This window comes from Pseudomonas sp. KCJK9058 (assembly GCF_046230975.1).
GTDB classification, from domain to species: Bacteria; Pseudomonadota; Gammaproteobacteria; order Pseudomonadales; family Pseudomonadaceae; genus Aquipseudomonas; species Aquipseudomonas alloputida.
In genome coordinates, this window is record NZ_JBJJLR010000024.1 from 1 (window position 1) to 56,372 (window position 56,372).

A 56,372-nucleotide genomic window follows, 5' to 3' on the forward strand; every position below is an offset into this window, starting at 1 on the left:
TCGGATCAAACAGTGGCGGGATCAGGAGTATCGCTACGACCCGTGGGGCAATCTGGTCGAGAAACGCTCGGGGCACAGCAAGCTGCAGCACTTCGCCTATGACTGTGAGAACCGGCTGGTTAAAGCTGAAACGTATGTCGGTGACAGACTGGAGAGCACCGGGCAGTACCGGTATGACAGCCTGGGAAGGCGGGTGGCCAAACAGGCTGAAATCAATGGCGAAGCCGAGCAGAAGCGCTTCCTCTGGCAGGGGCTGAGGATGCTGTGGGAGGAAACGCCTGGGCAGAACATCCTGTACCTGTACGAGCCGGGTAGCTATGCGCCATTGGCGCGGGTCGATCAAGTTGAAGGAGAAGGGCAGAAAGTCTATTACTTCCATACGGACCAGATTGGAACCCCGCTGGAGCTGACCGATAGCGAGGGTGAGATTGTCTGGCAGGCGACATATCGTTCGTGGGGAGCGTTAGAGCAACTTGTTATCGGTGAGGTCGAGCAGAACCTTCGGTTCCAGGGCCAATACTTTGATCCCGAAATAGGACTGCATTATAGTCTATTCAGATACTTTGATCCTGAGATAGGGCGATTTATTACGCAGGATCCGATAAGCCTTCAAGGCGGGTATAATCTTTATGAGTACGCACCAAATACGTTGACCTGGATTGATCCATTAGGCTTGTGCAAAAGCGCCGCAAGTGGTGACAAGGGACGATCAAAGGCGATGCACGACTTAGAGCGTAACGGCTTTAAGATAGTTGCCGAAGAAGTTACCATGAAGGTTAATGGAAGTAGGATTAGAGCGGATTTTGTTGCTAGAGATGCTCAGGGGAGTTTGCATGTGTTTGAGGTAAAACATGGCGCAGGCTCGCTTACCAAAAACCAAAAAGCCGCAGATGTATTTGACATGAGCAACCCTGCAAATACTACGCAGCACCTTGGGGGAGGCACCATTAAGCCATCTAGTGGTACTGCGGCTAAGCTGAAAGTTGATACTAAAAGTGCGCGCGGCAAATTGCTTGGTGGTAAAGGAGCCGTGCATGATGCACTATTCAATGTCCTTAAATATGGGTGAATTATGAGTTCAGAGGATCGGTTGTATTTTGAGGCTGCCTTGCTTAAAGAGTTAAAGATCGTTGCGTCAAAATTTGATGGCGTGGTGGCTACAAAAAATAAATTAAAGTTTAAGCATAATAAAAAAAATGTGGGTGAACTTTTCTTGGATCATATCGCGCGCGTAGATTCTTATGTGCTTGCCGGGATGGTTTCCGGGGGGGAGCTTTTTGAGTGCGCGTCAAAATTCACACCTCCTTACAGAAGTAATTTATTTAATGATGGGTGTTTTTCGTTCATTTCGTCAGGTGAGCAAAGTAAACAGTTTAGTGGAGATTTTGGGGGGGCTATAAAAACACCGCCTCCTGCTTTGGCAGATGAAGTCTGTAGTCATATTCGGTTGGTTCTGGAGGAATTCTATGTTCCCAAAATGTTAGCCGCTATCGTGCCAGCTGATAGAACTATAAGTGATGTTGTTTTGTCTCCGGATGAATACTCATATCCTGCTGTCTTGATACATTGTGCTGCTAAGTTGGGTGGCGTGGCTGGGAATGAAGTTAAAATAAAAGAAGCGATGACTTCAAAGAAAATTGTAAAGGACAAGGTCTACGATATTTCGCTGCTCGACGGACTATTGTAATGCTTATGTATCGGATGTTTTGAAATTTGCTAGTTACGTATTCAAGGGTTAGCACCGGGCGATATAATTAGCAAAATAATATGAGAATGATTCATGAGCATCGAGTTTTCTGTGGTTACAGACACGGCAACTTTAGCGATATTTGATTTGCAGGCAATACGTCATCGAATGAGTGATACATTTGATTGGTGGAGTATTCAAAGCGATGAAATTTCTGAGATGAATAAGGGTAATATCGCTTTTTTAAATTTAGGTGAGGATGGTAGGTATCAAGTAAAAATTGAAGAAAACTTATCAGATCCTAGCGGAGGAATTTACTTGAAAATGCCTTCTGGACGCGTGTTCATAGGCGCAGGGGAAGATACTTCCGGAGGGGGGCTGGAGCCTGATGACTCGAATGCAGTTCAAGGCGAGTTTATTAGTCTCGAAACAGGTAGCCATTATATGAGTTACAAGGTCGAGAGCGGAGTGATCTGCTTAGCGTTCTCGCCTTCCAGAAAGTTTAGTAATGAACTTACAGATTCGGTAAGACTTACTATTTAGCCTCTAAAGTAATTTGAGTTTTTTGACTTGAAGAAAGTACTATTTAACAGCAGGGAGATGGGCGAGCAACTAAAGGCATCAGCCTTGCTCGAAAAAAATGGAGGAACTTAAATCATTTTCTTTTGAATTTGTTAATAAAAAATAAGATCCGCATGACGTTTACAGGGGTGCACCGAAGCGATGGAAACGCTTACCCAGTACCGCTACGACGAACACGGCCAGCTGACCGCGGTGTTCAACCGCAAATTCAGGGAATTTTACCTGTTCAATGGACGCGCTCCGAATGCGAAGATGAGATTAATCAGTAGAGCTTGTTCCAGTTGCTGGCCAGATAACTGAGGGCTTTTCCCAGCGCATTGCCTGCCTTGCACACGCCTTTTGTAGCGAAGAGTTGCAGCAAAAGGGCCGCAAAGAGCGGCCCCCAAAATCTCAATGCATAAAGAACCAGATAAGAATGATCACCGGAATCGGCACCCCAATCATCCAAAGCAGTATCGAGCGCATGGCCTTTCTCCTTGTTCGATGGTGACAAGAAAGGTGCAGCCGCCATGCCAGTTGTATCAAAAAACTACATTCATAAGAATCAAAGGCTTACCCTCCAAGCCGCCTGAGCAAACCGTGCAATATGCAGGATCCACGCCCTTGCACCTGGGTGTTCTGCAATGCACTATCCACCCATGATCGCCACCACCCTCCCCGACGGCCCCGAGCAAACCCCGCTTACCGCCGAAATCGTGCTGCGCTACCACCTCTGCTGGAAGCATCGCGACCTCGACGGTGTCATGGCGCTGTACCACCCCGATATCCAGTACCACGACTTCTTTCAGAACCGCGTGCTCGGCTATCAGGAACTGCGCGATTACGTACGCGCTTGCCTGCCCCATGAAGCTGGCGAGGACATCGTCCACAGCGACCGCATCCGCGTCGATGGCTGCACCGCATTCATCCAGTATCAGGTCACGGTGCAGGGCGGCGACGGCCTGGTTGCGTTCCAGTCCAGCGAGGCGATCACCGTAAGGGACGGGCTGATCTGGCGGGTCAACGAATACGCCACGCTGGTCCGCCGGAACGGCACAGGCCACGCCAACAGCGGTCCGCGCCCCGCCACCAGCCGCCTGGGCCTGTCGCCCCGGCAGTTGTCGACCATGGCCCAGGACCTGGAGCATTACTTCCAGCGTCAACGCCCCTACCTCGACCCGGAGCTCGACCTGCAACAGGTCGCCGACGCCAGCGGCTACAGCCGCAACCAGATTTCCTACCTGCTCAACCAGGTGCTGGGGCAAAGCTTCTATCGCTACGTCAACCAGGCACGCCTGCAGCACCTGATGGCCAGCCTCGGCGACGACAGCGTCGAGGCGACGATCGACGAGCTGGCCTTCAGTGCCGGCTTCAACTCGCTGTCGGCGTTCTACAAGTGTTTCCGTGAGCACACCGGGCTCACGCCCAAGGCCTACCTGAAGCAAATTTCCCTGCGTGCACGCACGTAAGACAGCCGCCCACTGACACCACTAGCATCGCCCACAGACCTTGACGGATGTGGAGCCGAACCCGATGCAACCCCTGCGCACGCTCAGCCTGTGGATGGACCAGCTCGACGAGCCGCTGTGCGCGCGCCCGGCACTGCGCAATGACCTCGACGTTGACGTGTGCATCATCGGTGCCGGCTATACCGGCCTTTGGACCGCGTACTACCTCAAGCGCCAGGCCCCCCAGCTGAACATTGCGGTGATCGAAGCCCAAATCGCTGGCTTCGGCGCCTCCGGCCGTAATGGGGGCTGGCTGATGGGCAACCTGCTCGGCGAAGACCGCCTGCTCGGCACCCTCTCGCCGCAACAGCGCCGCGCCAGCATCGACCTGCTGCACGGCATCCCGGATGAAGTGCATCGCGTGCTGCAAAGCGAAGGCATCGACTGCGACTACCGCAAAGGCGGCGTCCTTTATTGCGCGGCGCGCTACCCGGAGCAGGAACGCAGCCTGCGCGCCTACCTCGACGACTTGTATCGCCAAGGCATGACCGAGGACGACTACCGCTGGCTGAGCCCCGAGCAGTTGGGGAGCCAGCTGCGGGTCAGCAATGCGTTTGGAGCCATCTACAGCCCGCACACGGCGACCATCCAGCCAGCCAAGCTGGTGCGCGGCCTTGCCCGGGCAGTGGAGGCGCTGGGCGTATCGATCTACGAAAACACCCCGGCCATCGACTGGCAGCCGAGCGAGGTGCGTACCCCGCTGGCACAGATTCGCTGCCAGTGGATGGTGCCTGCCGTGGAGGGTTACGCCGCCAGCCTGCCGCCATTGGGCAAACACCAATTGCCAGTACAGAGCCTGCTGGTGGCCACCGAGCCGCTGCCAGAGGCCACCTGGGAGCAAATTGGCCTGAGCAAGGGCCAAGCCTTCAGTGAAAGCAGCCGCCAGGTCACCTACGGCCAGCGCACCGCCGACAACCGCCTGGTCTTCGGTGCTCGCGGTGGCTACCGCTTCGGTGGGCGTCTGCGCGAGAACTTCAACCTCGACGAACACGAAGTCGAACTGCGCCGCTACCTGTTCGGCGAACTGTTCCCGCAGCTCAAACAGGTACGCATCACTCATACCTGGGGCGGCAACCTCGGCATGGCGCGACGCTTCCGCCCACACATGCTTTGCGACCGCCAGCGCGGCATCGCCCTTGCCGGCGGCTACGGCGGCGAAGGCGTGGGGGCTACCAACCTGGGTGGGCGCACCCTGGCGGCGCTGATCCTCAACCAGCGCAACGAACTGACGGCGCAACCCTGGGTGCTCGACAACCGCCCGCTATCGAGCCTGGCCAGCTGGCCTCCCGAGCCCTGCCGCTGGCTGGGCTACAACGCGATCATCCAGAGCTTCGTCCACGAGGACCGGACCCTCGCCAACCCCGCCAGCGCGCCGTGGAGGCGGCGCCTGGCCATCTCGGTTGCGGACTTCATGGAAGGCTTCATGCACTGACTTCCCTTATCACTCGTACAGGATCCACCGGTCATGAGCATCACCCAGTTCAAGAACACCGAATTTGCCGTGCTCGACAGCTCCAACCCGGTCGCGGTACCGCTCGGCGAACCCGTGGCAGTCACGTCAGTCACCTGCGTGGAGCGCAGCGATGGCGTTGAAACCGGCATCTGGGAATGCACCCCAGGGCGCTGGCGGCGGCAGATCGTGCAACAGGAGTTCTGCCATTTCATCAAGGGCCGCTGCACGTTCACCCCCGACGGTGGCGAGCCCCTGGTCATAGAAGCCGGAGACGCATTGATGCTACCGGCCAACAGCACCGGCACCTGGGACATCCAGGAGACCGTGCGCAAGACCTACGTGCTTGTTTTCTGATCCGCTGATCGCCTGCCTTCGATAACAACAGACAAAGCAAGGTAAACCCGACATGCGCACCTTCCTCCTCGCCCCCCTGATGCTGGCCGCCAGCGTGGCCAGCGCCGCTGAAACGGTGAAGATCTACAACTGGTCCAGCTACGTGGCCCCCGACACGTTGAAGAACTTCCAGCAAGCCAGCGGCATCGTCCCGACCTATGACGTGTACGACAGCAATGAAACCCTCGATGGCAAGTTGATGACCGGCAATTCCGGCTACGACGTGGTGTTCCCCTCCAACCATTTCATGGCCCGGCAGATCCAGGGCAAGGCCTTGAAGCGCCTGGACAAATCCCAGCTACCTAACTGGCACAACCTCAACCCGGTGCTGCTCAAGGCGCTGGAGGTGAACGACCCGGGCAACCAGTACGGCTTCCCGTACCTGTGGGGCAGTACCGGTATTGGCTACAACATCGACAAGGTCAAGGCGGTGCTCGGCGACAACGCGCCCGTGGACTCCTGGGACCTGATCTTCAAGCCCGAGTACATGAGCAAGCTGAAAAGCTGTGGGGTCGCGGTGCTGGACAATGGCCCCGAACTGCTGCCGATCGCCCTGCACTACCTGGGCTTGCCCCATCACAGCCAAGATCCCAAGGACTACGAGAAGGCCAAGGACCTGCTGATGAAGGTGCGGCCTTACATCAGCTATTTCCACTCGTCCAAGTACACGGGCGACCTGGCCAACGGCGATATCTGCGTGGTGGTGGGGTTCTCGGGGGATGTGCTGCAGGCGAAGAACCGCGCCGATGAGGCGAACAATGGCGTGAAGGTGGGCTATTCGATACCCAAGGAGGGCGCGCCAATGTGGTTCGACATGGTCGCCATGCCCGTCGATGCGCCGGATGAAAAGGCCGGATATGCCTACATGAACTACCTGCTGCAGCCGGAGGTGATGGCCAACATCAGCAACCATGTGCAATACGCGAACGGCAACCTCAAGGCAGACGGGCTGGTAGACCCGGCGATGAAGGGCAATACGATGATTTACCCGAGCGACGAGGTGATGGGCAAGCTGTATGCGCTGGAGGCGATGCCGGCGAAGATCGACCGTATTCGTACGCGAATCTGGACCAGTATCAAAGCCGGAAATTGAAATGGGGCCGCCTAGCGGCCCTTCGCGGGCACGCCCGCTCCCACAGGTATCACATGACCTCCAGGTCTGGTGATTCCCTGTGGGAGCGGGCGTGCCCGCGAAGGGCTGCAAAGCAGCCCCGATTTCAGGCCTTAATGGTGCTCGCGGGTAGCGCGGAACTTGATGTCCGGCCAGCGCTCTTCCATCAGCGCCAGGTTGACCCGGGTCGGCGCCAGGTAGGTCAGGTGACCGCCGCCGTCGATGGCCAGGTTTTCCATGGCCTTGGTCTGGAATTCCTCGAGCTTCTTCTTGTCATCGCAGCTGATCCAGCGCGCCGACCAGACGGTGATAGGCTCGTAGGCGCACTCGACCTTGTACTCTTCCTTCAGGCGGCTGGCGACCACGTCGAACTGCAGCACACCGACCGCACCCAAGATGATGTCGTTGCTGCGCTCAGGGAAGAACACCTGAGTAGCACCTTCTTCGGCCAGCTGCTGCAGGCCTTGACGCAGTTGCTTGGATTTCAGCGGGTCTTTCAGGCGGACGCGGCGGAACAGCTCCGGCGCGAAGTGCGGGATACCGGTGAAGCCCAGCGCCTCGCCTTCGGTGAAGGTGTCGCCAATCTGGATGGTGCCGTGGTTGTGCAGGCCGATGATGTCACCGGCAAAGGCTTCTTCCAGTTGCTCACGCTCGGAGGAGAAGAACGTCAACGCATCGCCGATACGCAGGTCTTTGTTCAAGCGCACGTGGCGCATTTTCATGCCCTTCTCGTACTTGCCCGAGCAGATGCGCATGAAGGCGATACGGTCGCGGTGTTTCGGGTCCATGTTCGCCTGGATCTTGAACACGAAGCCGGTGAACTTCTCTTCCACAGGCTCCACGGTGCGCTCGTGGGCCACACGGCCAAGCGGGCGCGGCGCCCAGTCGACCACGGCGTCGAGCACGTGGTCGACACCGAAGTTGCCCAGTGCAGTACCGAAGAACACCGGGGTCAGCTGACCGTTGATGAACTCTTCCTGGTTGAACTCGTGGCAAGCGCCCTGCACCAGCTCCAGTTGCTCGACGAACGAATCGTACTGGTCGCCCAGGTGCGCGCGGGCTTCGTCCGAGTCCAGCTTCTGGATGATCTTGGCTTCGGTGCGCTCGTGGCCGTGGCCCGGGGTGTACACCACGATGTAGTCACCGGTCAGGTGGTACACGCCCTTGAAGTCGCGGTAGCAACCGATCGGCCAGGTGATTGGCGCGGCCTTGATCTTCAAAACGGCTTCGATCTCGTCGAGCAGTTCGATCGGGTCGCGGATGTCTCGGTCGAGTTTGTTGATGAAGCTGACGATGGGCGTGTCGCGCAGGCGGCACACGTCCATCAGGGCGATGGTACGCGGCTCTACACCTTTACCGCCGTCGAGCACCATCAGCGCCGAGTCCACCGCGGTCAGGGTGCGGTAGGTGTCTTCCGAGAAGTCTTCGTGGCCGGGGGTGTCGAGCAGGTTGATCATGTGCTCGCGGTACGGGAACTGCATCACCGAGGTGGTGATGGAGATGCCGCGCTGCTTCTCCATTTCCATCCAGTCGGAGGTGGCATGGCGGTCGGACTTGCGCGACTTCACGGTACCGGCGACGGCAATGGCCTTGCCCATCAGCAGCAGCTTCTCGGTGATGGTGGTCTTACCGGCGTCGGGGTGGGAAATGATTGCGAAAGTGCGGCGCTTCGCGACTTCGGCGGCCTGGTTGGTCATGGGAAATCGCCTGACTGGGGGATTTGAAAGGGGCAGTATCATACCTGAAGTTGGGCCTGGACCAAAATCTGCCGAATGAATGGCGCCTGTGCCGGCCTCGTCGCGGGTAAACCCGCGCCTACAGGTACGACACAGGGTTCGGATGCGGTGCAGTCACTGTAGGAGCGGGTTTACCCGCGAAGAGGCCGGCACAGACAAAGAAATCCAACAGGCAATCGATTTATCACGACAAATGCCCAAAGCGCAGTTATTTCAACGCCTGCAGCGCATTAAGTCGCTGTTTTTTCTCGCCAAAAATCCTGCCACCCAGCGATTAACGCTGGCCAAATGCCGCCTCAGATGGGAACCTTTACGCCCACGGAGACGTCCACTCCCCTGCAACCCGCTTCGGTTGGGGACTGGTTTCATCAGCATTTTCGGGCCCGACGGGGTTCGGCTCATGGCCTGATCGCAGCCTTCGGCTTGCATCTCGCTGCTACTCGCGAACACACCACCCGCCGCCAGGATTGGCCGGCTTCCAAGAAGTGTGCTCGCCGACAACACAAGGAGTCCGCCTGTGGCTAAACGCTACGGAAAGGGGCTGTTGGGATGGGCCGCCGTGCTCGTCATCCTGGCCCTGCTGGTCCACTGGATCGGCATCGACACGATCGCGCGTTATCGCGACGATCTTGGGTTCTACCTGCAAGCGCACCTGGTATTGGTGCTGGCTTCGATGGTGGCGGCGCTGGCCGTGGGCATCCCCGCTGGCATTGCGTTAAGTCGACCGCACCGGGTCGACAAAGCCGAGCGTTTCATGCAGTTCTTCAACGTTGGCAACACCATCCCCCCTCTGGCCGTTCTGGCCATCGCCCTGAGTATCCTGGGCATCGGCGCCGGGCCTGCGATCTTCGCACTGTTCCTCGCGTCCCTCCTGCCCATCGTGCGCAACACCTACGAAGGCCTGAAAAACGTCCCCGCCTCGCTCAAGGAAGCCGCTACCGGCATCGGCATGACCCCGCGCCAGCAACTCTGGCAGGTGGAACTGCCCAACGCCGTGCCGATCATCGTCGGCGGCGTACGCGTGGCCCTGGCGCTGAACGTGGGCACCGCACCGCTGGCATTCCTGATCGGCGCCAACAGCCTGGGCAGCCTGATCTTCCCCGGCATCGCCCTGAACAACCAGCCGCAGCTGCTGCTGGGTGCCGCCTGCACCGCGCTGCTGGCACTGGTGCTGGACGCGGCGGTGAGTTTCTCCAGCAGGCGCTGGCTGGAACGTGGCCTGGCCCAATAAGGATAGGAAACGTATGAAGAAGAGAATCGCCTTGCTGCTGGGCGCGGCCCTGCTGTTCGCAGGAGTTGCCCAGGCAGCGGAAAAACCCCTGGTGCGCATCGGCGCGCGGGTGTTCACCGAACAGACCGTGCTCGCCGAAATCACCGCGCAGTACCTGCGCGCCAACGGCTTTGACGTACGCGTCACCACCGGCCTTGGCAGCAGCATCGCTCGCCAGGCCCAGGAAACCGGCCAGCTCGACCTGATGTGGGAATACACCGGGGTGTCGCTGGTGTCCTACAACCACATCGATGAGCGTATGCCCAGCGCCGAGGCCACCTACGCCAAGGTCAAGGAGCTGGATGCCAAAAAAGACCTGATCTGGCTGACCCCGTCGAAATTCAGCAACACCTATGCCCTCGGCTTGCCGAAGCAGGTCGCCGAGGCCTACCCGCAGATCAACTCGATCAGCGACCTCAACCAGGTGCTGCGCGACGAGCGCAAGCGTAATCACCTGGTGGCTCTGGACACCGAGTTCGCCAACCGCCCCGACGGCCTGGTCGGGCTCAAGGAAATGTACGACCTGCAGGTCGGCCGCGCCAACATCCGCCAGATGGACGCGGGCCTGGTCTACACGGCCATGCACAACAACCAGGTGTTCGCAGGCCTGGTCTACACCACCGACGGTCGCCTGAGCGCGTTCAACCTCAAGCTGCTCGAAGATGACAAGCACTACTTCCCCGACTACACCGCCGCCCCGGTGGTGCGCAAGGCCGTGCTCGACGCCAACCCGCAACTGGTCGCCCTGCTCAAGCCACTGGCCGAGCAGCTCGATGACGAGACCATGCGCCAGCTCAATGCCAAGGTTGACGTAGACCACCAGAACCCGACCGCTGTGGCCGCCGCATTCCTGCGAGAGCATCCCCCCAAGGAGGTACAGCCATGAGTCTGCTCGACACGTTCGCCCACCTCGACTGGGCCCAGGTGCTGCAACTGACCTGGCAGCACATCATGCTGGTCGGCATCGCCGTCGGCCTGGCGATCCTCGTTGGCGTGCCGCTGGGCATCCTGATGACCCGCTTCCCGGCGGTGGCCGGCCCGCTGCAGGCCAGCGCCACAGTGCTGCTGACCATCCCCTCGATTGCGTTGTTCGGCCTGCTGCTGCCGTTCTACTCCAAGTTCGGCCAGGGGCTGGGCCCCTTGCCGGCGATCACTGCCGTGTTTCTTTATTCGCTGCTGCCAATCATGCGCAACACCTACCTGGCCCTGACCAATGTCGAGCCCGGTATCCGTGAAGCCGCGCGTGGCATCGGCATGACCTTCGGCCAGCGCCTGCGCATGGTCGAGCTGCCCATCGCCGTACCGGTGATCCTCGCCGGCGTGCGCACCGCCGTGGTGATGAACATCGGTGTGATGACCATTGCCGCCACCATCGGCGCCGGCGGCCTCGGCGTGCTGATCCTGACTTCCATCAGCCGCAGCGACATGTCGATGCTGCTGGTCGGCGCCGTACTGGTCAGCCTGCTGGCGATCATCGCCGACCTGCTGCTGCAAACCCTGCAACGTGCCCTGACTCCAGAAGGACTGCGCTCATGATCGAACTGAAGAACCTCAGCAAAACCTTCAACGTCAACGGCAAGGACGTCAAAGCCGTCGACTCGGTAAGCCTCACCGTCAATGAAGGGGAAATCTGCGTGTTCCTCGGCCCGTCGGGCTGCGGCAAGAGCACCACGCTGAAAATGATCAACCGCCTGATCACGCCCACCTCGGGCCAGGTGTTCATCAATGGCGAAGACACCACCGGCCTGGACGAAGTCACCCTGCGCCGTCACATCGGCTATGTGATCCAGCAGATCGGTCTGTTCCCCAACATGACCATCGAGGAGAACATTACCGTGGTCCCGCGCCTGCTTGGCTGGGACAAGCAGAAATGCCACGAGCGGGCTCGCGAGCTGATGCACATGATCAAGCTCGAACCCAAGCAGTACCTGCAACGCTACCCGCGCGAGCTGTCTGGTGGCCAGCAACAGCGTATCGGCGTGATTCGCGCCCTGGCAGCAGATGCACCCGTGCTGTTGATGGATGAACCGTTCGGCGCGGTCGACCCGATCAACCGCGAAATGATCCAGAACGAGTTCTTCGAAATGCAGCGGGCGCTGAACAAGACCGTGATCATGGTCAGCCACGACATCGACGAAGCGATCAAGCTGGGCGACAAGATTGCCATCTTCCGTGCCGGCAAGCTGTTGCAGCTGGATCACCCGGATACCCTGCTGGCGCACCCGGCGGATGATTTCGTCAGCAACTTTGTGGGCCAGGACAGCACCCTCAAACGCCTGTTGCTGGTGCGTGCCGAGGATGCAGCGGACAACGCGCCGTCGGTGAGCCCGGAAACGCCGGTGGGCGACACGCTGGAGCTGCTGGATGAGCACGACCGCCGCTACGTGGTGGTGACCGATGCGCAAAACAAGGCCTTGGGCTATGTGCGCCGGCGCGACATGCACCGCCAGCAAGGGACGTGTGGCGATTTCCTGCGGCCGTTCAATGCCACGGCCTCGTACGATGAGCATTTGCGCATCCTGTTGTCGCGCATGTACGAGTTCAACCGCGCGTGGTTGCCAGTGTTGGATGCCGAGCAGGTGTTCTTGGGCGAGGTGACGCAGGAGTCGATTGCCGCGTACCTGAGCTCGGGGAGATCGCGGGGGGCGAAGAGCAGTATCGTTTCGCCGGCCGAGGCGGTGGTTTCGTAATCGTCGGGGGCGCTTTGCGCCCCTTCGCGGGTAAACCCGCTCCTACAACGGCCTGTGTTCAATGCCCGATGTATGTCCACCACCGATCAATGTGTAGGAGCGAGCGAAGGGCCGCAAAGCGGCCCCGGCAATCTCGATCAAAACCCAACACTGGCCTGCACGTAGAAGGTCCGCGGCTCACCCACGTAAAGGCCGGCATTGTTGTCACTGGAGCGGGTGAAGTACTGCTTGTCGAACAGGTTCTTCACCCCCGCCGCCAGCTTCAGGTTGGACAGTTCAGGCCCGAATTCGTACCCACCGCGGGCATGCCAGGTCACATAACCCGGAATATCGCCATACTGCCCGTCAGCACTCGGCTCGGTGATGTAGTCGCCATTGAAACTGCCATCGGCATTGATCCCGGTTCCCGGCGCACGCTGCTTCGATTGGGCATAGGCGTCCAGGTTCCAGGTCCAGCGGTTAACTGCGTAACGCACCCCGGCAGTGGCCACCTGGCGTGAATAGAACGGCAGGTCTCGGCCCTTGAACCCTGGGATATCCCCTTCATAGGTCGCGCGGGTATAGGTGTAGCCACCGCTCACCGACAGCCCGTCCAGGCGCGGGTCCAGCCCGGCCAGGTCATAACGCACCGAAGCCTCGATGCCCTGGTGCTTGGTCGCACCAAGGTTGGTCCAGCCCACGTCGTTGCTGATGTACTGCAGCTCATCATCGAAGTCGATGTAGAACGCCGTCAGCTCACCGGCAAAGCCGCCATTGTCATAACGGGTACCGATTTCGTAGGTCTTGGCTTTTTCCGGTTCCAGGCCATTGGCCGTAGTGTTGCCAGAACCGCCCTGGCCCAGCTGGAAGTACTGCAGGCTACCGAACGAAGTCTCGTAGTTGGCGAACACCTTCCAGGCATCGGAAACGTGGTACATCACGCTCAGTGCCGGCAAAGGCTCGTTGCTGGTGATGCTGCGCTTCTTCTCGGCTACCGGGCGGTTGTTGGCGTCCAGCACCGGGCGGTCGCGCCAGTCGGTATTGATGTGTTCGAAGCGCACGCCAGGGGTGATGGTCCAGTTGCCCACGTCGATCTTGTCGTCGATGTAGTAGGCGCTGGCCTCGGTGCCGCCACTGCGGTCCTGGAACACGTGGCCGTCGGAAGTCGGGGTCACCGTCGGCACGTTGTCGATCAGCGCCAGGCGAGTCGATTGTTCGCGCATCGCTTCCTTCAGGTAACGGTAACCGACACTGACTTCCTGGGTGGTTGGGCCGGCAAAGAAGATGCGCGACACACGGGGTTCGATGGCAAAGGTGTGGTAGTTGCGCGGGTACGACGACAACGTCTTCATGTCCCGCGAGGCGATGGTGCTGCCGCGGAAGCTGTCGGTGTAGTAGGTCAGCACTTCGAACTGGGTGGCATCGTCGAGCTGCCGCTGCCATTTGAACGACACATCCTTGCGCCGGCCCGCGAAGTAGTCGTAATCGCGCAGCGACTGGTACGGGTTGCTGTCGTATTGGGCCTGGGTCATGCCACCCGGCATGTCGGCACGGCCATCGTAATAATGGAAGTTGAGCCAGAACTCATCGACATCGGTTGGCGCCCAATGCGTCTTGAGGATTACGTCGTCGATGTCGTTGCCGTTGTTGCTTTCACGGTAACCGTTGCCATTCACCCCGGTGTACAACAGCGCCACGCCCATGCCATTGTCGGCCGTGCCACCGACGAAGGCTGACTCGGTGTGTTTCCAGCCACCGTGCTGGGAGGTCTCCAGGGTGGTGGACAGCTCTGCCGAGGCCTTTTCCGGAATCGCCCGGGTTACAAAGTTGATCACGCCGCCCACGTTCTGCGGGCCATAGCGCACCGAGCCGGCACCGCGCACGACGTCGATGCTGTCGAGGTTGCCAGAAGAAATCGGTGCCATCGACAGCTGTGGCTGGCCATACGGCGCGAAGGCGGCCGGGATGCCATCGATCAGTACCGTGGAGCGCGGCGACAGGCGCGAAGTAAGGCCGCGTACGCCCACGTTCAGCGACAGGTCGCTGCCACCGGTCCCGTTGGAGTCCTGCACTTGCACGCCGGGGATGCCGCGCAGCACGTCGCGCACGTTCATTGAGCCCTTCTCCACCATTGCCTCGCGGCGTACCACGGTGCGTGCCCCAGGGTGGTTCTGTACCACGCTCTGCTGGGCATCACCCAGCCAGTCACCGACCACCTTGATGTCGGTGGGTGCCAGCTCCAGGCTGCCGCTGCCCAGGTCAAGGGTAGTCGGCAGAGGCTTCACTACAACGGTGTCCCCGGACATCTCGTAGGTGAGCCCGCTGCCTTGCAACAGCTGTTGCAGCGCCTGCACCGGCGCCAGGTTGCCCGATACCGCCGGGGCCTGTTTGCCGGCGACCAGCTCGGGGCTGAAAAACAGCTGCAGGCTGGTTTGCTGGCCGAGCTGGTTCAGCGCCGAACCCAACGGCTGGGCCTGGATGTGGAGGGCATTAGCGGCCTCTGCGGCCTGGCTGCCAACGGCCACAGTACTGACCGCCAGGGCCAGCGCCAGGGCGCGAAAGCGTGGGAGAGGTTTGTTGTTGTTCACGTCGTCGAAACATCCTGGAATACGGAATAAACGCCAACCGCGTGCAAATGGAAATGCTTGGCAGTTGCAGCTGGCGAGGAAGACGAACGAGTGAAAAAAAACCTGAATCTAGTTGGCGATTATTTCGCTGGAGCCGTCTTCATAGGCTTTGATGGCCACCGGGAGGATGCTCGGCAAGGCCCGCAGCAGAGCGTCTGTATCGTTGGTACTGAAGGTACCGGACAGGCGCAGCCGGGCGACTTTCCCAGGGGTGACCCGCAATGGCTGGCGACGGTAGCGCGAGGTTTCGGCCACTACTTCGGCGAGGGTTGCGTTGTCGAACACCAGCTTGCCCTGTCGCCATGCGGTCATGGCGCCGGTGTTGACCGCATAGGGTGCGGCGACCAGGCCCTGTGCATCTATATGCGACCCCTGCCCGGCCGTCAGTTGCGCCGGCGAGTCGCCCTTGCCCTGCACCCGCACCGACCCCTGTTCCACCGCCACACGGGTGCTGGCTGGGTCCAGGCGGACGTCAAAGCGGGTACCTGTGACGATCACACTGCCCTGGGCAGTGTCGACCACAAATGGCCGGTTACCGTCATGGGCGACGCTGAACATCACTTCACCGGCGTTCAGGCGCACGTGCCGCCGGCCGGCGCTGAACTCGACCTGCAACTGCGTGTTGCCATTGAGCTCCAGATGCGAGCCATCCGGCAGTTCGACCTGGCGGCGCTCATTGAAGGCCGTCTGCAGGCTGCCTTGATGGTTCAGTTGCAGGTGGTGCCAGCCGCCCCAGCCCAGGCCCAGCGCCACTACCGCGACACTGGCGGCCAACGCCTGGCGCATGAAACGCCGTCGTGGCAGCTGCTGCACCGGGTCTGGCTGGCACAGCGCCTCCAGGTGCTGACGTGGAATGAAGTCGGCGGCCTGCCACACGCGGCAGAGATGCTCATATTCTTCCCGGTGGTGCTCGTCGCTCGCCAACCAGGCATGCAACTGCGTGTGCAGCCCGGCATCCCGAGGCGCATCCTGCACGCGGGCGAACCATGCGGCCGCCTGCTCGCGGACGGCATCGGTACCGTGCTGTTTCATCGAAAAGGCCTCCTGACTCTTCATGCCGACACATCCAGGTGCTCACGCAGGTGCCGAAGCGTGCGGATCATATACTTTTCGACCATGTTCTTGCTCAACCCCATGCGCTCGGCAATCTCGGCCTGGGTCAGGCCTTCGAGCTTCTGCCAGATGAACACCTGCCGGCAGTTGAGTGGCAGCTCGGCCAGGGCCCGCTCGACGCTGTCGGCCAGCTCCAGGGCATGCACGTAGGCTTCCGGGTCGCCACTGCCGGTTGCGCCTTCGTCGAAGGCTTCCCGCTCCAGGGCCTGGCGGCGGTCTTCGCGACGGAAGCCATCCACAGCGATGTTGCGCGCAGCCTGATGCAGGTAGGCGCGTGGCTGCTCAACCTGCTCGCGCGGGGTTTCCAGTACCCGGACAAAGGCATCGTGGGTGAGGTCCTCGGCCTGCTGACGACTGCGCAGCTTGCGCGTCCAGGTGCCGATCAGCTCATGGTAATGGTCGAGGAAGCCTTTGTGTCCGGACACGGTCGGGGTCATCAGGGAGGCAGACAAGGGTGCGAATAGTAATGTTTCGCATCAAAAGCAGCAAATCCGCCAGTCGGTAACAAAAAATTTATGGGCGATTTCCTGTACGGGGGTACCAGGAAAATGTGGCCATAAATATGAACACCTCCGGCCCTTTCGCGGGCAAGCCCGCCCCCACATGGAACCCGTATCCCCTGTAGGAGCGGGCTTGCCCGCGAAGGGCCCAACACGCTCCATTCCACAATTTTTTACGCTTGAAAGATCGCAGGGAACATCAGCCGGTCACACGAGTCGGTTATTCAAATGGCTGGTCGTCGATCCACGTCGATCACGCCCGGATTGCCTGTTGATTCTGCATTCTTCACGCCCTAAAGTGCGCGCCGAACGTCCATGCTGGAAACGATCCATCCGGCTCAAGTACTGAGTAGGCGAACCAAAGTGGGGATACGGAGGACGTTCAGTTTGCAGCCACTTAATCTTTCAGTTTGCCCATGGAGTCCCTGAGCATGTCGATCCAGGTCGAAGACTATTTCGCGCGTGAAACCTTCCAGAAAATGAAGGCGTTCGCTGACAAGCAGGAAACCCCGTTCGTACTCATCGACACCCAGATGATCAGCCAGGCGTACGACGACCTGCGCGCCGGTTTCGAATTTGCCAAGGTCTACTACGCGGTCAAGGCCAACCCGGCCGTGGAAATCATCGACCTGCTCAAAGAGAAAGGTTCGAGCTTCGACATCGCCTCGATCTACGAGCTGGACAAAGTGATGGGCCGCGGTGTCAGCGCCGACCGCATCAGCTACGGCAACACCATCAAGAAGTCCAAGGACATCCGCTACTTCTACGAGAAGGGCGTGCGCCTGTACGCCACCGACTCGGAAGCCGACCTGCGCAACATCGCCAAGGCCGCACCGGGCTCGAAAGTGTATGTGCGTATTCTGACTGAAGGCTCCACCACTGCCGACTGGCCGCTGTCCCGCAAGTTCGGCTGCCAGACCGACATGGCCATGGACCTGCTGATCCTCGCACGCGACCTGGGCCTGGTGCCTTATGGCATCTCCTTCCACGTGGGCTCGCAGCAACGCGACATCAGCGTGTGGGACGCCGCCATCGCCAAGGTCAAGGTAATCTTCGAACGCCTGAAAGAAGAAGACGGCATCGAACTGAAGCTGATCAACATGGGTGGTGGCTTCCCGGCCAACTACATCACCCGTACCAACAGCCTGGAAACCTACGCCGAAGAAATCATCCGCTTCCTCAAGGAAGACTTCGGTGACGAACTGCCGGAAATCATCCTCGAGCCCGGCCGTTCGCTGATCGCCAACGCCGGTATCCTGGTCAGCGAAGTGGTGCTGGTCGCACGTAAGTCGCGTACCGCCGTCGAGCGCTGGATCTACACCGACGTGGGCAAGTTCTCCGGCCTGATCGAAACCATGGACGAAGCCATCAAGTTCCCGATCTGGACCGAGAAGAAAGGCGAAGCCGAGGAAGTGGTCATCGCCGGCCCGACCTGCGACAGCGCCGATATCATGTACGAGAACTACAAGTACGGGCTGCCGCTGAACCTGGCCATCGGTGACCGCCTGTACTGGCTGTCGACCGGCGCCTACACCACCAGCTACAGCGCAGTGGAATTCAACGGCTTCCCGCCGCTGAAGGCTTACTACCTGTAATGCACAACGGGGCCGAAAGGCCCCGTTTTCATGTGCGTGCTGTCGGTGCTGGCCTCTGTGTGGGTAAACCGTACAACGGCCTGCGCCCAACCACCGATACGTGTGTAGGCGCGGGTTTACCCGCGAATACGGTGGCGGCGGCAACGGTGAACGGCCAGTGGAAATTGGCTGGCAGGCCCGGCCCTTTCGCGGGTGAACCCGCTCCTACGACGGCCTGTGCCCAACCACCGATGCGTATGTAGGCGCGGGTTTACCCGCGAATACGGTGGCGGCGGCAACGGTGAACGGCCAGTGGAAATTGGCTGGCAGGCACGGCCCTTTCGCGGGTGAACCCGCTCCTACGACGGCCTGTGCCGAACCCCACGATGCGTGTGTAGGCGCGGGTTTACCCGCGAATACGGTGGCGGCGGCAACGGTGAACGGCCAGTGGAAATTGGCCAGCACAGTCAACCTCACTCACCACGCCGTTCGATCTCCTCGGCATAGCGCCCGGCAAAGGCCATGAGCATCGGCCCCGCCTTCTGCAAAGTCACCAGTGCAGCGCGCAGGAAGTTCATGTTGCCCTCGATCCGCGCCCGCTCCAGCCAAGGCGCGGCCTCCGCCACCTGGCCACGTTCGACCAGCACCAGCGCCAGGCTGAACATCCCACGAAAATCCCCCGCCTCGGCCGAACGCCGATACCAGCGCACCGCCCGCGCCGGGCTGGGTGCCGTGGCAATGCCCTGCTCCAGGTAACGCCCATACAGGTTCATCGATTTGGCATGCCCCAGCTGCGCAGCCTTCTCGTAGCACATCAGTGCCTGCGCCTGATTGGCCGGCACCCCACGCCCGGTCGCCAGAAGGTTGCCCAGGTTATACAGGCCCCAGTCCAAACCCGAATCGGCCGCACGGGCGTAGTGAACGGCCGCCTGCACCAAACTCACCTCGCCGCCCCAGCCATGCTCCAGGCAACGCCCGAGCATGTTGTGCGCCATGGCACTGCCACCCTGTGCAGCGATACCGAACCAACGCCGGGCAACCGTGGCATCCTGCTGGATGCCACGCCCATCCAGCAGGATCTGCCCCAGCAGCAACTGCGCCTCGACCGCGCCCTGCCCCGCTGCCGCCAGAATCGCCTGGGCGGCCTTGCCAGGGGTTTCCTCGAGCATGGCCTGCAAGCCGGCCACATCCACTACTTCCTCACGTCGCAGCAGGTAGGACACGGCTCAGACCTCAGCCCAGCGGCGCAGCAAGTTATGGTAGGTGCCCGTCAGCTGCAACAGCGAAGGATGGTCCGGCACATCGGCGGTCAGTTGCTGGATGGCGTTGTCCATCTCGAACAGCAGCGTCCGCTGGCTGTCATCGCGCACCAGGCTCTGGGTCCAGAAGAACGCGGCATAGCGTTGGCCACGGGTCACTGGGTTGACCTTGTGCAGGCTTGTGCCGGGGTACAGCACCATGTCACCGGCGGCCAGCTTGACCTGCTGCACGCCATAGGTGTCCTGGATCACCAGCTCACCGCCGTCGTAGCTTTGCGGGTCACTGAGGAACAGCGTGGAAGACAGGTCGGTACGCACCCGCTCCGGGCTGCCCTTGGGCTGGCGCAGGGCGTTGTCGATATGGAAACCGAAGTTGCCGCCTTCGCGGTAGCAGTTGATCAACGGCGGGAACACCTTGTGCGGCAAGGCTGCCGACATGAAGCGTGGGGTTTTCCACAGGCGGTCGATCAGCGCACTGCCGATTTCCTTGGCCAGCGCATGACCTTCCGGCAACTGCAGGTTGTGCTTGGCCTTGGCCGACTGATAACCCGCCGTAACCTTGCCATCGGCCCAGTCGGCCCGCTCCAGCGCCTCGCAGATACGGGCCAGTTCATCAGCGTCGAACAGGCCTGGGATGTGAAGCAGCATGGCAACGGCACCGTTAGGAAATGTAAAGGCGCAATGATATTGATTCCCTTTTGCGCTACACAAGCCCCATTCGCCACTTAAGACGTTTCAGCGGCATGAAACCGTAAAGACAAATTGTAAAGATTGTAAATTCTTCACGAATGGTAACGAGTCTCAATTGTTAGTCAAAATTGCTTACATTAAGATCCACCGCCTCAATACCTTGGGGAAGGTTCTTTGCAATGCGCCAGTACGTACCATCTGCTGTGAGTTCGCCACGCCTGATCGTGTCTGCCATCGGTGTCGCCCTGAGTGCCTCGTCGGTCTATGCCGCCGATCCGGCCGCCAGCAGCGCCATCACCCTCGATGCCACCAGCGTCAACGGCAAGGCTGAACAAGCCAGCACCGATTACAAGGTGGACAAGGCCGCCTCGCAGAAGTACACCGCGCCGCTGGTAGACACCCCGCGCTCGATAACCGTGATCCCGCAGCAAGTGATCAAGGACACCAACGCCCTGACCCTGCAGGATGCCCTGCGCACCGTGCCAGGCATTACTTTCGGCGCTGGCGAAGGCGGCAACCCACAAGGTGACCGCCCGTTCATCCGCGGCTTCGACGCCCAGGGCGATACTTACCTGGACGGCGTACGTGACACTGGCGCCCAAACCCGCGAAATCTTCGCCATCGAATCTGTTGAAGTGGCCAAGGGGCCGAACTCGGCCATCGGTGGCCGCGGCGCGGCCGGCGGTACCATCAACCTGGTAAGCAAGCGCGCGCATCTGGGCAACTCGCTGGACGGCGCCTGGACCTGGGGCAGCGACCAGACCCAGCGCTACACCTTCGATGGCAACTACCAGTTCAGCGATACCGTTGCCGGTCGCCTGAACCTGATGACCCACGAAAGCAACGTCGCCGGCCGCGACAAGGTCAACTACGACCGCTGGGGTATCGCCCCGTCGCTGGCCTTTGGCCTGGGCACGCCGACCCGCGTCAACCTTGACTACTACCACCTGGAAAGCGACGACCTGCCGGATTCGGGTATCCCTTACACCATCCCGACCAACGGCAGCGCCGGGCGCACCTCGGCACACCCGAGCAAGCCGAATGATGGCGGCGACAGTGACAACTTCTATGGCCTGACCGGCCGCGACTTCCGCAAGACCCGAGTGGATATCGCAACCTTCGCCGTCGAGCACGACCTGACCGACTCGCTGACCATCAAGAACACCCTGCGTCACGGCAACAGCATGCAGGACTACATCCTGACCCAGCCCGACGACAGCAAGGGCAACGTCAACAACGGCAGTGTCTGGCGCCGCGCCAACACCCGTGTCGGCAACACCGCCACTACCACCAACCAGACCGATCTGTTCGGCGAGTTCTACGTTGGCGGCATGAAAAACAGCTTCTCGACTGGTATAGAACTGAGCCGTGAAGAGAGCGAGCGCTCAAGCTACACCGTCGACACCGACACCGTGCCAGGCGGGTCTGCCAACAGCAACTGCACCCCAGGCATGATCGGCGCCACCAGTGGCTATAACTGCACTTCGCTGAGCAACCCGAACCCGGATGATCCATGGAACGGCGCCATCTCGCGCAACTATGCCGGCACCACCACCAACAGCAAGACCCGTGCAATCTACGTGTTCGACACCCTGGAGCTTACCCCGGAGTGGCTGGTCAACATGGGCCTGCGCTACGACCACTTTGACACCGACTACAAGACCTACAACGCCGCTGGCACCACCACCGCCAAAGGCAAAGATGTCAGCGAGTTCGTCACCGGCCAGCTGGGTCTGGTGTGGAAGCCGGCCGAAAACGGCAGCATCTATGTGTCCTATGCCACCTCCGCCACGCCGCCTGGCGCCATGCTTGGCGAAGGTACCGAAGGCAACCCGCTGGGCGGCACGCCAGACCGTAACGGCAACCTGCTGGGCAGCGACATGGAGCCGGAAGAAACCACCAACTACGAGATCGGTACCAAGTGGGACCTGCTTGACCAGCGTCTGTCGCTGGCTGCCGCGCTGTTCCGCACCGAGAAGGAAAACGCCCGGGTCCAGGTCAACACCAATACCTACGAGAACATTGGCGAGACCCGGGTTCAAGGTATCGAACTGTCGGCCAGCGGCAAGCTGACCGACAAGTGGCAGGTGTTCGCCGGCTACACCTACATGGAGGCTCGCCAGATCGACGGCGGCCCGGTGGGCAAGGCCAACGACGGCAACCAGCTGCCGAACACGCCAAACAACAGCGCCAGCCTGTGGACCACCTACTCGATCACGCCAAAGCTGACCGTTGGCGGTGGTGCGTTCTACGTGGATGACGTGTACGGCAGCGTGGCCAACACCACCATGGTCGACAGCTACGTACGCTACGACGCCATGGCCGCCTACAAGCTGACCAAGAACGTCGACCTGCAACTGAACGTGCAGAACCTGACCAACGAGGTGTACTACGACAAGGCCTTCTCCACCCACTTCGCCAACCAGGCGGCCGGGCGGACGGCACTGCTGACCACCAGCGTGCACTTCTGATGTCTGGGTTGGGTTGATCTGTTGAAGGGCTGCGCCTGTGCCGGCCCTTTCGCGGCCAAAGCCGCTCCTGCGTTGCCGGTGCAGGAGCGGCCTTAGCCGCGAAGAGGCCCGCACAGACAACACGAAAAGCAGCCCACCCGGCCCCGTTCATTCCCGTGAGCGGGGCTTTTGCGTATCAAGGCATAATGCACGCCGCGCGGGTCGCGGCAGCAACTCAAGGTGAAAGACGTGGTGAAGAAGACGCTGTTCCAATTGCACTGGTTCTTTGGCATCACCGCTGGCCTGGTGCTGGCCTTGATGGGCATTACCGGGGCGCTGTACTCGTTCCAGGAAGAACTGCTGCGCGCATTCAATGCCGATGTACTCAAGGTAGAAGTACGCGCCGAAGGCGTGCTACCGCCGGCCGAGCTGGTTAAGCGGGTCGAAGCCCAGCAACACGACAAAGTCTCGATGCTGTGGGTCGATGTGCGCGAAGGCAACGCTGCACGGATCTTCTTCATGCCCGCACCGGGTGAACGCCGTGGCGAGCTGCGCTATGCCGACCCGTACACCGGCGAACTCAAGGGCGAAGCGGCCGGGCAAGGCTTCTTCAACCTCATGCTCAAGCTGCACCGCTTCCTCGCCATGGGCGATACTGGCCGGCAAATCACCGGGGCCTGCACCCTGATGCTGGTGTTCTTCTGCCTGTCCGGCCTTTACCTGCGCTGGCCGCGTAAAGCGCTGGACTGGCGCACCTGGCTGACCTTCGACTGGGCCAAGAAAGGCCGCGCCTTCAACTGGGACCTGCACGCCGTTGCCGGCACCTGGTGCCTGCTGTTCTATCTTCTGTTCGCCCTGACCGGGCTGTTCTGGTCCTATGAGTGGTACCGTGAAGGCCTGAACAAGCTGCTGGCCGACGCGCCAGCCGCGGGCCAGCAGCAAAAACGAGGTGAAGGCCGTGGCCGGCACGAGCCGCAAACAGTCGACAGGAATGCGCCACCGCTGGTGGTGGACTACGACGCCATCTGGGCCAACCTCCAGGAGGCCGCAGGCCCAGGCCTGTCCACCTACAACCTGCGCCTGCCACCTGCTGGCGGTCAGCCGGCCAACCTGTTCTACCTGCTCGACAACGCCGCGCACCCACGTGCCTTCAATACCCTGGTCCTTGACCCGGCCACCGGCCAAGTTAAGAAGCACGATCGCTACACCGACAAGTCATTCAAGGCGCAGTTGCTGCAGAGTGTTTACGCCTTGCACGTCGGCGAATACTTCGGCTTGCCGGGGCGCATCATCGTCACCATCGCCAGCCTCACCATGCCGTTGTTCTTCGTCACCGGCTGGCTGCTGTACCTCGACCGCCGCCGCAAGAAACGTCAGGTGCGCGCAGCCCGTGGCAACGTCGCCAACAGCGGCACTGGCGACGGCTGGCTGATCGGCTTCGCCAGCCAGAGTGGCTTTGCCGAACAGTTGGCCTGGCAGAGTGCCGAGCAGCTGCAGGCAGCTGGCCAGCCGGTTCAGGTGCGCGCCCTTGCCGAGCTGGGTGAAAACGACCTGCGCCAGGCCCATCGCGCGCTCTTCGTGGTGAGTACATTCGGCGACGGCGAAGCGCCCGACAGCGCTCGCGCCTTCGAGCGCAAGGTGCTCGGCCAGCCTTGGGCACTGAACAACCTCAACTATGCCCTGCTCGCCCTCGGTGATCGTCAGTACCCGCACTTCTGCGGTTTCGCTCGTCGTCTCCAGGCGTGGCTGGGGGAGCGCGGTGCCAGCAGTGCATTCAGCCCGGTGGAAGTGGACAACGCCGACCAGGCCGCCCTGCAGCAATGGCAGCAGGAACTGGCGCAACTGACGGGCGTCCAGCCGGTGGCCGCCTGGCAGCCGCCAACCTTTGCCAACTGGTCGCTCGTGCGCCGCAAACTGCTCAACCCCGGCAGCCAAGGCCAACCGGTGTACCTGCTTGGCCTGCAGGCTGCAGAACCTGCAAGCTGGGAAGCCGGCGACCTGGTGGAGGTACTGCCGCTGAATGGGCAGCCACGGATCGACGCGTTCCTCAAGGGCATGGCACTGGACGCCAGCAGCCAGGTGCAGGTGAATGGCCTGAGTGAAACCCTTGCCCAGGCACTCGCTGGCCGCCAACTGCCGACGCGCCGCGACCACCTGATCGGCTTGCAGCCACAAGCGCTGGTCGATGCACTGGTGCCAATCGGTTGCCGCGAGTACTCCATTGCCTCGATCGCCAGCGATGGTGTGCTGGAGCTGATCGTGCGCCAGGAACGCCACCCCGACGGCAGCCTTGGCTTGGGCTCTGGCTGGCTGACCGAATACCTGCCAATGAATGGCACCCTGAGCCTGCGCCTGCGGCGTAACAGTGGCTTCCATCTGCCTGAGGCTGCTGCGCCGATGATCCTGATCGGCAACGGCACTGGCCTGGCGGGCCTTCGCAGCCTGTTGCGCGCGCGGGTCAATGCCGGTGAGCAGCGCAACTGGCTGTTGTTCGGCGAGCGTAATCGGGCGCATGACTTGCTGTGTGGCGATGAGCTGCACGCTTGGCTGGACAACGGTGACCTGGCACGGCTGGACCTGGCGTTCTCGCGCGATCAGGCTGAGAAGGTGTATGTGCAGGACGTGATGCTGGAGCAGGCCGAGGACTTCAAGCGCTGGGTGGCCGACGGGGCTTGCGTGTATGTCTGCGGCAGCCTGCAAGGCATGGCGGCGGGGGTGGATGCGGCGCTCAAAGGCATGCTGGGTGAAGCTGCTGTACAGCAGTTGATCGAGGATGGGCGGTATCGGCGGGATGTGTATTGATCGGTGTGTAGGAGCGGGTTTACCCGCGAATACGGTGGCGGCGGCAACGGTGAACGGCCGGTGGAAATTGGCCAGCAGGGCCGGCCTCTTCGCGGGTAAACCCGCTCCTACGACGGCCTTTCCCCGACCACCGATACGTGTGTAGGCGCGGGTTTACCCGCGAATACGGTGGCGGTGGCAACGGTGAACGGCCGGTGGAAATTGGCTGGCAGGGCCGGCCCTTTCGCGGGTGAACCCGCTCCTACGGTGGCCTGTGACCCGCCGATACGTGTGTAGGCGCGGGTTTACCCGCGAATACGGTGGCGGCGGCAACGGTGAACGGCCGGTGGAAATTGGCCAGCAGGGCCGGCCCTTTCGCGGGTGAACCCGCTCCTACACAACGGCCTGTGACCAACCACCGATACGTGTGTAGGAGCGGGTTTACCCGCGAATACGGTGGCGGCGGCAATGGTGAACGACAGGTGGAAATTGGCCAGCAGGGCCGGCCCTTTCGCGGGTGAACCCGCTCCTACACAACGGCCTGTGACCAACCGCCGATGCGTGTGTAGGAGCGGGTTTACCCGCGAAGAGGCCGGCCCTGCTGTCAGTGCAGCTCGAAGGTATCGGCATCCAGGTTGGCCGGGAACTTGGCCCGGTACGCCGCCAGTTCCGCCGCGCTCAGTACTGCAGTGAACACCCCGTCCGCCTCCCCGGCACTGAGCAGGCTCTCACCCTGGAAATCCAGCACCTGGCTGTCACCAGAGTAAGCAAAGCCTTTACCGTCCGTGCCCACCCGGTTCACCGCCGCCACATAGCACAGGTTTTCGATGCCCCGCGCCGGCAGCAGGCGGTTCCAGTGCTGGCGACGCGCGGCCGGCCAGTTGGCGGTGTACAGCAGCAGGTCGGTGTCCTGGGCGTCACGGCTCCACACAGGGAAGCGCAGGTCGTAGCAGATCAGCGGGCGAATCCGCCAGCCCTTGACCTCGAACTGCACCTGCCGCTCGCCTGGGGTGTAATGTTTGTGCTCACCGGCCATGCGGAACAGGTGGCGCTTGTCGTAGTGCAGAATCTCGCCGTCCGGCCGCGCCCACAACAGGCGGTTGCGGTGGCTGCCATCGGCGGCCTGGATGATCACACTGCCGGTAATCACCGCATTGTGCTTCTTGGCCTGTGCCTTCAGCCATTTGTAGGTCGGACCGTTCTCCGGCTCGCACAGGCTTTCCGATTGCATCGAAAAACCGGTGGTAAACATTTCCGGCAGGATCACCAGGTCAACCTCACCCACCTGCTCCAGCAGCACCTCGAAGTGCGCATAGTTGGCCTCGCGGTCGTGCCAGGCCAAGGTGGTTTGCACCAGGGCGACTTTCAGGTTCGGCAGTGTACTCAGATCGCGCATAGTCTTTCCGCTGCCTGACGCAGCGTCTCCTCTCGTTTGGCAAAGCACAGGCGCACCAGGCGTTGCTCGGGGATGGGTTGCTGGTAGAACACCGATACCGGAATGGTTGCCACGCCATGTTCGCGGGTAAGCCACAGCGACATGTCGACATCGTTCAGGTCCGGACGGATTTGCGAATAGTCCACCAGCTGGAAATAAGTGCCCGTCGTGCGGGTAAAGTTGAAACGCGAACCGTCCAGCAAACCGCAGAACAGGTCGCGCTTGGCCTGGTAAAAGGCTGGCAACTCATCAATATGCTCGGGGTGCCCGGCCATGAAGTCGGCCAAGGCACACTGCAGCGGCGTCACGCCACAGAAATTGACGTACTGGTGCACTTTGCGCAGCTCGGCGCTCAGGGCAGGCGGCGCGATCACGTAACCGGTCTTCCAGCCGGTAACGTGGTACGTCTTGCCGAAGGAACTGACCACGAAGGCACGCGAGTACAACTGCTCATGGGCCAGCACACTGGCGTGGCGTACACCGTCGTAGACCAGGTGCTCGTACACTTCATCGCTGACCAGGTAGATATCGCGGTCGGCAATAAGTGCGGCCAACTGGTCGAGGTCTTCGCGGGTGATCAACGCGCCGCTGGGGTTGTGTGGCGAGTTGAGGATGACCATGCGCGTGCGCGTGCTCAAAGCATCGCTGAATTTCTGCCAGTCGATACGGAAATCGCCGTCGCTCAACTGCACATGTACACAGCGACCACCGGCCAGCTCCACGGACGGCTCGTAACTGTCGTAGCAGGGGTCAAAGACGATCACTTCGTCACCGGCATGCACCACCGCCTGGATGGCACAGAAGATAGCCTCGGTGGCGCCGGGGGTGATAGTCACTTCCTGATCGGCATCCACCCTGGCCCCATACAGCCGCTCGACCTTGGCCGCCACCTGCTGGCGCAAGGCCGGCAGGCCGGTCATCGGCGAATACTGGTTATGCCCGGCAGCCACGTGCCGGCCCACTGCATCGAGCAGGGCCTGCGGGCCATTGAAGTCAGGAAAGCCCTGGGACAGGTTGAGCGCGCCAGTCTGCACGGCGAGCTGGGACATGGTGGTGAAGATGGTCGTGCCGACATTCGGCAGTTTGCTGCGGATCATGGAGCCCTCTTTCCTGGGGTATATCCGGCACGGGGTGGAGTCCGAGCATAGCGGATCGAGCGGTCAGGAAAAAGGTTGAAACAATAGGGGGATTGCTCTGGATCAAAGGGCGTCTGTGGGGGCAGCCTTGCCCGCCCCCACATGGCGCTGCTTAGCGTTTGTCGCGACGCTTCTTCTCGGCCTTCTTGTGGTGCGACATCAGGCGGCGTTTCTTGTTGACCTGGCGATCGGTAAGGGTGTTCTTCTTACCCTCGTACGGGTTCTCGCCGCCCTTGTACTCGATACGAATCGGCGTACCGACCAGTTTGAGCACCCGGCGATAGGTGTTTTCCAGGTAACGCGAGTACGACTTGGGAATGCTGTCGGTCTGGTTGCCGTGGATCACGATGAGCGGCGGGTTGGCACCGCCGAGGTGGGCATAGCGCAGCTTGATGCGGCGACCATTGACCATCGGCGGCTGGTGCTCGCTCACGGCATCTTCGAGGATCTGCGTCAGGCGGCTGGTCGGCCAGCGGGTGACCGCGGACTGGAACGCAGCCTGCACCGACTTGTACAAGTTGCCCACGCCCGTGCCATGCAGCGCAGAAATGAAGTGGATGTCAGCAAAATCGACGAAGAACAGCCGGCGCTCCAGCTCGGTCTTCACGTAGGCGCGCTCACCCGGCTCCATGCCATCCCACTTGTTCAGGGCAATGACGATGGCGCGACCGGCTTCAAGGGCAAAGCCCAGCAGGTTCAGGTCATGGTCGACCACACCTTCGCGGGCATCCATGACGAAGATGACGACGTTGGCGTCCTTGATCGCCTGCAGCGTCTTCACCACCGAGAACTTCTCGACTTCCTCGTGGATCTTGCCGCGCTTACGCACACCGGCGGTGTCGATGAAGGTGTACTTGTCACCATCACGCTCGAACGGGATGTAGATACTGTCACGGGTGGTGCCCGGCTCGTCGTAGACCACCACACGCTCTTCGCCGAGCATGCGGTTGACCAGCGTCGACTTGCCAACGTTCGGGCGGCCGATGATAGCGATCTTGATGCCATCCTTCTCGCTCGGGCCAGGAATGCGCACGGCTTCCTCACCTTCAGCAACATCCTGTTCGAGAGCTTCGTCTTCGGCATCACGCGGCAGGTGACCGAGCACGGCCTCCATCAAGGCGCTGATACCCCGGCCCTGGGAGCCTGCCACCGGAATGGCGTTGCCCATGCCCATTGGCGAGAATTCGGCGCGGGCAACGTCGGGGTCGATGTTGTCGATCTTGTTGGCAACCAGGATCGCGGCCTTGTTCCGCTTGCGCAGGTGCTCGGCGATCATCTGGTCTGCTGCGGTCATGCCCGCTCGGGCATCAACCAGGAACAGCACGTAGTCGGCTTCTTCGATGGCCATGAGCGACTGCTCGGCCATTTTTTCGTCCATGCCCACTTCGTCACCGGTGATACCACCGGTGTCGATCAGGATGAAGGAACGACCCTGCCAGCTGGCATCACCATACTGGCGGTCACGGGTCAGGCCCGACAGGTCACCGACGATGGCATCGCGGGTCTTGGTCAGGCGGTTGAACATGGTGGATTTGCCGACGTTCGGGCGGCCCACCAGGGCAATTACGGGAACCATCGGCTCTCCACTCTCGAATTCTTGAAAATGCAAAGGCCGCTGCAAGGCAGCGGCCGGAGTTTGGGCGGCGTGTCCTACGCCGCGGCTTGAAGCCCGCCAAGGCTTCAAGCATAGCTTCAGCGGATGGTCAGTGCCTCGAGCTTGCCGCTGTTGCCGAAGACATAGATGGTGTCGCCGACCACAAGTGGGCGGGCGCGCAGGCCATCGCTGTCGATACGCTCACGGCCGACGAAGCGGCCATCCACCTGGCTCAGCAGGTGCAGGTAACCTTCAAAGTCACCCACAGCCACGTAGCTGCTGAACACTTCAGGGGCGGTCAACTGGCGGCGAGCCATGCTGTCGTTGCTCCACAGAGCACTGGAAGAGCGCTCATCCACACCTTCCACGGTACCCGAGGCTTCGCTGACGTAGACGTTACCGAAGCCCTGAGCGACACCCACATAGCTGGAAGCATCGCGCTGCCACAGCTCGCGGCCGCTTTCCAGGTCCAGGCCCGCTACACGGCCCTGGTAGGTGCTGACGTACAGGGTACCACCAGACAGCAGCAAGCCGCCGTCGATATCAACCACACGGTCCAGCTCGGAACGGCCCTTCGGGATGGCCACGCGGCTTTCCCACACCGGCACACCGTTGTTGATGTCAACCGCGACCACTTTGCCGGTGGACAGGCCGGCAACCGCCAGGCGGTTGGTGGCGATCGGCGCACCGGTGCCACGCAGCGTCAGCACGGCCGGGGAGTTTTCGTAGATCCAACGGCGGTCGCCAGTGGCGGCATCCAGGCCGATCAGGCGGTCGTCCTGGGTCTGCACCACCACCACGTCACCGTTGTTGGCAGGTGGGGCCAGCACTTCGCTGGTCACGCGCGAGCGCCAACGCTCCTCACCGGTGCTGGAGTCCAGAGCAATGACTTCACCCTTGAGGGTACCGAGCATGACCAGGCCATAGCCTACGCCAACTGCACCGGAAACCTGCAGCTCCAGGTCCTTCTTCCACACCACGTCACCCGTGATGCGGTCGAGGGCGAAGACTTCGCCGTTGACGTCGGAAGCGTAGATACGGTCGTTCTCGATGGCCGGTACCAGGGTGTTGTAGGTTTCACCCTGGCCGTCACCGATCGAACGGCTCCACTGCTTCTTCAGCACCACTTCCTCGGTGAACTTGGTCAGCTCGGCCGGGGGCAGTTCCTTCTTGCTGTTGCTGCTGCAACCTGCGGCCAGTACGGCCAGGGTCAGCACTGCTGCATGTTTCCAACCGATCACTTACGCGTCCCCTTTAGCCAGGTCATCCAGCTTCAATTGCAGGCCACCGACCGCCGCGTCATCGGACAGCGCAGCCTTGGCTTTTTCGTAAGCGCTGTGTGCGTCGTCGGCGCGACCCAGCTGCACCAGCAGGTCACCCTTCAACTCTTCACGGCTGGCCAGGAAGGCTTTGTCGGCGTCGCCGTCGAGCAGCTTGAGGGCATCCTCGGCCTTGTTCTGGGCTGCCAGTACGCGCGCCAGACGCTGACGCGAAATCTCGCCCAAGGTAACGTCGGCCGGTTTGTCCAGCACGCTTTTCAGCTCGGCTGCGGCGTCATCGAGCTTGCCGCTGTCGACCGCGACCTTGGCCACGAACAGGCTGCCGTACTGGGCGTAAGCGGTGCCGCCAAACTCGCTCTTGAGCTTGCCGGCCAGTTCCGCGACCTTGGTGGCGTCCGGCTGGCCGGTCGGTGTCAGGCTGGTTTCAATCAGCGCCTGATACAACTGCGAGGCACCTTGCGACTGGTTGGTCTGGTACTTGTGCCAGGTATTCCAGCCCAACACCACCACGCCAGCCAGTAATGCACCGGTCAGCAGCGGCTTGCCGTTGCGGTTCCACCAGTCCTTGACCCCTGCCAGGTCATCATCATCGGTACTCGACACCCCAATACTCCTTTTCGCCTATTCGCTTGTTGAACCGCGTTACGCCTGCGCGATCGCGGTTTCCAGGTGCTCTGCAAGAGCATCCCAGGCAATGTTCTGTTGTTCGCCCTGGCCACGCAGGGGCTTCAAGCCGATCTCTTGCTTGGCCAGCTCGTCGTCGCCGAGGATCAGGGCGAACAGTGCACCGCTCTTGTCGGCCTTCTTGAACTGGCTCTTGAAGCTGCCACCCCCGGCGTTGACAGCCAGGCGCAGGCCCGGCAAACGGTCGCGCAAGCCTTCGGACAGGCGCAGGCCTGCCAGCTCCGCCTGCTCGCCAAAGGCGCACAGGTAAACGTCGATCTGGCGGCTGATGGACTCCGGCACCTTGCCCAAGGTTTCCAACAGCAGGATCAGGCGCTCGATGCCCATGGCGAAACCAACGCCAGTGGTCGGCTTGCCACCCATCTGTTCGACCAGGCCGTCGTAACGGCCACCCGCGCACACCGTGCCCTGGGCGCCGAGCTTGTCGGTTACCCACTCGAACACGGTCTTGCTGTAATAGTCCAGGCCACGTACCAGCTTGGTGTTGATCACGAATGGAATACCGGCGGCGTCCAGGCGGGCCTTGAGGCCTTCGAAGTGCACGCGCGACTCTTCGTCCAGGTAGTCTTCCAGCTTCGGCGCCCCGACCAACACCGCCTGGGTGTTCTGGTCTTTGCTGTCGAGGATGCGCAGCGGGTTGCTCTTCAGGCGGCGCTGGCTGTCTTCGTCCAGTTGCTCCAGGCGCGCCGAGAGGAACTCGACCAGCGCGTCACGGTAGCGTGCGCGGGCTTCACTGGTGCCCAGGCTGTTGAGCTCCAGCTTGACCGCGTCCTGGATGCCCAGCAGGCCCCACAGGCGCCAGGTCAGCATGATCAGCTCGGCATCGATGTCCGGGCCGTCCAGGTTGAACACTTCCACGCCAATCTGGTGGAACTGACGGTAGCGGCCCTTCTGTGGGCGCTCGTGGCGGAACATCTGGCCGATGTACCACAGCTTCTGCACCTGACCGTTGCCGGTGATGCCGTGCTCGAGCACCGCTCGCACGCAGGCCGCGGTGCCTTCAGGGCGCAGGGTCAGCGAATCACCGTTGCGGTCCTCGAAGGTGTACATCTCTTTTTCGACGATGTCGGTCACTTCACCGATCGAGCGTTTGAACAGCTCGGTGAACTCGACGATCGGCGTGCGGATCTGGCTGTACCCGTAGGTGTCCAGCAGCCCGGCCACGGTGCCTTCGAAGTAGCGCCACAGCGGCGACTGTTCTGGCAGGATGTCGTTCATGCCACGGATGGCTTGCAGCGATTTGCTCACGAAAAGTCCTTACGAATTCGGTGTGTCAGCCACGGACGATCAGCGCCGCGTCAGCTTCGGCCTTTTCGGCCGCTTTCTGGCGGATGAGCTTTTCCAGCTCATCGACCAGGTTGTCATTGGTCAGTTTCTGCGCAGGCTTGCCGTCGATGTAGATCAGGTTCGGCGTGCCGCCGGTCAACCCGACATGGGCCTCCTTAGCTTCACCCGGGCCGTTGACCACGCAACCGATCACCGCCACATCCAGCGGCACCAGCAGGTCTTCCAGACGCCCTTCCAGCTCGTTCATGGTCTTGACCACATCGAAGTTCTGCCGCGAGCAGCTCGGGCAGGCGATGAAGTTGATGCCACGCGAACGCAGATGCAGCGACTTGAGGATGTCGTAGCCGACTTTCACTTCTTCGACCGGGTCGGCCGCCAGCGAGATGCGAATGGTATCGCCAATACCCTCGGCCAGCAGCATACCGAGGCCGACGGCGGACTTCACCGTCCCCGAACGCAGGCCACCGGCTTCAGTGATGCCCAGGTGCAGCGGTTGCACGATCTGCTTGGCCAGCAGACGGTAGGCTTCGACAGCCATGAACACGTCCGAGGCCTTGACGCTGACCTTGAAGTCCTGGAAATCCAGGCGATCGAGATGCTCGACGTGGCGCAGGGCCGACTCGACCAGTGCGGCCGGGGTCGGTTCGCCATACTTCTTCTGCAGGTCTTTTTCCAGCGAACCGGCGTTGACCCCGATACGAATCGGAATGCCGCGGTCGCGGGCGGCATCGACCACAGCGCGCACACGGTCTTCACGGCCGATGTTGCCCGGGTTGATCCGCAGGCAATCAACGCCCAGCTCGGCAACGCGCAGGGCAATCTTGTAGTCGAAATGGATGTCGGCGACCAGCGGCACGCTGACCCGTTGCTTGATCTTGCCAAACGCTTCGGCGGCGTCCATGTCCGGCACCGAGACACGCACGATGTCCACGCCAGCATCGACCAGTCGCTGGATTTGCGCCACGGTAGCAGCGACATCGTTGGTGTCGGTGTTGGTCATGCTCTGCACCGCGATGGGCGCATCACCACCCACCGGCACATTGCCAACCCAGATTTTGCGGGATTCGCGACGTTTGATCGGAGATTCGCCGTGCATGACTTACTGTCCCAACTTCAGGCGAGCAGTCTCGCCACTGGTGAATGGGGCAACATCGACGGCCTGGCCGTTGTAGCTGACCTGGGCGCCCCGGGCAAAGCCCAGGCGTACCGCGAATGGCGGCTTGCCGGTCAGCTCGAGGTTGTCCCCCTTGCGCTTGATGGCGCTGAACAGCACCTTGCCGTTGCCGTCGCTGACCTGGGTCCAGCAATCGGCGGTGAACTGGATGGCGACCTTGGCGCTGCCAGCTGGCACTGCGGCAGGCTCGGTGGCCGCCACGGCCGGTGCCGGTGCAGGTGCAGCAGTGGCCTGTACCGGAGGCGTAACCGGTGCAGGCGAAGCAGCAGGTGCGGGTTGCACCGGCGCTTGCCGTGCTGGAGCAGGCGCTGCGGCAATGGCGGCCTCAGAGCTTACCGGTGCTTGTTCAGCGGCAGCAGGCTGCTCGGCAGCGCCCTGCTCCAGCGCCAGCGGTGCACTTTCAGCTTGCTGGCCAGCGGAAACGGCCTGGTCTTCAGGCTCATCGAGCGGGTGAATCTGTGTGGTGCCGTCGGCGCTTTCGACCTCGACATGCTCCAGGGCAATCTTGGCCAGGTCCTTGCCCCGCAGGCTGCCCTGGTCCTGCCACCAGAAAAAGCCACCACCGACCACAGCCACCAGCAACAGCAAGCTGACGCCGCGCAGGATGTTGTGCGACAGACGCACAGGCTCTTCGATACGGCCCAGCGAATGCACGTCGCTGCCTTTGGCGTGGGTACCGGTGTAACGGTCGAAGGCGTCTACCAGGGCGGCCTGGTCGAGGTCCATCAGCTTGGCGTAGGCGCGAATGTAGCCACGAGCGAAAGTATGCCCGGGCAGCTTGTCGAAGGCGCCGGTTTCCACGTGGTTCAACGAACTGACAGTGAGGTTGAGCTTGCGGGCCACCTCGGCTTGAGACCAGTCCCGTTTCTCACGGGCCAGGCGCAAAAGCTCACCGGGGTTCTGGCCAGGCGCTACTGCTACTTCGGGGTGCGCGGCGTTCATCGTTGCTCCGACAGGTATTGCTGGTATTCCGGCGTACCGGGATAAAGTCGTTGTAATTGCTGGCCCAATTCGGCCAGTGCGCCCTGCTCGTCGAACACCCTGGCAAGGCGGCTGCCCAGCAGCAGGCTACGGGCGTCGTGGTCGCTCAACTGGCTGAAACGATCGTAGTAGTCCCGGGCCGGCACATAATGCCTGTTTTCGTAGGACAACTCAGCCATTTCCAGCAACGCTTTTGGTTGCCGCGGGTTGAGTTGTAACGCTTTCAACAAATACGCGTGCGCCTGATCGCGGCGTTCGAGCTTCAGGACGGTCAGGCCCAGATTTTCGTACACGCGTGAGCGCTCAGGATACAGGGTATCGGCACTGGCCTGGCGAAACATCTGCTTGGCTTCGGCAAATCGCCCCTGAGCATAAAGGAAACTGCCGTAATTGTTGCGAATTCGCGTGTCACCGCGGCTTATCAGCAAGGCCTTGCGAAAGTGTGCTTCGGCCAGCGCCGGCTCGCCTTCGGCTTGAAACACTACTGCCAGGGCGGCGTGCGCATCGACATCCTGGTCATTCAGCGCCAGGGCCTTTCCAAGCGGCGCCTTGGCCTGTTCGGTCAACCCTTGTTGCAAATAACCCAAGCCAAGCTGCACATAAGCCCGCCCCGCCTCCACCCTGCCCTGGCGGCTGGCCAAGGGGTCGCTCGCGCCGCCCGACACGCAGCCGGCCAGCAGCGAAAGCGCAAGGATCGACAGCGCGGCGCGCAGGCTCATGGGCAAGGTACCTGTCAGTGGCTGGCGGCGCTGTCTGGCAGTTCGACGTCCGCAGAAAGCTGGCGAACAGCGATGTAGCGCTCACTGCGGCGAGTACGGTCATTGACCTGGCCCACCAGCTGGCCACAGGCAGCGTCGATGTCGTCGCCGCGCGTGGTACGGGTGGTGACGTTGAAGCCACCGTGGTGCAGCAGGTCCTGGAAGCGACGAATGGCGTTGTTGCTCGGTCGCTCGTAGCCCGAATGCGGGAACGGGTTGAACGGGATCAGGTTGATCTTGCAGGGTACATCGCGCAACAGTTCGATCATCTGCGCGGCATGCTCGGGCTGGTCGTTGACGTCCTTGAGCAGGGTGTACTCGACGGTGAGCACGCGCTTGCCGCCCAAGGTGGACATGTAGCCCATGCACGATTCCAGCAGCATCTTCAGCGGGTACTTCTTGTTGATCGGTACCAGCTTGTTGCGCAGTTCGTCGTTCGGCGCATGCAGCGACAGGGCCAGCGACACGTCGATGTGCTTGGCGAGTTCGTCGATCATCGGCACCACGCCCGAGGTGGACAAGGTGACACGGCGCTTGGAAATGCCATAGCCAAGGTCATCCATCATGATTTTCATGGCGGCAATGACGTTGTCGAAGTTCAGCAAGGGCTCGCCCATGCCCATCATGACCACGTTGGTAATCGCGCGGTCGACTTTGGCAGGAACGGTCCCGAAGGATTTGTTGGCAAGCCACACCTGGCCGATCACTTCGGCGGCAGTGAGGTTGCTGTTGAAGCCTTGCTTGCCGGTGGAGCAGAAGCTGCAGTCCAGGGCACAGCCGGCTTGCGACGATACGCACAGGGTGCCACGGTCGTCGGTTGGAATATAGACGGTCTCGACGCAGCTGCCGGAGGCAACGCGGATCACCCATTTACGGGTGCCGTCGGCGGAAATGTCTTCACTGACCACTTCCGGTGGGCGTATTTCGGCAACGGCCTCGAGCTTTTCGCGCAAGACCTTGCCTACGTTGGTCATGGCCGCAAAGTCGGACACGCCAAAATGGTGAATCCATTTCATCACCTGGCCGGCACGGAAGCGCTTCTCCCCGATAGAGTCGAAGAATTGTTCCATTTCCGGCTGGGTCAGACCCAACAGGTTGATTTTGCCAGTAGATGTCGTCATGGATTCACCCTCACCCGTAAGCTTTCGCTTAGCGAGTGGTTACCTCGGTAGCAGCGAAGAAGTAAGCGATTTCGCGAGCAGCAGCAGCTTCGGAGTCCGAACCGTGAACGGCGTTGGCGTCGATCGACTCGGCGAAGTCAGCGCGGATGGTGCCGGCAGCAGCTTCTTTAGGGTTGGTAGCCCCCATCAGCTCACGGTTCTTGGCAATGGCGTTCTCGCCTTCCAGAACCTGGACAACGACCGGACCGGAAGTCATGAAGGCAACCAGGTCAGCGAAGAAGCCGCGCTCGCTGTGCTCAGCGTAGAAGCCTTCGGCTTCGGCTTTGGACAGTTGCTTCATTTTCGAGGCAACGATTTTCAGGCCGGCTTCTTCGAAGCGAGTGGTGATCTTGCCGATGACGTTTTTGGCAACAGCGTCAGGCTTGATGATGGAGAAAGTACGTTGAACAGCCATGGAAAACTCCAGAATATGAGTGTTACGAAAAATTAAACCCGCGAATTATACGCGGGTTCCGGGGGATTGCCTAACCTGCAAGTGACGCTTAGTCGGCTTCGTCGATCCAGGCGGCCTGGATTGCCTCGAGCACTTTCTCACCGCCGCGTGACGGATCGTCGCTGAACTCAGGCAACGCCAGCACCCAGCGGTGCAGGTCCACGAAATTCACATAACGAGGATCGACCTCAGGCTTGCTTTCTGCAAGCTGGATTGCGATCTCAAGTACATCAACCCATTTCAGACTCATGTACAGGCCCTCAGTGCGGTGCTTCGGCGGCATGGTTGAGCGAATACTTGGGGATCTCGATGGTCAGGTCTTCGTCAGCGACGAAAACCTGGCAACCAAGGCGCGATTGCGCTTCCAGGCCCCAGGCTTTGTCCAGCATGTCCTCTTCCAGCTCGTCAGCCTCTTCGAGCGAATCGAAGCCCTTGCGCACGATGCAGTGGCAAGTGGTACAGGCCTTGACGCCGCCGCAAGCGCTTTCCATCTCGATGTGGTGGTCGTGAGCCAACTCCAGGATGTTGGTCCCAGGCTCCACCTCCACGGTCAGCCCCTCGGGGCAGAACTTCTCATGCGGCAGGAATGTCACCAGCGGCATCGATTACTCCTCGATCTCATTCAGGTTGCGCCCGGCCAGTGCGGCTTTGACCGTCGAATCAAGGCGACGGGCGGCAAATGCATCGGTCACCTGCGACAGACGCTTGGTCTGTTGCTCGATGGCTGCGCCATCGGTGCCGGCCAGCAAATCACGTAGTTCTTGCATCTGGAATTCGATGGCGTCGCGCTCGTCACTGCTGAGCAGACGCTCGCCGTCGGCGTCCAGGGCGCCCTGTACCGCCTCGAGCAGCCGCTCGCCATCTACCTGATGCTCACGCAACTGGCGGGCGTGCTTGTCGGAACCGGCGTGCTCGAAGGAGTCCTTGAGCATGCGGGCGATTTCGCCGTCGGTCAGGCCGTAGGACGGCTTGACCTGAATGCTGGCTTCAACGCCCGAACCCAGCTCGCGGGCAGCGACGCTGAGCAGGCCATCGGCGTCCACCTGGAAGGTGACGCGGATTTTCGCAGCACCGGCAACCATGGCCGGAATGCCGCGCAACTCGAAGCGGGCCAGCGAACGGCAGTCACTGATCAGCTCGCGCTCGCCCTGCAGGACGTGGATCATCATGGCCGACTGGCCGTCTTTGTACGTGGTGAATTCCTGAGCACGCGCCACCGGAATGGTGGTGTTACGCGGGATCACTTTCTCCATCAGCCCGCCCATGGTCTCAAGACCAAGCGACAGCGGGATGACATCGAGCAGCAGCAGCTCGCCACCTTCGCGGCGGTTGCCGGCCAAGGTGTCAGCCTGGATGGCGGCACCGATGGCCACCACCTGGTCTGGGTCGATCGAGGTCAGCGGGGTGCGCCCGAACAGTGCACCGACGGCCTCACGCACACGCGGCACGCGGGTAGAACCACCGACCATGACTACGGCGCTGACCTCTTCCAGCTCAACACCACTGTCGCGCACCGCACGGCGGCAAGCCTTCAGGCTGCGGGCAACCAATGGTTCGATCATGGCTTCGAAGGCGCTGCGGGTCAGCTCACCGTGCCAGGCACCGTGGCTGACGTTGACCACGTCAGCGTCGGTCAGGGCCTCCTTGGCGGCGCAAGCGGTTTGCAGCAGCGCGCGCTGGGTAGCCGGGTCGAGGTCAGACGACAAACCCGCCTGTTCGATGATCCAGCCGGCAATAGTGTGATCGAAGTCATCCCCCCCAAGGGCGGTATCACCCCCGGTGGCCAGCACTTCGAATACGCCAGCGGTCAGGCGCAGGATGGAAATATCGAAAGTACCGCCGCCCAGATCATAGATGGCCACCACGCCTTCGGCGTTCTGGTCCAGGCCGTAGGCTACGGCGGCCGCAGTCGGTTCGTTGAGCAGGCGCAGCACGTTCAGGCCGGCCAGACGCGCAGCATCTTTGGTAGCCTGACGCTGGGCGTCATCGAAATAGGCCGGCACGGTGATCACCGCGCCTACCAGCTCGCCACCCAAGGTAGCTTCGGCACGTTCGCGCAACACCTTCAGGATGTCGGCAGACACTTCCACCGGGCTTTTCGGACCCTGCACGGTGTCGATGAACGGCATGTGCGACTCACCACCCACAAAGCGGTATGGCAGTTGCTCGCCCAGCTGCTTGACGTCGGCCAGGCCGCGCCCCATCAGGCGCTTGACCGACAGCACAGTGTTCAGCGGGTCGCTGGAGGCGGCGTCACGCGCAGCCTGCCCCACTTCGATACGCCCGTCGAGGTAGCGCACCGCGGACGGCAGAATGACGTTGCCCTGCGCGTCGGGCAGGGGCTCGCTGCGGCCGCTACGCAGTGCAGCGACCAGAGAGTTGGTGGTACCCAGGTCGATCCCCACCGCCAGGCGGCGCTGGTGAGGCTGAGGGCTTTGACCGGGTTCGGCAATCTGCAGTAGGGCCATGCTTATCTGAATACCTTAGGTGTCATCACGGGCAACACCGGGTTAATCGTCGAGGCGCTCTTCCAGTTGGCGCACTTCTTGGGCGAGCTTGTCGAGGAACTGCATGCGGCGCATCAGGCGCTCGGCCTTGTCGCGCTCGCCTGGGGCATCCCAGCAGGCGGCAAAGTCCTCGTTCAGCGTGTCCTGGGCAGCCTTGAGGCGCTTCTTGAACACGCCGACACCATCAAGGTCGGCTTCGTCCTGCAACTCCTCGAGCTCTTCACGCCACTGCATCTGCTGCAACAGGAAGTCAGGGTCGTGGACCGTGACTTCCTGAGGCACTTCATGGCCGCTGATGGCCAACAGATAGCGGGCGCGCCGCGGCGCACTGCGCAGGGTCTGGTAGGCGTCGTTGAGTGCTGCGGACTTTTCCAGCGCTACCCGCTGCTCACGCTCGGAGGCGTCGGCAAAGCGGTCGGGATGGACTTCGCGGGCCAGCTCGCGATAGCGAGTGGCCAGCTTGTCGAGATCCAGACGGAAGCTTGGCTGGAGGTCAAACAATGCGTAATGACAAGGAGTACCCACAGCCAGCCTCAAACGTTGAAGCTTTCGCCGCAGCCACACTCACCGCGCACGTTGGGGTTGTTGAACTTGAAGCCTTCGTTCAACCCTTCCTTGACGAAATCCAGTTCGGTGCCATCGAGGTAGACCAGGCTCTTGGGATCGATGATCACCTTGACGCCATGGTTTTCGAACACCTGGTCTTCGTCCGCCAGTTCGTCGACGAATTCCAGCACGTAGGCCAGACCCGAGCAACCGGTGGTGCGCACGCCCAGGCGAATGCCCTCACCTTTGCCGCGCCCGTCGAGGGAGCGGCGAATGTGGTTGGCGGCGGCTTCTGTCATGCTGATAGCCATCAGAACTCCTTACCTTGCAACAGGCGACTTAGATCAAGCCTTTCTTCTGCTTGTAGTCGCGTACGGCTGCCTTGATGGCATCTTCGGCGAGTACCGAGCAGTGAATCTTGACCGGCGGCAACGCCAGCTCTTCGGCCAGTTGGGTATTCTTGATGGTTTCGGCCTCGTCCAGGGTCTTGCCCTTCATCCACTCGGTGGCGAGGGAACTGGAAGCGATGGCCGAACCGCAGCCGTAGGTCTTGAACTTGGCGTCTTCGATAACGCCCTGCTCGTTGACCTTGATCTGCAGGCGCATCACGTCACCGCAGGCCGGGGCGCCGACCATGCCGGTGCCGACATCCGGGTCTTCGGCATTCATCTTGCCGACGTTGCGCGGGTTTTCGTAGTGGTCGATGACCTTTTCACTGTATGCCATGGTGCAATTCCTTCCTCATCAGGGAGCCGCTCTTGCCGGCGACTGCTTAGTGGGCGGCCCACTCGATCTTGGAGATGTCAACGCCGTCTTTGTACATATCCCACAGCGGCGACAGCTCACGCAGTTTGTTGACGGCCTCGCAGACTTTCTGCGCGGCGTAGTCGACTTCTTCTTCGGTGGTGAAACGGCCGAAGGAGAAGCGGATCGAGCTGTGCGCCAGCTCGTCGTTGCGGCCCAGAGCACGCAGTACGTAGGACGGCTCGAGCGACGCGGAGGTACAGGCCGAACCGGACGATACGGCGATGTCTTTCAGCGACATCAGCAGCGATTCGCCTTCGACGTAGTTGAAGCTCAGGTTCAGGTTGTGCGGTACACGCGCAGTCTGGCTGCCATTGACGTACAGCTCTTCAAGGTTTGAGACCTGCTTGAAGAAGCGGTCGCTCAGGGCCTTGATGCGTGCGTTTTCTGCAACCATTTCCTGTTTGGCAATGGCGAAGGCTTCGCCCATGCCGACGATCTGGTGGGTCGGCAGGGTGCCCGAACGCATGCCGCGCTCATGACCGCCGCCGTGAATGATGGCTTCAAGACGTACACGCGGCTTGCGACTGACGTACAGCGCGCCGATGCCTTTCGGGCCATAGACCTTGTGCGCCGAGAACGACATCAGGTCGACTTTCAGCTTTTGCAGGTCGATTTCGACCTTGCCGGCCGACTGGGCGGCGTCGACATGGAACAGTACGCCGCGCGAACGGGTCAGTTCACCGATGGCGGCAATGTCGTTGATCGAGCCGACTTCGTTGTTCACATGCATCAGCGAGACCAGGATCGTGTCGTCGCGCAGCACCGCTTCTACCATGGCCGGGGTGACGATGCCGTCTTCGCCTGGCTCCAGGTAAGTGACTTCAAAACCTTCGCGTTCCAGCTGGCGAGCGGTATCCAGGACCGCCTTGTGCTCGATCTTGGAGGTAATGATGTGCTTGCCTTTGGTCTGATAGAAGTGCGCAACACCTTTGAGCGCGAGGTTGTCGGACTCGGTGGCACCGCTGGTCCAGACGATTTCGCGCGGATCGGCGTTGATCAGCTCGGCAACCTGGCGGCGACCGTTCTCCACCGCTTCCTCGGCTTTCCAGCCAAAGACGTGGGAGCGCGAGGCCGGGTTACCGAAGTTCCCGTCGACCAGCAGGCAGTCGGCCATCTTCTGGGCCACGCGTGGGTCGACCGGAGTGGTCGCAGAGTAATCAAGGTAGATCGGCAACTTCATTTGTCTCTCCTATCAGGCGGTGGCGTCGCTCGTCGTCCCAGGGGATCAATCGACGGCAGACGTCTCAATCTTGTCCAGCTGGGCGGTTCGTCCTGCGACACGGCGCAGGTCCTGGCGCTGGGCGACTTCCTGCACATCACGGCGCTTGACGAGGTCGGCCAGGCTTATGCCGCTGAGGAATTCATGGATCTGCTGGCTGAGGTCGCACCACAGGTGGTGGGTCAGGCAGGTATCACCGGCATGGCAGTCCCCGAGCCCCTGGCAACGGGTGGCATCGACCGACTCGTTGACCGCGTCGATGACCTGGGCCACCTGGATGGTTTCCATGCCCCGCGACAGCTGGTAGCCGCCGCCTGGACCGCGCACACTGGAAACCAGGCTGCTGCGACGCAGCTTGGCGAACAGCTGCTCCAGATAAGAGAGGGAAATGCCCTGGCGCTCGGAAATATCGGCCAAAGACACCGGCCCATGCTTCGCGTGCAACGCCAAGTCGAGCATGGCGGTCACGGCGTATCGGCCTTTGGTAGTCAGTCGCATGGCTATTGGGTACCACGGGAGTTTCAGGATGTGTGCGAGTATGCGATTCCCGAGCATTTAAGTCAACTATTAGACCTACTGCTTTAGTCGGGTTTGCATCAGGGAGGCGGGCGCGATTGTAGCAGACGAGGGGCGCGAGCACACGCCCCACATGCCACCATGACTTCAGTGCGGCGCGATCAATGCGGCTGAGTGTCGCGCTGGGCCACCTGGGTAACCTCGGTGAAGTCGTCCTCCGGCAAGGCCGGCAGTTCCTTGGCGCAATAGTCACTGCCCATCTTGGTCAGCGCGCCACACATACCCTCCAACCGTTCGTCGACGGCCTGCAGATGATCGAGCATCTGGCCGATGGCCCGCGCCACCGGATCGGGCATGTCGCCACTGACACCATAGGCGTCAAAGCCGATCTTCTCGGCCATTGCCTTACGCTTGGCTTCGACTTCGGTGTCCTCGCTCTTGACGATGATCCGCCCCGGAATGCCTACCGCCGTAGCCCCGGCCGGCACCGCCTTGGTAACCACCGCATTGGAACCGATCTTGGCCCCGGCGCCGACCGTGAAAGGCCCCAACACCTTGGCACCCGCCCCTACCACCACGCCGTTTTCCAAGGTGGGGTGGCGCTTGCCCTTGTTCCAGCTGGTGCCACCGAGCGTCACCCCCTGGTACAGGGTGACGTCATCACCGATCTCGGCGGTTTCGCCAATGACGATGCCCATACCGTGGTCGATGAAAAAGCGCCGGCCAATGGTGGCGCCGGGGTGGATTTCGATACCGGTCAGCCAGCGACCGAAGTTCGACACCAGCCGGGCCAACCATTTGAAATCACGCCTCCACAGCGCATTGCCCAGGCGGTGCAGCCAGATGGCATGCATGCCGGGGTAGCAAGTGAGCACCTCGAAGGCATTGCGTGCAGCCGGGTCACGGTGGAATACGCTTTGAATATCTTCACGCAGACGTTCGAACATCTGTCAGTCCTTCCGTTTATGCGGCTCGCCCCGGACCACCTTCTGGGTCTCGGTGAGGATGCCGCGCAAAATGCTCATTTCCGAACGCTCGACCGCCACCCGCCCATACAGCCGGCGCAGGCGCGGCATCAGGTGCTTGGGCTTTTCGGGGTCGAGGAAGCCGATGCCCACCAGGGTTTTCTCGAGGTGGTCGTAGAACAGCTCCATTTCATCCATGGTCGCCAGCTCAGCGGCGTCAACCTTCTCGACTTTGCCCGGTGCCTCACCGGCAGCCAGCCAAGCCATGCGCACCTCGTAGGAGAGCACCTGCACGGCAGCCGCCAGGTTCAGCGAGCTGAAGTCGGGGTTGGAGGGAATGTGCACGTGGAAGTGACATCGCTGCAGTTCTTCGTTGGTCAGGCCGGCGTGCTCGCGCCCGAACACCAGGGCGATTTCCTCGCCGCCATTGGCATGCTCCACTGCCTTGGCACCGCATTCACGGGGGCCGATCAACGGCCAGGGAATGCTGCGCTCGCGGGCGCTGGTGCCCATCACCAGGTTACAGCCGACCAGCGCCTGTTCGAGGCTGTCGACCACCTGGGCGTTATCCAGCACATCGTCGGCGCCCGAAGCACGGGCACTGGCATCCACGGCGGGGAATTCTTTCGGCTGCACCAGCACCAGACGCGACAAGCCCATGTTTTTCATGGCACGCGCAGCGCCGCCGATGTTGCCGGGGTGGCTGGTATTGACCAGAACAACACGAATATTTTGCAGCAAGGTGTTGTGCTCACAGATGCAGGAATCAGGGCCTTCGATCTTACAGAACCGACAGACGTAACGCCATGAAAGCAAATGTGACACTTCTGCCGCCAAAGTTTTCTGCTAGAATGATCGGCTTTCTTCTTTAACATCTCCAGGTGACCCGCCCATGCAGCCTATGCTGAATATCGCCCTGCGCGCCGCTCGCAGCGCCAGTGAACTGATTTTCCGCTCCATCGAACGCCTGGATAGCATCAAGGTCGATGAGAAAGAGGCCAAGGACTACGTTTCCGAAGTCGATCGCGCCGCCGAGCAGAGCATCGTCAACGCCCTGCGCAAGGCCTACCCGAACCACTCCATCCAGGGCGAGGAAACCGGCCTGCACGCGGGCAGCGGCGAAGAAGGCAAAGATTACCTGTGGATCATCGACCCGCTGGACGGCACCACCAACTTCCTGCGCGGCATCCCGCACTTCGCCGTCAGCATCGCCTGCAAATACCGCGGCCGCCTTGAGCACGCCGTGATCGTCGACCCGGTTCGCCAGGAAGAATTCACCGCCAGCCGTGGCCGTGGCGCCCAACTCAATGGCCGCCGCCTGCGCGTCAGCTCACGCACAAGCCTGGAAGGCGCCCTGCTGGGCACCGGCTTCCCGTTCCGTGACGGCCAGATGGCGGACATGGACAACTACCTGGGCATGTTCCGCGCCTTGACCGGCCAGACCGCCGGCATCCGCCGCGCCGGCTCCGCCAGCCTGGACCTGGCCTACGTGGCTGCTGGCCGCTTCGACGCCTTCTGGGAGTCGGGCCTGTCCGAATGGGACATGGCAGCTGGCGTACTGCTGATCCAGGAAGCCGGTGGCCTGGTGAGCGACTTCAACGGTGGCCACGACTTCCTCGACAAAGGTCACATCGTTGCAGGCAACATCAAGTGCTTCAAGGCAGTACTGACTGCCATCCAACCGCACCTGCCAGAAAGCATGAAGCGGTAAGCGCAGATTGCTGGCAAACAAAAAGCACCTCTCGAGGTGCTTTTTTGTGCCTGGTGGTTTTGCGCGGCCTGTGCCGGCCTCTTCGCGGGTAAACCCGCTCCTACAGGGACAATGCGTTCCATGTAGGAGCGGGTTTACCCGCGAAGAGGCCGGCACAGGCCACGCAAATTACTGACCCGCTTCGCTCAGGATCAACTTGCCATTCTTGTCCAGCGGAATGGTCGATCCCGGCTCGCGATCCATCTTCACCTTGCCTACCTGATCACCGATGGAATAGGTCACGTTGTAGCCCACCACCTTCTCGCTGATGTCGTTGACCGTATTGCAGCGAGTTTGCGTGGTTGTGTAGGTATCACGCTCCTGCATGCCTTCCTGCACCTTGTTACCGGCATAACCACCACCGACCGCACCGGCCACCGTGGCAATCTTCTTGCCGGTACCACCACCAATCTGGTTACCCAGCAAACCACCGGCCAGCGCACCCACGACGGTGCCGGCGATCTGATGCTGGTCCTTGACCGGCGCCTGGCGCGTGACGGTAACGTCCTTGCACACTTCGCGTGGGGTTTTCACCTGTTGCTTGATCGGCTGCACGTCGGTGACCTGGGCATACTCAGGCCCCTTGTTGACCAAGCTGTAGGTCGCGACAGCACCTCCGGCAGTCACACCGACAGCACCCAGTACCGCACCCACCAGCATTGATTTATTCACGTGGACCTCCTGATCGTACCAGCGGGTATCAACCCGCGCTTCTCCCAGCCTTGGAGCAAAAAAAAAGGCGCGAGTTCAATATTCGCGCCTTTTACACCGCCAGGCGGTGATGGACTAGCCCTTACGGACGATCATCCACACCCTCGGCCTTGGTCGGCGGGATCAGGTCTTCGCTGTTCAGGTTCAGCCAGATCAGCACCACGTTGGCGATATAGATCGACGAGTAGGTACCGGCCATGACACCAATGAACAGGGCGAGCGAGAAACCGAACAGGTTGTCACCCCCGAAGAACAGCAGCGCAGCAATGGCCAGCAGGGTCGAAACCGAAGTGGCGACGGTACGCAGCAGGGTCTGGGTGGTGGAAATGTTGATGTTTTCGATCAGCGAGGCCTTGCGCATGACGCGGAAGTTCTCGCGCACCCGGTCGAATACAACAATGGTGTCGTTCAGCGAGTAACCGATGATCGCCAGCACCGCCGCCAGCACCGTCAGGTCGAAGGTGATCTGGAAGAACGACAGGATGCCCAGCGTTACCACCACGTCGTGGATCAGCGAGACGATCGCCCCCACGGCGAACTTCCACTGAAAACGGAAGGCCAGGTAGATGAGGATACCGCCCAAGGCCAGGAGCATGCCCATGCCGCCCTGGTCGCGCAGCTCTTCACCGACCTGCGGGCCGACGAACTCAACACGCTTGACCGTGGCCGGGTTGTCGCCGCCTGCCTTCTGCAGCGCGGCAGCTACCTTGTTGCCCAACTGCGGGTCATCGCCCGGCATGCGCACCAGCAGGTCGGTGGTGGCGCCGAAGCTCTGCACCACCGCCTCGTGGAAGCCGGAGTTGACCAGCTCGGCACGCACCGCCTTGAGGTCGGCAGGACGCTCGTAGGTCAGCTCGATCAGCGTACCCCCGGTGAAGTCCAGCCCGAAGTTCAGGCCCTTTTGCCACCAGCTGAACAGCGCCAACACGGTGAGGAGCACGGTGACGGCGAACGCGACATTGCGCACGCCCATGAAATTGATGGTTTTCATCGCAGCTCCCTCAAACCCACAGCTTCTTGATGTCACGCCCGCCACAGGTCAGGTTGACCAATGCACGGGTCACCATGACGGCGGTGAACATCGAGGTGAAAATCCCGAGGGACATGGTGACCGCAAAGCCTTTGACCGGGCCGGTACCCATGGCAAACAGGATGCCGCCGACCAACAGGGTGGTCAGGTTGGCGTCGACGATTGCCGAGTAGGCGCGATTGAAGCCTTCGTGGATAGCGCGCTGCACCGACATGCCAGCAGCAATCTCTTCGCGAATACGCGAGAAGATCAGCACGTTGGCGTCCACCGCCATACCCATGGTCAACACGATGCCGGCAATACCCGGCAGGGTCAGGGTCGCCCCCAGCAGCGACATCAACGCCAGCAGCAGCACCATGTTACCCGCCAGGGCGATGGTGGCCAGCACACCGAAGGCGCGGTAGATGGCGATGATGAACAGCGAGACGAACAGCATGCCCCACAGCGACGCATCGATACCCTTGGTGATGTTGTCAGCACCCAGGCTTGGGCCAATGGTACGTTCTTCAGCGAAGTACATCGGCGCGGCCAGACCACCAGCACGCAGCAGCAGGGCCAACTCGGACGATTCGCCCTGGCCGTTCAGACCGGTGATGCGGAACTGGCTGCCAAGCGGCGACTGGATGGTCGCCAGGCTGATGATTTTTTTCTCTTCGACGAAGCTTTGTACGGCAACGTCCTTCTCGACGCCGCCGACGGTTTGCTTGACGTAGCGGGTAACCGGCTTCTGCTCGATGAAGATCACCGCCATGCTACGGCCGACGTTGCTACGGGTAGCACGGCTCATCAGCTCGCCACCGTGGCCATCCAGGCGAATGTTCACCTGCGGGCGGCCATGCTCGTCGAAGCTGGCCTGGGCGTCGGTAACCTGGTCACCCGTGATGATCAGGCCCCGCTCGACTGCGGCGGAGCGGCCGCCATCACGGAACTCGAACACCTCGGTAGTGGCCTTGGATGCACCCGGTTCGGCACCGAAGCGGAACTCCAGGTTGGCCGTTTTACCAAGGATACGCTTGGCTTCGGCAGTGTCCTGCACGCCTGGCAGCTCGACCACGATACGGTTGGCGCCCTGGCGCTGTACCAGAGGCTCTGCCACACCCAGCTCGTTCACGCGGTTGCGCACGGTGGTGAGGTTCTGCTTGATCGAGTATTCGCGGATCTCGGCGACTTTCGCCTGGGTCAGCGCCAGACGCAGCACCGCAAGCTCGTTGCGATCGGTGGTGGTCAGGTCGAAATCATTGAAATTCTTGCGGATCAGGGCACGTGCCTGTTCGCGGGTGGCATCATCAGCGAAGCCCAGCATGATGCCGCCATCCTGCTGAGGCAGGCTGCGGTAGCGGACGCGCTCTTTGCGCAGCAAGGTCTTGACCTCGCCTTCGTAGACTTTCATGCGGGCAGTCATGGCCTTGTCCATGTCCACTTCCAGCAGGAAGTGCACACCACCGGACAGGTCCAGGCCCAGTTTCATCGGGCTTGCGCCCAGGTTGCGCAGCCATTGCGGGGTAGTCTGGGCCAGGTTCAGGGCCACGACGTAATCATCGCCCAGTGCCTTGCGCACTACATCCTTGGCTGGCAGCTGGTCTTCCTGATTGGTCAGGCGGATCAGCCCGCTGCCCTTTTCCCCCAGGCTTGCGCCCTTGACAGCAATCTTGGCATCGACCAGCGCCTTGCTGACGCGATCAAGGTCGGCCTGATTCACCTGCAGCGCCGAGCTGGCACCGCTGATCTGTACCGCCGGGTCATCCGGGTAGAGGTTGGGAGCGGAATAAATGAAACCGACCACCAGTACCAGCACGATCAGTGCATATTTCCACAGAGGATATTTGTTCAGCATCACGCCGCCCGTTCAAGACGCGGGGCGCGTTGCGCGCCCCGACTGGAAAATAAAACCGGTAACTCAGATAGCCTTGAGCGTACCTTTTGGCAGGGTCGCAGCAATGGCACCCTTCTGGAACTTCAGCTCGACAGTGTCGGACACTTCCAGCACCACGAAGTCATCGGAAACCTTGACGATCTTGCCGGCGATGCCGCCGTTGGTGACAACTTCGTCACCTTTCTGCAAGTTGCTCAGCAGGTTCTTCTGCTCTTTCGCGCGCTTGGCCTGCGGGCGCCAGATCATCAGGTAGAAGATGACCAGGAAACCGACCAGGAAAATCCACTCGAAGCCGGTACCGGCTGGGCCAGCGGCAGGTGCTGCAGCGTCCGCGTATGCGGCGGGGATGAAGAAGCTCATTGGGCACTCCTAATGTAATTTTCTAATAATGGATGCGGACAGTCAGTCCAAGGGCGGTACAGGAAGCCCGCGCTTGGCGTAGAAGGCGTCGACAAAGGCGGCCAATTTACCCTGTTGAATAGCCTCGCGTAAACCGGCCATCAAGCGCTGATAATGGCGCAAGTTGTGGATGGTATTCAGCATGCTGCTCAGCATTTCGCCGCATTTGTCCAGATGATGGAGATAGGCGCGCGAGAAGTTGGTGCAGGTATAGCAGTCACAGGTCGGATCCAGCGGCGATTCATCGTGACGATGGAACGCATTGCGGATCTTGATCACCCCTGTATCAACGAACAGGTGACCGTTGCGCGCGTTACGCGTCGGCATCACGCAGTCGAACATGTCGACGCCGCGGCGCACACCCTCAACGAGATCTTCCGGTTTGCCTACCCCCATAAGGTAACGAGGTTTGTCAGCAGGCATCTGGTCCGGCAGGTAATCCAGCACCTTGATCATTTCGTGCTTGGGCTCGCCCACCGACAGGCCGCCAATGGCCAGGCCGTCGAAACCGATGTTTTCCAGGCCTTCCAGCGAGCGCATGCGCAGGTCCTGGTACATGCCACCCTGAACAATGCCGAACAGCGCTGCGGTGTTGTCGGCATGGGCGTTCTTCGAGCGCTGGGCCCAGCGCAGCGACAGCTCCATGGAAGTGCGTGCCACATCGTGCTCGGCCGGGTACGGGGTGCACTCGTCGAAGATCATTACCACGTCCGAGCCCAGGTCACGCTGAACCTGCATCGACTCTTCCGGGCCCATGAACACTTTGGAACCATCGACCGGCGAAGCGAAGGTCACGCCCTCTTCCTTGATCTTGCGCATGGCTCCCAGGCTGAATACCTGGAAACCACCGGAGTCGGTGAGGATCGGGCCTTTCCACTGCATGAAATCGTGCAGGCCGTTGTGCTTCTTGATCACCTCGGTGCCTGGGCGCAGCCACAAGTGGAAGGTGTTGCCAAGGATCATCTCGGCGCCGATGGCCTCGATATCGCGTGGCAGCATGCCCTTGACCGTGCCATAGGTACCCACCGGCATGAATGCCGGGGTTTCCACGGTGCCACGTGGGAAGGTGATGCGACCCCGACGGGCCTTGCCGTCGGTGGCCAGCAGTTCGAAGGACATTCGACAGGTGCGACTCATGCTTGATCCTCGGGCCCGCGTGGCGCCGGATTGCGGGTGATGAACATGGCATCACCGTAACTGAAGAAGCGGTACCCATGCTCGACCGCCGCTGCGTAGGCAGCCATGGTCTCGGGGTAGCCGGCGAAAGCCGAGACCAGCATCAGCAGCGTGGACTCCGGCAGATGGAAGTTGGTGACCAGGGCATCGACCACATGGAACGGCCGGCCCGGGTAGATGAAGATGTCGGTGTCGCCACTGAAGGCCTTGAGCACGCCATCACGCGCGGCGCTTTCCAGCGAACGCACACTGGTGGTGCCAACCGCGATCACCCGACCACCACGGGCCCGGCAGGCCTCGATGGCATCGACCACATCCTGGCCCACTTCGAGCCACTCTTTATGCATGTGGTGGTCTTCGATCTTGTCGACCCGCACCGGCTGGAAGGTGCCGGCGCCCACATGCAGGGTGACGAAGGCGCGCTCGACGCCCTTGTCGGCGATCTTTTCCAGCAGCGCCTCGTCGAAGTGCAGGCCTGCGGTAGGCGCGGCAACCGCGCCGGCGCGCTGGGCGTACACGGTCTGGTAGCGCTCACGGTCGGCGCCCTCGTCCGGGCGGTCGATATAGGGCGGCAGCGGCATGTGGCCGACACGGTCGAGCAACGGCAGCACCTCTTCGGTGAAGCGAAGTTCGAACAGCGTGTCATGGCGCGCGACCATTTCGGCCTCGCCACCGCCATCGATGAGGATGACCGCGCCAACCTTGGGCGCCTTGCTGGCGCGCACATGGGCCAGCACCCGGTGGCTGTCGAGCACGCGTTCGACCAGTACCTCCAGCTTGCCGCCGGAGGCTTTCTGGCCGAACAACCGCGCCGGGATCACTCGGGTGTTGTTGAACACCATCAAGTCGCCGGGGCGCAGATAGTCGAGCAAGTCGGGGAATTGCCGGTGCGCCAGCGCGCCGGTAGGCCCATCGAGCACCAGCAGACGGCTGCCATGGCGCTCGGCCAACGGGTGGCGGGCGATCAGGGAATCAGGGAGTTCGAAGGAAAAATCGGCGACGCGCATGATGATGTTCGGTTCGGCAGGGCCGGGAAGTTTAGCCCAATGTGTGAAAATTGACCATGAAAGCCGATTGACCGACCAGCGGCACCTCTTTATACTGCGCGCCACGCCCTGATGGCGGAATTGGTAGACGCGGCGGATTCAAAATCCGTTTTCGAAAGGAGTGGGAGTTCGAGTCTCCCTCGGGGCACCAAAATCCGGAAAAAACCGACCTTACGGTCGGTTTTTTTTTGCTTGCGATTTATGCCCGTCATTGACGCCGCCCCCCTGACTCCCGCGCCTCCCCCCATACCTGCATTCTATTGGCCGCGCTGTGCACTGGCACTTAAGCTGTCATTCGTCAGATATATTCCGAAAGTATTGTTAGCGTAATGGCACTTAGCCATAGTAGCGCTCCCTTTTCTCCACGCACTGTGTGTCCCATGAAAACAATCGCGCCCTGCATGGCGGCAATGATGCTGCTCAGTGGGTGCAATGGAGTGCCAACGTCGTACGTTTCAGATCCCGTCTACAACCAGGCGTTCGTGGTCACCTCAGGTGCCCCACTGCCGATGTTGCTGATGGCCAGCGCCATCCAGTGGAACGAGGATTACGCTGTAACCGCCAAACACACCCCCTTCCTGCGCAACGTGGTCCACGAGGGCCTCGGTGACGTAGTGTTCTTCAAGCACAAAGCCAGCAGCGTGCCGCACTGGCGCCAGTACGTGCCAGGGGAAGCCGTGACGGCGGTGGGCTTCAACAGTTTCATGATGCCGATGCAGGGCAAGGGCCATGCCCTGCCGTCACTGGTACGGCTTGAAGGTACGCCTGGCAGTGTTTTCTACTCGGTGCATGACGGCCCGATCACCAAGGGCATGTCGGGCGGGCCAGTGTTCGCCGATGACGGCACGGTGGTAGGCATCAACGTCGCCATCATTCCCACCAGCGAGATCGACGCCGGCAAGCGCCCGGACCTGGCCGGTAAGGATCGCATCAGCGTGTTCATGTCGTTTAGCGAGATCGACAAGGAATGGCGGCGCTATCAGTACCTGTTGGCACACAAGGCCAAGCCCCAGGCACCAGCTGCGGTCAAAGGCTACGTGGCGGTGGCCGCCAAGCCGTGAATCGGGGTGCGGTGTTGGATGGAAAGCGGCCTATGATGTGAGGCTGATTGCCTCTTCGCGGGTAAACCCGCTCCTACAGGACCTGCACAGGATTTGAGCCTTGTGCAGTACCTGTGAGAGCGGGGTTACCCGCGAAGAGGCCCTGCCAGCCAACGCGAGAAGGACCTGCCATGCACCTGACCCACCGCCCCATCCGGCCAGAAGACATCCCCGTTATCTGCAGCTTCCCGCAGAGCCCGGACGAACTGTTCTACATGTTCCCCAAAGCCACCTACCCCCTCACCCCCAACCAGCTGAGCGACGCCATAGCCCAACGCAGCGGCTCCACGGTAGTGGAAGGTAACGGCGCTGTCCTGGCCTTCGCCAATTTCTACAAAGCCGAACATGGCGGCCTATGTGCCCTGGGCAACGTAGTGGTGGCCCCCAGCGCCCGCGGCCTTGGTGTAGCGCGTTATCTGGTAACGGCCATGATCGACCTCGCCCGCCAGCAGTACAGCGCCCGGGAGGTCTGGGTGTCATGCTTCAATCAAAACACCGCAGGCTTGCTGCTTTATCCACAGCTGGGCTTCACACCGTTCGGCATCGAGGAGCGGCAGGCGTGGGACGGCACGCGGGTAGCGTTGGTGCAGATGAAGCAAATATTGACTTAACCGAGCTGGATCAGCGGGTCATTGCATGTGGCTGAACGAGAAGGTCCACCCCCAGAGCACGAATGACCCTCAATACAGTGTCAAAACGAGGCTTCGCGCCAGGGCTCAGCGCCTTGTACAGGCTTTCTCTACCCAGCCCACTCTCCGTAGCAATATGTGTCATGCCCCGTGCACGAGCGATATGGCCAAGTGCTCGAATGATTTCCTCGGTATCGCCATTTGATAGCACCTGGCTAAGGTATTCACTGATTGCCTCATCGCTGCTCAACAAGGCTGCCATATCAAACGGGATCAATTTTTCGCTCATTTCATCTCCTTCAGCAGCTTTCTGGCTTTGAGGATGTCGGCGGCTTGGGTGGACTTGTCGCCGCCGACCAGCAGTAAAACCAACCTCTGCCCCTTTTGCGTGAAATAGACGCGATAACCGGCAGCTACGTCGATGCGAAGCTAACCAATACCGCCTCCAAGCCACTTGAAGTCACCAAGATTGCCCGCCGCTGCTCGCTCCAGCCTACGACCTATCGCCAGCCTGGCCCTCAAATCTCTCAAGCTCGATAGCCAAGCGGCAAAGCTTTCCGTCTGTTCAACGAGAAACATCAAGTGGTCACCCAATCGTATCCTTATGGATACACCCATTCAAGGATTGAAGCGACCCACTCTGTCGTTTTTGAGCTGAATCAGGAATTCAGGCACGTCTGATAGGCTGGTCGGAGTTTTCCCTTCGTTTCAGCTACAAAATCCCTTGCAACATTCAACCCTCGAACCTTCGACGAGCCTCGGCGTCCCATCCTGCATCCCCCGCGTTTCGAGGTACCCCCGCGTGAAAGACGTCATCGCCCGCAAGTACCGCCTGGTGGTGAAGACCATCGGCTATATCGGTTGGTCGCTGTTCTGGCTGCTGATCTGGGATGTGCTGGTCACCATCGATTTCATGCTGTTCTTGAACAGCAAGTTCACCCTGCCACTGATCCCGCTGACCCTGCTGGGCTCAGCCTTGGTGGTGCTGGTGAGTTTTCGCAACAGCAGCGCCTACAACCGCTGGTGGGAGGCTCGCACCCTGTGGGGCGCGCTGGTGAACAGTTCGCGCAGCTTCGCCCGGCAGACGCTGACGCTGATCGATGACCCGGATGACAGCCTGAACCCGGTCAAGGCAACCCTGCTGCGCCGGCATATCGCCTATGTGAACTGCCTGGCGGCGCACCTGAAAGGTGAGCCCTGCCCGGAGGAGCTGATGGCCTTCATCCCGCCAGGTGAGTTCGAACGGCGCAACCGCTCGAACAATTTCGCCAATGACATTCTCGGCGGCTCGGCAGCCTTGCTGGCGCGGGAATACCAGGCCGGGCGGCTGGACAGCATTCGCCTGGCGCGGCTGGAGTCGACGCTGGTAGACCTGTCTAACGCCCAGGGCGGCATGGAGCGGATTGCCAATACGCCATTGCCCTACCCCTATGTGTATTTCCCACGGCTGTTCATCACCCTGTTCTGCCTGATCGTGCCGGTGGGGCTGGTGGAGTCGTTGGGCTGGTTCACGCCGCTGGCGTCGACGGTGGTAGGGTTCATGTTGCTGGCCATCGAGCGGATCGGCACGGACTTGCAGAGCCCGTTCAGGTTCAGCGAGCATCAGATCCAGATGGATACCATATGCGAGACGATCGAGCGTAACCTGGAGTCGATGCAGCGGGAGGCGCAGTGTGCCGAGGCTGTAGACGCCTGAAAGATGTCAGGGCTGCTTTGCAGCCCGGGCTTTCCGTCAGGCCCGCACATAGCGCTGACGCAACACATCACTCGACACATCCACCAGCAACACCAACACCAGCATACCGATGATCACCGTGCTGGCCTGGGCCTCCTGGAACAGGCTCAAGGTGGTGTACAGCATCTGCCCCAACCCGCCCGCCCCGACGAACCCGAGCACGCTGGCCATGCGGATGTTGTTCTCCCAGCGGTACAAGCTGTAGGCCAGCAACTGCGGCCACAGGTTGGGCAGGGTACCAAAGCAGAACGCCGCCACTTGGCTGCCCCCCTGCAAACGGATCGCAGCCGCCGGCTCGGGCGGGGCGTTCTCAAGCGCCTCGGCAAACAACCGCCCCAGCACGCCAGCGGTGTGCAACGCCAAAGCCAGGGTACCGGCATTCGGCCCCAGCCCAGCCGCCAGCACAGTCAGCGCAGCCCACACCAGTTCAGGAATGGCACGCAAGGCATTGAGCAGCAAACGCGCGGCCCCTTGCAACGGCCAACCGAAGCGGCCCGCCGCCGGCAGTGCCAGCAACATCCCCACTACCATTGCCAACAAGGTGCCCATGCCAGACATGGCCAGGGTTTCCAGCGCCCCGCGCCACACCGCCTTGAGGTGCCCGGCAGACAGATCCGGCTGCAGGAAGCGCCCGGCGTACTCGCCCATCTGCCCCAGCCCGCCATTGCCGACCAGTGCGTGCAGGTCCAGCTCCAGATACGCGAACGAGGCCACCGCCGCTGCCACCATGGCGCCCAGCAACACCCAATTGATCACCCGGTTCATGCCAGCCTCCAGCGCAGCAAGCGGCTGAGCAGGTCGGCCAGGATCACCAGCAGCAAGAACGTCAACAGCATGCTCGCTACTTGCGCACCCGCAAACATGCGCATCGACAGGTCGATCTGCTGGCCCAGCCCGCCAGCACCGACAAAGCCCATCACCACCGAAGCCCGCACCGCGCACTCCCAGCGGTACACGGTGTACGACACCACTTCGGAGGCAGCATTGGGCAGGATGCCGTAGAAAAACGCCGCCAGCCGGCCACTGCCCGCCTGCAAC

55 protein-coding genes, 1 tRNA gene and 1 pseudogene (1 of these 57 running past the window's edge) are annotated in these 56,372 nt (G+C 61.2%); 19 read left to right on the top strand and 38 right to left on the bottom strand.

The features are described 5' to 3' along the window. The 3 genes from ACK59Z_RS14410 to ACK59Z_RS14420 all read left to right on the top strand — a co-directional run. Window positions 1–1,069: RHS repeat domain-containing protein (locus ACK59Z_RS14410; RefSeq protein WP_409293302.1), on the top strand; the 1,069-nt coding region annotated here is incomplete at its 5' end. 3 nt (window positions 1,070–1,072) lie between these two features. Then, window positions 1,073–1,687 (top strand): hypothetical protein, encoded by a 615-nt coding sequence (locus ACK59Z_RS14415; RefSeq protein ID WP_143495887.1) that lies wholly within the window; start codon window positions 1,073–1,075, stop codon window positions 1,685–1,687. Between the two features lie 93 nt (window positions 1,688–1,780). Continuing rightward, entirely contained in the window at window positions 1,781–2,230 is a 450-nt protein-coding gene (locus tag ACK59Z_RS14420) for a DUF6386 family protein (RefSeq protein WP_409293304.1), read from the top strand. Between the two features lie 301 nt (window positions 2,231–2,531). On the opposite strand, the gene ACK59Z_RS14425 is transcribed toward ACK59Z_RS14420, so the two are convergent. Continuing rightward, entirely contained in the window at window positions 2,532–2,780 is a 249-nt protein-coding gene (locus ACK59Z_RS14425; protein WP_181318791.1) for a hypothetical protein, read from the bottom strand. Between the two features lie 112 nt (window positions 2,781–2,892). Between ACK59Z_RS14425 and ACK59Z_RS14430 the strand changes: the two genes are divergently transcribed. The 4 genes from ACK59Z_RS14430 (at window position 2,893) to ACK59Z_RS14445 (ending at window position 6,695) form a co-directional block, all read left to right on the top strand. After that, window positions 2,893–3,717: a nuclear transport factor 2 family protein gene (locus tag ACK59Z_RS14430; RefSeq protein WP_181318792.1), complete on the top strand. Its 825-nt coding sequence runs from the start codon at window positions 2,893–2,895 to the stop codon at window positions 3,715–3,717. 64 nt (window positions 3,718–3,781) lie between these two features. Beyond that, entirely contained in the window at window positions 3,782–5,188 is a 1,407-nt protein-coding gene (locus ACK59Z_RS14435; RefSeq protein WP_319902857.1) for an FAD-dependent oxidoreductase, read from the top strand. A gap of 33 nt (window positions 5,189–5,221) precedes the next feature. Further along, window positions 5,222–5,563, top strand: coding sequence for a cupin domain-containing protein (locus ACK59Z_RS14440; protein ID WP_014589771.1), 342 nt, complete (start codon window positions 5,222–5,224; stop codon window positions 5,561–5,563). Window positions 5,564–5,615: 52 nt separating this feature from the next. Further along, window positions 5,616–6,695, top strand: coding sequence for a polyamine ABC transporter substrate-binding protein (locus ACK59Z_RS14445; RefSeq protein ID WP_003248478.1), 1,080 nt, complete (start codon window positions 5,616–5,618; stop codon window positions 6,693–6,695). A 131-nt stretch (window positions 6,696–6,826) separates the two neighbouring features. Here ACK59Z_RS14445 and ACK59Z_RS14450 read toward each other — a convergent pair whose 3' ends face one another. Then, window positions 6,827–8,410, bottom strand: coding sequence for a peptide chain release factor 3 (locus ACK59Z_RS14450; RefSeq protein WP_003248481.1), 1,584 nt, complete (start codon window positions 8,408–8,410; stop codon window positions 6,827–6,829). A gap of 556 nt (window positions 8,411–8,966) precedes the next feature. Between ACK59Z_RS14450 and ACK59Z_RS14455 the strand changes: the two genes are divergently transcribed. Genes ACK59Z_RS14455 through ACK59Z_RS14470 form a run of 4 tightly spaced genes read left to right on the top strand, consistent with a single transcriptional unit; the run spans window position 8,967 to window position 12,409 of the window. After that, complete coding sequence (locus ACK59Z_RS14455; protein WP_004575998.1) at window positions 8,967–9,680, top strand: ABC transporter permease; 714 nt, start codon at window positions 8,967–8,969, stop codon at window positions 9,678–9,680. Window positions 9,681–9,693: 13 nt separating this feature from the next. Continuing rightward, entirely contained in the window at window positions 9,694–10,605 is a 912-nt protein-coding gene (locus ACK59Z_RS14460; RefSeq protein ID WP_108191787.1) for a glycine betaine ABC transporter substrate-binding protein, read from the top strand. Beyond that, a complete protein-coding gene (locus ACK59Z_RS14465) occupies window positions 10,602–11,255 on the top strand; it encodes an ABC transporter permease (RefSeq protein ID WP_003248487.1) in 654 nt (217 codons plus the stop codon). Before ACK59Z_RS14460 ends, ACK59Z_RS14465 begins: the two co-directional genes overlap by 4 nt. Beyond that, complete coding sequence (locus ACK59Z_RS14470; RefSeq protein ID WP_108191788.1) at window positions 11,252–12,409, top strand: betaine/proline/choline family ABC transporter ATP-binding protein; 1,158 nt, start codon at window positions 11,252–11,254, stop codon at window positions 12,407–12,409. The genes ACK59Z_RS14465 and ACK59Z_RS14470 overlap by 4 nt, the downstream gene beginning before the upstream one ends. Before the next feature lie 137 nt (window positions 12,410–12,546). On the opposite strand, the gene ACK59Z_RS14475 is transcribed toward ACK59Z_RS14470, so the two are convergent. The 3 genes from ACK59Z_RS14475 to ACK59Z_RS14485 all read right to left on the bottom strand — a co-directional run bounded on the left by ACK59Z_RS14475 (window position 12,547) and on the right by ACK59Z_RS14485 (window position 16,565). Then, window positions 12,547–14,976: a TonB-dependent siderophore receptor gene (locus tag ACK59Z_RS14475; protein WP_409293308.1), complete on the bottom strand. Its 2,430-nt coding sequence runs from the start codon at window positions 14,974–14,976 to the stop codon at window positions 12,547–12,549. A gap of 108 nt (window positions 14,977–15,084) precedes the next feature. Next, a complete protein-coding gene (locus ACK59Z_RS14480) occupies window positions 15,085–16,047 on the bottom strand; it encodes a FecR family protein (protein WP_409293310.1) in 963 nt (320 codons plus the stop codon). Window positions 16,048–16,067: 20 nt separating this feature from the next. Further along, window positions 16,068–16,565: an RNA polymerase sigma factor gene (locus ACK59Z_RS14485; RefSeq protein WP_108191790.1), complete on the bottom strand. Its 498-nt coding sequence runs from the start codon at window positions 16,563–16,565 to the stop codon at window positions 16,068–16,070. A 494-nt stretch (window positions 16,566–17,059) separates the two neighbouring features. Between ACK59Z_RS14485 and ACK59Z_RS14490 the strand changes: the two genes are divergently transcribed. Beyond that, a complete protein-coding gene (locus ACK59Z_RS14490) occupies window positions 17,060–18,223 on the top strand; it encodes a type III PLP-dependent enzyme (protein ID WP_003248498.1) in 1,164 nt (387 codons plus the stop codon). 452 nt (window positions 18,224–18,675) lie between these two features. Here ACK59Z_RS14490 and ACK59Z_RS14495 read toward each other — a convergent pair whose 3' ends face one another. Together ACK59Z_RS14495 and ACK59Z_RS14500 are read right to left on the bottom strand one after the other, a co-directional pair. Beyond that, window positions 18,676–19,425, bottom strand: a complete 750-nt coding sequence (locus ACK59Z_RS14495; RefSeq protein ID WP_004577174.1) for a tetratricopeptide repeat protein — start codon at window positions 19,423–19,425, stop codon at window positions 18,676–18,678. A 3-nt stretch (window positions 19,426–19,428) separates the two neighbouring features. Continuing rightward, window positions 19,429–20,109, bottom strand: coding sequence for a Fe2+-dependent dioxygenase (locus tag ACK59Z_RS14500; protein WP_409293312.1), 681 nt, complete (start codon window positions 20,107–20,109; stop codon window positions 19,429–19,431). Between the two features lie 221 nt (window positions 20,110–20,330). On the opposite strand from ACK59Z_RS14500, the gene ACK59Z_RS14505 reads away from it, so the two are divergent. Next, entirely contained in the window at window positions 20,331–22,622 is a 2,292-nt protein-coding gene (locus ACK59Z_RS14505; protein WP_108191793.1) for a TonB-dependent siderophore receptor, read from the top strand. Window positions 22,623–22,850: 228 nt separating this feature from the next. Then, window positions 22,851–25,403 carry a PepSY domain-containing protein gene (locus ACK59Z_RS14510; RefSeq protein WP_409293314.1) on the top strand — a complete coding sequence of 851 codons (2,553 nt, stop codon included), beginning with the start codon at window positions 22,851–22,853 and terminating at the stop codon, window positions 25,401–25,403. Between the two features lie 583 nt (window positions 25,404–25,986). Here ACK59Z_RS14510 and ACK59Z_RS14515 read toward each other — a convergent pair. The 21 genes from ACK59Z_RS14515 to trmJ all read right to left on the bottom strand — a co-directional run bounded on the left by ACK59Z_RS14515 (window position 25,987) and on the right by trmJ (window position 44,626). Beyond that, complete coding sequence (locus ACK59Z_RS14515; protein WP_003248510.1) at window positions 25,987–26,778, bottom strand: amidohydrolase; 792 nt, start codon at window positions 26,776–26,778, stop codon at window positions 25,987–25,989. Then, on the bottom strand, window positions 26,766–27,914 hold the full coding sequence (locus tag ACK59Z_RS14520) for a pyridoxal phosphate-dependent aminotransferase (RefSeq protein ID WP_108191795.1): 1,149 nt from the start codon (window positions 27,912–27,914) through the stop codon (window positions 26,766–26,768). The genes ACK59Z_RS14515 and ACK59Z_RS14520 overlap by 13 nt, the downstream gene beginning before the upstream one ends. A gap of 151 nt (window positions 27,915–28,065) precedes the next feature. Beyond that, on the bottom strand, window positions 28,066–29,529 hold the full coding sequence (gene der, locus ACK59Z_RS14525) for a ribosome biogenesis GTPase Der (RefSeq protein WP_003248512.1): 1,464 nt from the start codon (window positions 29,527–29,529) through the stop codon (window positions 28,066–28,068). Window positions 29,530–29,645: 116 nt separating this feature from the next. Next, complete coding sequence (bamB, locus tag ACK59Z_RS14530; protein WP_003248513.1) at window positions 29,646–30,788, bottom strand: outer membrane protein assembly factor BamB; 1,143 nt, start codon at window positions 30,786–30,788, stop codon at window positions 29,646–29,648. Continuing rightward, window positions 30,789–31,430: a tetratricopeptide repeat protein gene (locus ACK59Z_RS14535; protein ID WP_003248514.1), complete on the bottom strand. Its 642-nt coding sequence runs from the start codon at window positions 31,428–31,430 to the stop codon at window positions 30,789–30,791. It abuts the gene before it with no gap. Window positions 31,431–31,469: 39 nt separating this feature from the next. Beyond that, window positions 31,470–32,759, bottom strand: coding sequence for a histidine--tRNA ligase (hisS, locus tag ACK59Z_RS14540; RefSeq protein WP_003248516.1), 1,290 nt, complete (start codon window positions 32,757–32,759; stop codon window positions 31,470–31,472). Between the two features lie 25 nt (window positions 32,760–32,784). Next, window positions 32,785–33,894, bottom strand: coding sequence for a flavodoxin-dependent (E)-4-hydroxy-3-methylbut-2-enyl-diphosphate synthase (gene ispG / locus ACK59Z_RS14545; protein WP_003248517.1), 1,110 nt, complete (start codon window positions 33,892–33,894; stop codon window positions 32,785–32,787). A 3-nt stretch (window positions 33,895–33,897) separates the two neighbouring features. Then, window positions 33,898–34,914 carry a RodZ domain-containing protein gene (locus tag ACK59Z_RS14550; protein ID WP_108191798.1) on the bottom strand — a complete coding sequence of 339 codons (1,017 nt, stop codon included), beginning with the start codon at window positions 34,912–34,914 and terminating at the stop codon, window positions 33,898–33,900. Further along, window positions 34,911–35,672: a type IV pilus biogenesis/stability protein PilW gene (pilW, locus tag ACK59Z_RS14555; RefSeq protein ID WP_003248522.1), complete on the bottom strand. Its 762-nt coding sequence runs from the start codon at window positions 35,670–35,672 to the stop codon at window positions 34,911–34,913. Before pilW ends, ACK59Z_RS14550 begins: the two co-directional genes overlap by 4 nt. A gap of 14 nt (window positions 35,673–35,686) precedes the next feature. Beyond that, complete coding sequence (gene rlmN, locus ACK59Z_RS14560; protein ID WP_003248524.1) at window positions 35,687–36,832, bottom strand: 23S rRNA (adenine(2503)-C(2))-methyltransferase RlmN; 1,146 nt, start codon at window positions 36,830–36,832, stop codon at window positions 35,687–35,689. Between the two features lie 28 nt (window positions 36,833–36,860). Further along, on the bottom strand, window positions 36,861–37,286 hold the full coding sequence (gene ndk, locus ACK59Z_RS14565) for a nucleoside-diphosphate kinase (RefSeq protein WP_108191799.1): 426 nt from the start codon (window positions 37,284–37,286) through the stop codon (window positions 36,861–36,863). An 88-nt stretch (window positions 37,287–37,374) separates the two neighbouring features. Next, window positions 37,375–37,575 carry a Fe-S cluster assembly protein IscX gene (gene iscX, locus ACK59Z_RS14570; RefSeq protein ID WP_003248529.1) on the bottom strand — a complete coding sequence of 67 codons (201 nt, stop codon included), beginning with the start codon at window positions 37,573–37,575 and terminating at the stop codon, window positions 37,375–37,377. Between the two features lie 10 nt (window positions 37,576–37,585). Further along, window positions 37,586–37,927, bottom strand: a complete 342-nt coding sequence (gene fdx, locus ACK59Z_RS14575) for an ISC system 2Fe-2S type ferredoxin (RefSeq protein WP_012051250.1) — start codon at window positions 37,925–37,927, stop codon at window positions 37,586–37,588. A 3-nt stretch (window positions 37,928–37,930) separates the two neighbouring features. Continuing rightward, a complete protein-coding gene (gene hscA, locus ACK59Z_RS14580; RefSeq protein WP_014755387.1) occupies window positions 37,931–39,793 on the bottom strand; it encodes a Fe-S protein assembly chaperone HscA in 1,863 nt (620 codons plus the stop codon). A 42-nt stretch (window positions 39,794–39,835) separates the two neighbouring features. Then, window positions 39,836–40,357, bottom strand: coding sequence for a co-chaperone HscB (gene hscB, locus ACK59Z_RS14585; protein ID WP_003248535.1), 522 nt, complete (start codon window positions 40,355–40,357; stop codon window positions 39,836–39,838). 8 nt (window positions 40,358–40,365) lie between these two features. Further along, on the bottom strand, window positions 40,366–40,689 hold the full coding sequence (gene iscA, locus ACK59Z_RS14590) for an iron-sulfur cluster assembly protein IscA (protein ID WP_003248536.1): 324 nt from the start codon (window positions 40,687–40,689) through the stop codon (window positions 40,366–40,368). Window positions 40,690–40,717: 28 nt separating this feature from the next. Continuing rightward, on the bottom strand, window positions 40,718–41,104 hold the full coding sequence (iscU, locus tag ACK59Z_RS14595; protein ID WP_003248539.1) for a Fe-S cluster assembly scaffold IscU: 387 nt from the start codon (window positions 41,102–41,104) through the stop codon (window positions 40,718–40,720). 46 nt (window positions 41,105–41,150) lie between these two features. Then, the gene (locus ACK59Z_RS14600) at window positions 41,151–42,365 is read right to left on the bottom strand and encodes an IscS subfamily cysteine desulfurase (RefSeq protein ID WP_003248541.1); all 1,215 of its coding nucleotides are present in this window, start codon (window positions 42,363–42,365) and stop codon (window positions 41,151–41,153) included. A 45-nt stretch (window positions 42,366–42,410) separates the two neighbouring features. Further along, the gene (gene iscR, locus ACK59Z_RS14605) at window positions 42,411–42,902 is read right to left on the bottom strand and encodes a Fe-S cluster assembly transcriptional regulator IscR (RefSeq protein WP_003248542.1); all 492 of its coding nucleotides are present in this window, start codon (window positions 42,900–42,902) and stop codon (window positions 42,411–42,413) included. 179 nt (window positions 42,903–43,081) lie between these two features. Beyond that, window positions 43,082–43,867, bottom strand: a complete 786-nt coding sequence (cysE, locus tag ACK59Z_RS14610; protein WP_003248544.1) for a serine O-acetyltransferase — start codon at window positions 43,865–43,867, stop codon at window positions 43,082–43,084. Between the two features lie 3 nt (window positions 43,868–43,870). Then, a complete protein-coding gene (gene trmJ, locus ACK59Z_RS14615; RefSeq protein WP_004576300.1) occupies window positions 43,871–44,626 on the bottom strand; it encodes a tRNA (cytosine(32)/uridine(32)-2'-O)-methyltransferase TrmJ in 756 nt (251 codons plus the stop codon). Between the two features lie 151 nt (window positions 44,627–44,777). Between trmJ and suhB the strand changes: the two genes are divergently transcribed. Further along, on the top strand, window positions 44,778–45,596 hold the full coding sequence (suhB, locus tag ACK59Z_RS14620; protein WP_003248548.1) for an inositol-phosphate phosphatase: 819 nt from the start codon (window positions 44,778–44,780) through the stop codon (window positions 45,594–45,596). A gap of 168 nt (window positions 45,597–45,764) precedes the next feature. Here suhB and ACK59Z_RS14625 read toward each other — a convergent pair whose 3' ends face one another. The 6 genes from ACK59Z_RS14625 to queA form a co-directional block, all read right to left on the bottom strand. Next, window positions 45,765–46,307, bottom strand: coding sequence for a glycine zipper 2TM domain-containing protein (locus ACK59Z_RS14625; protein ID WP_003248550.1), 543 nt, complete (start codon window positions 46,305–46,307; stop codon window positions 45,765–45,767). A gap of 121 nt (window positions 46,308–46,428) precedes the next feature. Beyond that, on the bottom strand, window positions 46,429–47,337 hold the full coding sequence (gene secF / locus ACK59Z_RS14630) for a protein translocase subunit SecF (RefSeq protein ID WP_019750505.1): 909 nt from the start codon (window positions 47,335–47,337) through the stop codon (window positions 46,429–46,431). Window positions 47,338–47,347: 10 nt separating this feature from the next. Then, complete coding sequence (gene secD, locus ACK59Z_RS14635) at window positions 47,348–49,210, bottom strand: protein translocase subunit SecD (RefSeq protein WP_003248555.1); 1,863 nt, start codon at window positions 49,208–49,210, stop codon at window positions 47,348–47,350. A 63-nt stretch (window positions 49,211–49,273) separates the two neighbouring features. Beyond that, the gene (gene yajC, locus ACK59Z_RS14640) at window positions 49,274–49,609 is read right to left on the bottom strand and encodes a preprotein translocase subunit YajC (RefSeq protein WP_003248556.1); all 336 of its coding nucleotides are present in this window, start codon (window positions 49,607–49,609) and stop codon (window positions 49,274–49,276) included. 42 nt (window positions 49,610–49,651) lie between these two features. Beyond that, complete coding sequence (tgt, locus tag ACK59Z_RS14645; RefSeq protein WP_003248558.1) at window positions 49,652–50,767, bottom strand: tRNA guanosine(34) transglycosylase Tgt; 1,116 nt, start codon at window positions 50,765–50,767, stop codon at window positions 49,652–49,654. A 14-nt stretch (window positions 50,768–50,781) separates the two neighbouring features. Beyond that, window positions 50,782–51,831 (bottom strand): tRNA preQ1(34) S-adenosylmethionine ribosyltransferase-isomerase QueA, encoded by a 1,050-nt coding sequence (queA, locus tag ACK59Z_RS14650; protein ID WP_004576301.1) that lies wholly within the window; start codon window positions 51,829–51,831, stop codon window positions 50,782–50,784. A 105-nt stretch (window positions 51,832–51,936) separates the two neighbouring features. On the opposite strand from queA, the gene ACK59Z_RS14655 reads away from it, so the two are divergent. The 3 genes from ACK59Z_RS14655 (at window position 51,937) to ACK59Z_RS14665 (ending at window position 53,581) form a co-directional block, all read left to right on the top strand. Next, window positions 51,937–52,021, top strand: a tRNA-Leu gene (locus ACK59Z_RS14655). Window positions 52,022–52,283: 262 nt separating this feature from the next. Next, the gene (locus ACK59Z_RS14660) at window positions 52,284–52,931 is read left to right on the top strand and encodes a trypsin-like peptidase domain-containing protein (RefSeq protein WP_108191806.1); all 648 of its coding nucleotides are present in this window, start codon (window positions 52,284–52,286) and stop codon (window positions 52,929–52,931) included. A 170-nt stretch (window positions 52,932–53,101) separates the two neighbouring features. After that, on the top strand, window positions 53,102–53,581 hold the full coding sequence (locus tag ACK59Z_RS14665; protein WP_108191802.1) for a GNAT family N-acetyltransferase: 480 nt from the start codon (window positions 53,102–53,104) through the stop codon (window positions 53,579–53,581). A gap of 10 nt (window positions 53,582–53,591) precedes the next feature. On the opposite strand, the gene ACK59Z_RS14670 is transcribed toward ACK59Z_RS14665, so the two are convergent. Then, window positions 53,592–53,888, bottom strand: coding sequence for an addiction module antidote protein (locus tag ACK59Z_RS14670; RefSeq protein ID WP_004576347.1), 297 nt, complete (start codon window positions 53,886–53,888; stop codon window positions 53,592–53,594). Continuing rightward, window positions 53,885–54,178, bottom strand: a pseudogene (locus ACK59Z_RS14675) (type II toxin-antitoxin system RelE/ParE family toxin). Before ACK59Z_RS14675 ends, ACK59Z_RS14670 begins: the two are co-directional and overlap by 4 nt. A gap of 223 nt (window positions 54,179–54,401) precedes the next feature. Here ACK59Z_RS14675 and ACK59Z_RS14680 point away from each other — a divergent pair. Further along, window positions 54,402–55,295: a bestrophin family protein gene (locus ACK59Z_RS14680; RefSeq protein ID WP_003248571.1), complete on the top strand. Its 894-nt coding sequence runs from the start codon at window positions 54,402–54,404 to the stop codon at window positions 55,293–55,295. Window positions 55,296–55,331: 36 nt separating this feature from the next. Here the strand turns inward: ACK59Z_RS14680 and phnE are convergent, their stop codons facing one another. Next, on the bottom strand, window positions 55,332–56,099 hold the full coding sequence (phnE, locus tag ACK59Z_RS14685) for a phosphonate ABC transporter, permease protein PhnE (protein ID WP_121782880.1): 768 nt from the start codon (window positions 56,097–56,099) through the stop codon (window positions 55,332–55,334). Beyond that, window positions 56,096–56,372, bottom strand: the final stretch of a protein-coding gene (locus ACK59Z_RS14690; protein ID WP_409293320.1) for a PhnE/PtxC family ABC transporter permease. 551 nt of this gene lie beyond the right edge of the window; only the last 277 of its 828 coding nucleotides appear in the window; its start codon lies beyond the right edge, outside the window; it ends in the stop codon at window positions 56,096–56,098. The genes phnE and ACK59Z_RS14690 overlap by 4 nt, the downstream gene beginning before the upstream one ends.

Excerpts from the sequence above, each read along its gene's own strand:
- ACK59Z_RS14465 (WP_003248487.1), top strand. The coding sequence starts at position 10,602 with ATGAGTCTGCTCGACACGTTCGCCCACCTCGACTGGGCCCAGGTGCTG.
- ACK59Z_RS14670 (WP_004576347.1), bottom strand. The coding sequence starts at position 53,888 with ATGAGCGAAAAATTGATCCCGTTTGATATGGCAGCCTTGTTGAGCAGC.
- ACK59Z_RS14485 (WP_108191790.1), bottom strand. The coding sequence starts at position 16,565 with ATGACCCCGACCGTGTCCGGACACAAAGGCTTCCTCGACCATTACCAT.
- rlmN (WP_003248524.1), bottom strand. The coding sequence starts at position 36,832 with ATGACGACATCTACTGGCAAAATCAACCTGTTGGGTCTGACCCAGCCG.
- tgt (WP_003248558.1), bottom strand. The coding sequence starts at position 50,767 with ATGTCCTTCGAACTGCTGGCCACCGACGGCAAGGCCCGTCGGGGTCGC.
- ACK59Z_RS14515 (WP_003248510.1), bottom strand. The coding sequence starts at position 26,778 with ATGCGCGATCTGAGTACACTGCCGAACCTGAAAGTCGCCCTGGTGCAA.
- ACK59Z_RS14500 (WP_409293312.1), bottom strand. The coding sequence starts at position 20,109 with ATGCTGCTTCACATCCCAGGCCTGTTCGACGCTGATGAACTGGCCCGT.
- ACK59Z_RS14430 (WP_181318792.1), top strand. The coding sequence starts at position 2,893 with ATGCACTATCCACCCATGATCGCCACCACCCTCCCCGACGGCCCCGAG.
- ACK59Z_RS14440 (WP_014589771.1), top strand. The coding sequence starts at position 5,222 with ATGAGCATCACCCAGTTCAAGAACACCGAATTTGCCGTGCTCGACAGC.
- yajC (WP_003248556.1), bottom strand. The coding sequence starts at position 49,609 with ATGAGCTTCTTCATCCCCGCCGCATACGCGGACGCTGCAGCACCTGCC.
- ndk (WP_108191799.1), bottom strand. The coding sequence starts at position 37,286 with ATGGCTGTTCAACGTACTTTCTCCATCATCAAGCCTGACGCTGTTGCC.
- secD (WP_003248555.1), bottom strand. The coding sequence starts at position 49,210 with ATGCTGAACAAATATCCTCTGTGGAAATATGCACTGATCGTGCTGGTA.
- ACK59Z_RS14505 (WP_108191793.1), top strand. The coding sequence starts at position 20,331 with ATGCGCCAGTACGTACCATCTGCTGTGAGTTCGCCACGCCTGATCGTG.
- ACK59Z_RS14660 (WP_108191806.1), top strand. The coding sequence starts at position 52,284 with ATGCTGCTCAGTGGGTGCAATGGAGTGCCAACGTCGTACGTTTCAGAT.
- ACK59Z_RS14415 (WP_143495887.1), top strand. The coding sequence starts at position 1,073 with ATGAGTTCAGAGGATCGGTTGTATTTTGAGGCTGCCTTGCTTAAAGAG.
- ACK59Z_RS14550 (WP_108191798.1), bottom strand. The coding sequence starts at position 34,914 with ATGAACGCCGCGCACCCCGAAGTAGCAGTAGCGCCTGGCCAGAACCCC.
- secF (WP_019750505.1), bottom strand. The coding sequence starts at position 47,337 with ATGAAAACCATCAATTTCATGGGCGTGCGCAATGTCGCGTTCGCCGTC.
- der (WP_003248512.1), bottom strand. The coding sequence starts at position 29,529 with ATGGTTCCCGTAATTGCCCTGGTGGGCCGCCCGAACGTCGGCAAATCC.
- pilW (WP_003248522.1), bottom strand. The coding sequence starts at position 35,672 with ATGAGCCTGCGCGCCGCGCTGTCGATCCTTGCGCTTTCGCTGCTGGCC.
- ACK59Z_RS14600 (WP_003248541.1), bottom strand. The coding sequence starts at position 42,365 with ATGAAGTTGCCGATCTACCTTGATTACTCTGCGACCACTCCGGTCGAC.
- ACK59Z_RS14480 (WP_409293310.1), bottom strand. The coding sequence starts at position 16,047 with ATGAAACAGCACGGTACCGATGCCGTCCGCGAGCAGGCGGCCGCATGG.
- ACK59Z_RS14520 (WP_108191795.1), bottom strand. The coding sequence starts at position 27,914 with ATGATCCGCAGCAAACTGCCGAATGTCGGCACGACCATCTTCACCACC.
- queA (WP_004576301.1), bottom strand. The coding sequence starts at position 51,831 with ATGCGCGTCGCCGATTTTTCCTTCGAACTCCCTGATTCCCTGATCGCC.
- ACK59Z_RS14450 (WP_003248481.1), bottom strand. The coding sequence starts at position 8,410 with ATGACCAACCAGGCCGCCGAAGTCGCGAAGCGCCGCACTTTCGCAATC.
- iscX (WP_003248529.1), bottom strand. The coding sequence starts at position 37,575 with ATGAGTCTGAAATGGGTTGATGTACTTGAGATCGCAATCCAGCTTGCA.
- ACK59Z_RS14470 (WP_108191788.1), top strand. The coding sequence starts at position 11,252 with ATGATCGAACTGAAGAACCTCAGCAAAACCTTCAACGTCAACGGCAAG.
- iscR (WP_003248542.1), bottom strand. The coding sequence starts at position 42,902 with ATGCGACTGACTACCAAAGGCCGATACGCCGTGACCGCCATGCTCGAC.
- ACK59Z_RS14460 (WP_108191787.1), top strand. The coding sequence starts at position 9,694 with ATGAAGAAGAGAATCGCCTTGCTGCTGGGCGCGGCCCTGCTGTTCGCA.
- ACK59Z_RS14425 (WP_181318791.1), bottom strand. The coding sequence starts at position 2,780 with ATGGCGGCTGCACCTTTCTTGTCACCATCGAACAAGGAGAAAGGCCAT.
- iscA (WP_003248536.1), bottom strand. The coding sequence starts at position 40,689 with ATGGCTATCAGCATGACAGAAGCCGCCGCCAACCACATTCGCCGCTCC.
- fdx (WP_012051250.1), bottom strand. The coding sequence starts at position 37,927 with ATGCCGCTGGTGACATTCCTGCCGCATGAGAAGTTCTGCCCCGAGGGG.
- ACK59Z_RS14490 (WP_003248498.1), top strand. The coding sequence starts at position 17,060 with ATGTCGATCCAGGTCGAAGACTATTTCGCGCGTGAAACCTTCCAGAAA.
- phnE (WP_121782880.1), bottom strand. The coding sequence starts at position 56,099 with ATGAACCGGGTGATCAATTGGGTGTTGCTGGGCGCCATGGTGGCAGCG.
- ACK59Z_RS14665 (WP_108191802.1), top strand. The coding sequence starts at position 53,102 with ATGCACCTGACCCACCGCCCCATCCGGCCAGAAGACATCCCCGTTATC.
- ACK59Z_RS14420 (WP_409293304.1), top strand. The coding sequence starts at position 1,781 with ATGAGCATCGAGTTTTCTGTGGTTACAGACACGGCAACTTTAGCGATA.
- suhB (WP_003248548.1), top strand. The coding sequence starts at position 44,778 with ATGCAGCCTATGCTGAATATCGCCCTGCGCGCCGCTCGCAGCGCCAGT.
- ispG (WP_003248517.1), bottom strand. The coding sequence starts at position 33,894 with ATGCACGGCGAATCTCCGATCAAACGTCGCGAATCCCGCAAAATCTGG.
- ACK59Z_RS14435 (WP_319902857.1), top strand. The coding sequence starts at position 3,782 with ATGCAACCCCTGCGCACGCTCAGCCTGTGGATGGACCAGCTCGACGAG.
- hscA (WP_014755387.1), bottom strand. The coding sequence starts at position 39,793 with ATGGCCCTACTGCAGATTGCCGAACCCGGTCAAAGCCCTCAGCCTCAC.
- cysE (WP_003248544.1), bottom strand. The coding sequence starts at position 43,867 with ATGTTCGAACGTCTGCGTGAAGATATTCAAAGCGTATTCCACCGTGAC.
- ACK59Z_RS14445 (WP_003248478.1), top strand. The coding sequence starts at position 5,616 with ATGCGCACCTTCCTCCTCGCCCCCCTGATGCTGGCCGCCAGCGTGGCC.
- iscU (WP_003248539.1), bottom strand. The coding sequence starts at position 41,104 with ATGGCATACAGTGAAAAGGTCATCGACCACTACGAAAACCCGCGCAAC.